Here is a 57,671-nt window from a genome sequence, read left to right on the forward strand (position 1 = left end):
ACTGGTGTAACCGGACAATTCCGGAATAGTGTGCGTACTCAGCGCCTCTTTAACTAACGTATTGGCGCGTAAGGTATTCACGCAAATCCAGTGGCCCTGTTGCGTTTCCGTCAGCTCCCAGCTGTGCGGATATTTTCTTGTTAAACTTGCCGAGGTCGAATACCACACCGTATCGCCGGGCGTCGCGCAGCCGGTCATTGCACCGGTATTGGCGCAATGAATGGTCATTTCTTCCCCCTCAGGGGTGATCACATCGGCCAGAAAGCGCTTGTAACGTTTGATCAGCGTCGCTGGCTTCAGCGCGGGCGTAAATTTCATTCCGTATCCTGCTTCAGTTCCCAGTCTGCCAGCGTTTTGTAGCGTGTCCGGCCTTTAGCAAAAACCGACTCGAACAGCGCAAAACGCTCGACGCGAAACTGCCAGCGAAAATTACGCGGCGGCAACGTGACCGGCTGCGTAGCATTACGCAGTAATGTGACATGTGGATGAAAGGGGAGAGGACTTTGATAACATCCGCTGCGGGCGGCCTGAGATCTCAGCATCCCGGCCAGCTGGAGCAAGCCGCGCGGCGCCTGCTTTGGCCCCAGCCAGACGACGCCCGAGCGCGGCCAGTGCCCGGCATCATCCAGCGTCAGGGTAAAAGGAGATTGCCTGATACGTCCGGCCATCTGCCGTAGCGCCCGGCCTTTTTCTTCACCGATTTCACCAAGAAAGGCCAGCGTCAGGTGTAGATTCGCTGCGGCAACAGGACGTCCCGCTTCCTCCGCAAAGGTAGTGGCTCGCCATTTTATTAAGCTCTGCCTGCTCTCTTCCGGCAGCGCGATGCCGAAAAACAGCCTTTTTTGCTCACTCATGGTGCTCCCCGGTATTCCAGAAACAGGAATGCTACAATGCCCGACAAATTAAGGCCAGGAGCAGAGACGTGGGTTCATTACCGGTTAGTGCCGTTTTATCAGAATTGTTACAGGCCTTACGGGATGCGCCGCAGGTGCTGCTGGCTGCCCCAACCGGCGCGGGAAAATCAACCTGGCTGCCGCTGCAAATTTTGCAGCAGGCCGACTTCAGCGGGCGCATTCTGCTGCTGGAACCACGCAGGCTGGCTGCCCGCAATGTGGCGCAGCGGCTGGCGGAACAGCTTGGGCAGGAGCCGGGCGAGACGGTGGGCTACCGCATGCGCGCAGAAAGCCGCACCGGGCCGGCAACGCGTCTGGAAGTGGTCACCGAAGGGATTCTCACACGTATGCTGCAACAGGATCCGATGCTGGAAGGCGTGTCGCTGGTGATCCTGGATGAATTTCACGAACGCAGCCTGCAAGCCGATCTGGCGCTGGCGCTGCTGCTCGACGTGCAGCAGGGACTGCGCGATGACCTGAAAATCCTGCTAATGTCGGCCACGCTTGATAATCAGCGCTTGCAGGCGCTGCTGCCCGATGCGCCGATGATTGTTTCTGAAGGCCGCTCCTTTCCGGTGGAACGCCGCTATACTTCGCTGCCCGCCAGCTATCGCTTTGATGAGGCGGTAGCGCGGCAGGTTAGCCAGCTGCTGAATGAGCAGGCGGGTTCGCTGCTGCTGTTTTTGCCCGGCGTTGCAGAAATACAGCGTGTCCAGACACACCTTAGCGAGCGGGTGGGAAGCGATGTCGATCTCTGTCCTTTATACGGCGCGTTGCCGCTCAGCGAACAGCGCAAAGCGATTCTTCCCGCCAAAGCGGGTCGCCGTAAAGTGGTGCTGGCAACCAATATTGCCGAAACCAGTTTGACCATTGAAGGTATTCGGCTGGTCGTGGATAGCGCGCTGGAACGAACAGCGCTGTTCGACGCCCGCACCGGGCTGACCCGGCTGCAAACACAGCGTATTAGCCAGGCCTCAATGATCCAGCGTGCGGGGCGTGCGGGCCGTCTTGAGCCGGGGCTGTGTCTGCATCTGATCGCCAGAGAACAGGCGGAGCGGGCAGCAGTCCACAGCGACGCAGAGATCCTTAACAGCGATCTCGCCTCGCTGTGGCTGGATCTGTTGCAGTGGGGCTGCCATGACGTCGCGCAGCTTACCTGGCTGGATACGCCGCCTGCGGCCAGTCTTCATCAGGCACAGCGGTTATTACAGCAGTTAGGCGCAACGGACGGCGCGGGCAAGTTGACCAGCAAAGGACGACAGATGGCCGCACTCGGTAGCGAGCCGCGCTTTGCCGCCATGCTGATCGCTGCCGGTAACGACCCGGCAAAAGTGGCAACGGCCGCGCTGCTGGTGGCGATGCTGGAGGAACCCGCACGGAGCAGTGCCGATCTGCGGGACAGTTTTCATCGCAGCCAGCCCAACTGGCAGAAACGGGCAGCCCAGTTACAAAAACGGCTTCAGGTTAAGAACGGCAAAGCGGACAGTGATTTGATTGCGCCGCTGCTTGCCTCTGCTTTTGCCGACCGCATTGCTCGTCGGCGCGGCGCGGAAGGGCGTTTTCAGCTGGCAAACGGCATGGGCGCGATGCTTAATAACGATGAAGCCTTAACCCGCTATGAATGGCTGATTGCGCCCGGCCTGTTGCAGGGAAACGCGCAGCCTGATGCCAGAATTTTGCAGGCGATGCCGATAGAGATCGCCACGCTTGCGGCTCAGCATCCTCAGCTGGTCGAACAGCATACCGAAGTGGAATGGGATGATGACCGCGGCACGCTGCGCGCCTGGCGACGCGAGCAGATTGGCGAGCTGGTGCTGAAGGCGCAGCCGTTAAGTAAACCCGATGAAGCGGATCTGCATCCGGCGATGCTGCGCTGGATCCGCCTTAAGGGCTTGTCGATGCTCAACTGGACGCCTGCCGCCGAGCAGTTACGTATCCGTCTGGTTTGCGCCTCGCTTTGGCTACCCGAGCAAAACTGGCCTGCTGCCGGAGAGGTGGATTTGCTTGCCGGTCTTGAACAATGGCTGTTGCCGGTAATGAGCGGCGTGCGCGATGCGAAAGGCTTAAAGCAGATCGACACCGTAAGCGCCTTATTACATTTACTCACATGGTCTCAGCGTCAGCTGCTGGATACTCTGTTGCCAACTCATTACACTGTGCCCACCGGAAGCCGGCTTGCCATTCGCTACGATGTTGACAAGCCGCCCGCGCTGGCCGTGCGCCTGCAAGAGATGTTTGGCGAAGCCCGCAATCCCTGCGTGGCCGAGGGACGGATCCCGCTGGTACTGGAGCTGCTTTCACCCGCACAGCGTCCTCTGCAAATTACCCGTGATTTGGCGGCGTTCTGGCAGGGCGCTTACCGCGAAGTACAAAAAGAGATGAAAGGCCGCTATCCGAAGCACGTCTGGCCAGACGATCCGGCCAACGCGCTGCCAACCCGGCGCGTGAAAAAGTATTCTGCGCCTTCCTGAGCTGCGTTTCGGAAGGTTCCCGTTCCGAAGCAGCGAGTGTAAGAACAAAGTATGCGGCCCTGGAGAGAAGAGAAGAATGTCTGACGATCGCGAACCTATTGGGCGGAAAGGTAAACAGCCCAAACCCCCGCGTAACAAAGCGGGACGAGGTCGCCGCAGGGATGACGAACACGATAATTATGCTGATTTTCAGGATGACAATCATAACAATGAGGAGGCAGAACCCGTGCCACGTAAAGGAAAAGGGCGCCCACCGCGCAAAAAGAGGGGCTGGCTGAGCTTATTACTGAAGCTGCTGCTGGTATTTATAGTGGTGATGGTGGTGTACGGGGTTTACCTCGATTCACAGATCCGCAGCCGTATTGATGGCAAAGTCTGGCAGTTACCGGCGACGGTTTATGGTCGTATGGTCAGCCTTGAGCCGGGCATGTCTTATAACAAGAAAGAGATGATCGCGCTGCTGGAAGGCACGCAGTATCGTGAAGTGACGCGCATGACGCGGCCTGGCGAGTTTACCGTTCAGGCGAACAGCATCGAGATGATCCGTCGTCCGTTCGACTTCCCGGACAGCAAAGAAGGGCAGATCCGTGCGCGACTGACTTTCAGTAACGACGCCCTGAGTGAAATTAAAAATCTCGACAGCGGCCGTGATTTTGGTTTCTTCCGCCTCGATCCGCGTCTGATCACCATGCTGCAATCGCCAAACGGCGAGCAGCGATTGTTCGTGCCGCGCGCGGGCTTCCCCGATCTGCTGGTGGATACGCTGGTGGCGACCGAAGACCGTCATTTTTATCAGCATGATGGCATTAGTTTCTATTCTATTGGACGTGCGTTCCTGGCCAATATCACGGCGGGAAGGGCAGTGCAGGGCGGCAGTACGCTGACGCAGCAGCTGGTGAAGAACCTGTTCCTCACCAACAAACGCTCGCTGTGGCGTAAAGCTAACGAAGCCTATATGGCGCTGATTATGGATGCGCGTTACAGCAAAGATCGCATCCTGGAGCTTTACCTGAACGAGGTCTATCTGGGCCAGGCGGGTAACGATCAGATCCGCGGCTTCCCGCTGGCAAGCCTGTACTACTTCGGCCGTCCGGTCGACGAGCTGAGCCTTGATCAACAGGCGTTGCTGGTCGGCATGGTGAAAGGCGCGTCGCTGTACAATCCATGGCGCAATCCGAAGCTGTCGCTGGAGCGCCGTAACCTGGTGCTGCGTTTGTTGCAGCAGCAGAAAGTGATCGATCAGGAGCTGTACGACATGCTCAGCGCACGTCCGCTGGGCGTGCAGCCGAAAGGCGGCGTGATTACGCCTCAGCCTGCGTTTATGCAGATGGTGCGTAACGAGCTTCAGGCGAAGCTCGGCGACAAAGTGAAAGATCTTTCCGGCGTGAAGATTTTCACCACGCTGGATTCGGTTTCTCAGGATGCGGCCGAAAAAGCGGTTGAAGATGGGATCCCGGCGCTGCGTAAACAGCGTGGCCTGAACGATCTGGAAACGGCGATGGTGATTGTTGACCGTTTCAGTGGGGAAGTGCGCGCAATGGTTGGCGGTTCCGATCCGCAGTTCGCCGGTTATAACCGCGCCTTGCAGGCTCGCCGTTCAATCGGGTCTCTGGCCAAGCCCGCGACCTACCTGACCGCGCTCAGCCAGCCGGACACCTACCGTTTGAATACCTGGATCGCCGATAACCCTATCGCGCTGAAACAGCCAAATGGCCAGATCTGGAAACCGCAGAACGATGACCGCCGCTTCAGTGGCCAGGTGATGCTGGTTGATGCACTGGCGCACTCAATGAACGTGCCGACGGTAAATCTGGGGATGACGCTGGGACTGCCGCAGGTGGTGGATACCTGGACCAAACTGGGCGTGGCGAAAGATCAGCTGAACCCGGTGCCGTCAATGCTGCTGGGCGCGTTGAACCTGACGCCGGTTGAAGTGGCGCAGGCGTTCCAGACCATTGCCAGCGGCGGCAACCGTGCACCGCTTTCCGCGCTGCGCTCGGTCATTGCTGAAGACGGCACGGTGCTGTATCAGAGCTTCCCTCAGGCGGAGCGCGCGGTACCGGCTCAGGCTGCTTATCTGACGCTGTATGCCATGCAGCAGGTGGCGCAGGAAGGGACGGCCCATGCGCTGGGCGCACGTTATCCAAAAGCGCATCTGGCAGCGAAAACCGGCACCACCAACAATCAGATCGACAGTTGGTTTGCGGGTGTGGATGGCAAAGAAGTCGCCATCACCTGGATTGGTCGCGATAACAACCAGACAACCAAACTGTATGGTGCCAGCGGTGCAATGCAGATTTACCGTCGCTATCTGGATAACCAGACGCCAATGCCGCTGATGCCGACGCCGCCGGAAGATATCGCGCCGATGAGCGTTGATTCCGCCGGTAACTTTGTCTGCGGCACGGGCAGCAGCAGCTGGCGTACGCTGCCAGTCTGGACCACGGATGCTAACGCGCTGTGTCAGCAACAGCAGCAGCAAGTCCAGCAGCAGCAGGAGCAACAGCAGCAGGAGCAACAGCAACAGCAGCAACAGCAACAGGACGAGCAGAAAGACAGTAATGGCGTGGCAGGTTGGATCAAAGATATGTTTGGTAAGTAACTGACCTGTAGCGATAAGCCGGTTTCCTGGAAACCGGCTTTTTTTTGCCTGATATCTGAACCGATTCCCGCTAACTAAATAATAAAAATACGCTTTTCATCATCACATTCCGATTACCACTCTGTTTTCCACAATTAACATCAGGCTATTCAGCCATCAGACAGTAGGAACAGGCTGGATTTGTTCTTGCAGCTTTTCCGGAAATTCGCATATTATCGAATCGATATAATAATAATTCGCGTTTACATTCCATCTTTTTGATTCAGAGAAATGCTAATGGCTACTTTGTCTTTGAAACGTTTGTCCCCGCCAGCGACCCCATTACGTCCACTGGCGATCCTTGTTGCAGTGAGTCTTTCCGCATCGGCTTTTGCGGCTGGCGAAGAAACCCTTACCGTTAGCGCCGATGCTGCCGGTGGCCCCCAGGAAAGCGCCTGGGGCCCGGCACCGACTATCGCCGCGAAGCACAGTGCAACCGGCACCAAAACCGATACGCCAATCGAGAAGAATCCGCAGTCGGTCTCTGTGGTGACGCGCGATGAGCTGGAAACGCGTAACGTCAACACGGTAAAAGAAGCGTTTAACTACACGCCTGGCGTGATGACCGGTAATCGCGGCAGCTCACAGGTGATTGATGCGCTGTCGATTCGTGGCTTTAGCGAAACCAATACTAACCAGTATCTCGATGGGCTGAAGTTACAGGGCGACAACTACTCTGAATTCGCTATCGATCCTTACTTCCTGGAGCGCGCAGAACTGCTGCGTGGCCCGGTTTCCGTGCTGTATGGGAAAAGCAATCCAGGCGGCGTCGTCTCGCTGGTGAGCAAGCGGCCAACAACTGAAACCCTGCGCGAAGTCCAGTTCCAGATGGGAACCGATAATCTGTTCTCGACCGGCTTTGACTTTGGCGGCGCGCTGGACGATAGCGGCGTTTATTCTTACCGCTTAACCGGCCTGGCGCGTAGCCAGGATGCGCAACAGGAGATGCAGAAGGAAAAGCGCTACACCATCGCGCCTTCTTTCAGCTGGCAGCCGGATGCCAATACTAACTTTACGCTGCTGACCTATTTCCAGAACGAGCCTGAAACCGGCTATTACGGCTGGCTGCCTCGTGAGGGCACCGTGGTGCCAATAACGGATGCTAACGGTAAACAGCACAAGCTGGGTACGGACTTCGACGAAGGCGAGGCCAGCAACAAGATTTCACGCAACACAAAAATGATTGGCTATAGCTTCTCGCACAGTTTTAACGACACCTGGACGGTGCGTCAGAACCTGCGCTACGCCGATTTGCGCACCGATTACCGCAGCATTTACGGTAATGGTTTTGACAGCAATACCAACAGCATCACGCGTGGCTACGCCGGTTCTGAAGAAGAACTGAATCAGTTTGCGGTAGACAACCAGGCGCAGGCTAAATTCGCCACTGGCGCACTGGATCACACGTTGCTGCTCGGCGTGGATTACCAGCGTACCCGCAACGATATCAACGCCAATTTCGGTTCAGCCTCCTCGCTCAGCGCGCTGAATCCGCAGTATGGTAATGACAGCACGGTTATCACTTTCCCTTATCACTACCTGAACAAGCAGGAGCAGACCGGGCTTTATGCGCAGGATCAGATGGAGTGGGATCGCTGGGTGATGACGCTGGGCGCGCGTTACGATTATGCCATGACCTCGGCATTTAACCGTGACGCCAGCACCCTGGTCAAAAGCCACGATCAGGCTTTCACCTGGCGCGGCGGCCTGAACTACGTGTTTGATAACGGCGTGGCACCTTATTTCAGCTACAGCGAATCCTTTATTCCAACTTCCGGCACAACATCAAGCGGTCAGCCGTTCGATCCTTCCCGCGCGAAGCAGTATGAAGCCGGGGTGAAATATGTGCCGAAAGATCGCCCAATCGTGATTACCGGCGCGCTCTATCAGCTGACTAAAACCAAAAACCTGACGGCGGATCCTGCCGATGTGCGGTTCAGTAATCAGGGTGGTGAGATCCGTTCGCGCGGCGTGGAGCTGGAAGCTAAGGCCGCCGTTAACGCTAACGTCGATTTGACCGCGTCCTACACCTACACCGATGCGGAATACACGCACGATACGTTGCTGAAAGGAAAAACGCCGGTTCAGGTGCCGAAAAATATGGCCTCGCTGTGGGCGGACTACACCTTCCACGAAACGGCGCTTTCCGGCCTGACCACCGGTGTCGGCGTACGTTATGTCGGCGAAAGCAAAGGTCTGTACAGTACCGGCGATAATGCGAACCAGAACTTTAACGTCGCTGCCTATACCACCGTGGATGCGATGGTGAAATATGACCTGGGCCGTTTCGGCCTGCCGGGCTCATCCGTGGGTGTTAACGTCAACAACCTGTTCGATCGCGACTATGTCGCCAGCTGCTATCGCGATTACGCTTGCTACTGGGGTGCTGAACGTCAGATCGTCGGTACAGCCACGTTCCGTTTCTAATCTATCCGGGTGCGGTTCGCCGCACCCGCCAATCAGAAGACCGTTATGCATTCTTCGCACTCGTCCGATACTACCTTCTCGCTTGAAAACGCGACCTTTGCCGTTCCCGGCCGAACGCTTCTGCAACCGTTAACGCACGCTTTCCCAACCGGTAAAGTTTGCGGCCTGATTGGTCATAACGGTTCCGGCAAATCAACATTGCTGAAACTGTTGGGGCGGCACTATCAAGCCACCAGTGGCAAAGTCATGCTGAACGGTAAACCGCTTGGTGAATGGCAAAGCAAGATGTTCGCTCGCGCCGTGGCCTATTTGCCGCAGCAGCTGCCGCCTGCGGAAGGGATGACGGTGCGTGAGCTGGTCTCGATGGGACGATATCCGTGGCACGGCGCGCTGGGCCGTTTTGGGCACGAGGATCGTGAGCGGGTAGAAGAAGCCATCAGCCTGGTAGGACTGAAACCTTTTGCCGGACGGCTGGTGGACAGCTTATCCGGCGGTGAACGGCAGCGTGCCTGGATTGCGATGCTGGTGGCGCAAAACAGCCGCTGCCTGCTGCTGGATGAGCCAACTTCCGCGCTGGATATCGCCCATCAGGTTGAGGTACTGGCGCTGATTCAGCGGCTCAGTCGTGAGCGCGGGCTAACCGTGATCGCCGTTCTCCATGATATCAATATGGCGGCACGCTACTGCGACAACCTTGTTGCGCTACGCCAGGGCGAAATGATTGCCGAAGGCGATGCCAGCGTGATTATGCAGCCCGACGTGCTTCAGCGCATTTACGGTATTCCGATGGGAATTTTGCCTCACCCAGACGGCGTTACGCCGGTGAGCTTTGTTTACTAAGGGATTTTATGCCGAACTATTTTCGCCGCCGTTTGCTGATGGCGATGGCACTTTCGCCTTTGCTGCCCTCATTACGCGTGCAGGCAGCCCGGCCTGATATTCAGCGCATCATTACCCTCGAGTGGCTACCGACGGAGCTGATGATGGCGCTGGGCGTGGCACCTGTAGGCGCTGCCGAAATGTATAATTACGGACTGTGGGTCGGTGAACCGGTGCTTCCCGCCTCCACCGTGGATGTCGGTCTGCGCACTGAGCCCAACCTTGAACTGATGATCCAGATGCAGCCTTCGCTGATCCTTTATTCTTCCGGCTACGGGCCCGCGAAAGAGAAGATTGAACGCATCGCGCCGGTAATGGGTTTTGCGTTTAGCGATGACAGCGGTAAGCCGCTAACGATGGCGCGCAAGTCGCTTTTGCAGCTGGCTGAGCGCCTCGACCGTCTGCCACAGGCGCAGCAGCATCTGGTGGAATTTGACGCGGCGCTTGCCCAAACGAAAAAACGTCTGGCGGGCAGGGTAAAGCGGCCGGTGCTGCTGATGTCGCTGCTTGATCCTCGCCACGCGCTGGTTTTTGGCAAGGGCAGCCTGTTTCTGGAAGTGATGGACGAGCTGGGAATTGAAAATGCCTGGCAGGGTGAAACAAACTTTTGGGGCAGCGCGGTGATTGGCATCGAACGGCTGGCGACGCTGAGCAATGTTGATGCGATCTGTTTCGCGCACGGCGACGATGCATTAACGCAGCAGGTAACGTCAACGCCGCTCTGGCAGTCATTTTCCTTTGTGAAAGAAAACCGCTTCCGTCGGGTGCCGCAGGTTTGGTTTTATGGCGCAACGCTGTCGGCAATGCGTTTCTGCCGCTCGCTGGACAGCGCGCTGGGGGCAGCATGAGAACGTCGCTACGTTTCCCGGCCATTTTGTTAACGCTGCTGTTTGTACTGGCCTTAAGCCTGACATATGACAATTTTAGCCAGCAGCTGCCGCCTTCTCAGTGGCTCAGTACGCTGCATGCCGCTCAGCCCGATCGTATTGACCAGATGCTGTTTCACTACAGCCTGATGCCGCGTCTGGCGCTGTCGCTGTTAGTGGGGGCGGGGCTGGGGCTGGTCGGCTTGCTGTTCCAGCAGGTACTGCGCAATCCCCTGGCGGAGCCGACCACGCTGGGCGTGGCAACGGGCGCGCAGCTGGGTCTGACCGTCGCGGCGCTCTGGAGCCTGCCGGGCGGTCTTGCTGTACAGCAAATGGCGGCGATGGGCGGGGCGATTTTCGTCGGGCTGATTGTGTTTGGCATTGCCTGGGGAAAACGGCTTTCGCCGGTTACGTTGATTTTGGCTGGCCTGGTGATGTCGCTCTACTGCGGCGCGGTAAATCAGATAATCGGCCTGTTTAACCATGACCGGTTGCAGAATATTTTTCTGTGGGGCACCGGCACGCTAAATCAGATGGACTGGAGCAACGTCAGTTTTCTCTGGCCGAAACTGCTGGTGGGCTTTCTGCTCTCGCTGCTGTTGCTGCGTCCGATGACGCTGCTGGGTCTGGATGACGGCGTGGCGAAAAATCTGGGGCTGGCGTTATCGCTCACCCGTCTGGGCGTGCTGGCGCTGGCGATTGTCCTGAGCGCGCAGCTGGTCAATGCGGCAGGAATCATCGGCTTTATTGGTCTGTTTGCGCCGCTGCTGGCAAAAATGCTCGGTGCAAGACGGCTGCTCAGTCGGCTACTGTTGGCACCGCTGATCGGCATGCTGCTGCTGTGGCTGGCCGATCAGTGCGTCATCTGGTTAACCGCTAACTGGCGGGAAGTGTCAACCGGAACGGCAACCGCCATTATCGGCTCACCGCTGCTGCTGTGGTTGTTGCCGCGTTTACGCACCTCCTCCGCGCCGCCAGCGATGAACCAGGGCGACCATGTGCCGGTTGAGCGCCATCATGTGCTGGGCTGGAGCCTGGCCGGCACGCTGATATTGCTGCTTCTGGCCGGGGTGGCGCTGAGCTTTGGACGTGATGCCCACGGCTGGCACTGGGCCAGCGGAGAACTCTGGCAGCAGCTGCTGCCATGGCGCATGCCTCGCCTGACCGCTGCCATTGCTACCGGGATGATGCTTGGCGTTGCGGGCTGTATCGTTCAGCGCCTGACCGGCAATCCGATGGCCAGTCCCGAAGTATTGGGGATCAGTTCCGGTGCGGCATTTGGCGTGGTGGTAATGCTGTTTTTGGTGCCCGGTGACGCGTTTGGCTGGCTGCTGCCAGCGGGCAGTTTGGGCGCGGCGCTGACGCTGTTGGTTATTACCTTTGTTGGCGGGCGTGGCGGTTTCTCGCCGGAGCGTATGCTGTTGGCAGGGATGGCACTGAGTACGGCATTCGCCACGCTGCTGCTGCTGCTGATGGCCAGTGGCGATCCACGGATGGCGGATTTAATGACGTGGATTTCCGGCTCCACTTACAACGTTGATGCCGCTCAGGCATGGCGGACGGTTCTTGTCGCGTTAGTGCTGCTGGCGCTAACGCCGCTCTGCCGACGCTGGTTGACGCTGCTGCCGCTGGGCGGCGAAACAGCGCGCTCACTGGGCGTTGCGTTAAAACCTGCACGTATGGCACTGCTGCTGCTGGCGGCTGCGCTGACGGCCGCAGCAACGCTGACTATCGGCCCGCTGAGTTTTATTGGCCTGATGGCGCCGCATATTGCCCGAATGACCGGTTTCCGTCGTGCATTACCTCAGCTGGTGATGGCTGCACTGTTGGGCGGTGGACTGATGGCAGTGGCTGACTGGTGCGGCAGGATGGTGGCTTTTCCGGCTCAGGTTCCGGCGGGATTACTGGCTACGTTTATCGGCGCGCCTTACTTTGTCTATCTGCTGCGGAAGGTGTGAGTTTTTGTAGAAACGGCTCAGAGCTTAGTCGGGGAACACAGGCCGGGAATAAAGCGTCTCGCACCATGGATGGTGCGAGTCGAGCTGCCATAGACGGCGCTTTTTGCGTCTTTACGAGCGGCCTGTGTTCCCCGCGCAGTCGCACTCTGTTTTGCTAACCAGCTAACTGCTTACTCAGGCCAGCTTAACAAAGCTGCGGCGTGCCGCGTCAATGGTGCGCTGAATGTCTTCCTGACTGTGTGCCAGCGACATAAAGCCGGCTTCAAACGCGGAAGGTGCCAGGTACACGCCTTCTTCCAGCATCAGATGGAAGAATTTCTTAAAGCGTTCAACGTCACATTTGGTCACGTCTGCATAGCAGGTCACTTCTGACGCATCGGTGAAGAACAGGCCGAACATGCCGCCTACGTGGTTAACGACCAGCGGAATATGGGTCTCTTTTGCCACTTTCAGCAGCCCTTCTGCCAGCTGAGTCGTTAGTTCGGTCAGCGTGGCATGGGTGCCAGGTTTAGCAATTTCACTCAGGCAGGCAAAACCGGCCGCCATCGCGATTGGGTTACCGGACAGCGTTCCAGCCTGGTAAACCGGGCCGGTCGGCGCCAGCGCTTCCATCACTTCACGACGCCCGCCGAATGCGCCAACCGGCATGCCGCCGCCGATGATTTTGCCGAGGCAGGTCAGGTCGGGTACCACGCCATAATGCGCCTGTGCGCCAGCCAGCGCGACACGGAAGCCTGTCATTACTTCATCAATAATCAGCAATGCGCCAAACTCGTCACACAGCGCGCGCAGGCCTGGCAGGAAGTCCGGCTGTGGTGGAATGCAGTTCATGTTGCCCGCGACTGGCTCAACGATGATACAGGCGATTTCATGCGGATACTGCTCGAACGCGGCGCGTACGGAATCCAGATCGTTATAGGTGCAGGTCAGGGTGTGCTTAGCGAAGTCAGCGGGGACGCCCGGTGAGTTCGGCTGGCCCAGCGTCAGTGCGCCGGAGCCTGCTTTAACCAGCAGATGATCGGCGTGACCGTGATAGCAGCCCTCGAATTTGATGATTTTGTCGCGATGGGTAAAGCCACGCGCCAGGCGAATCGCGCTCATGGTGGCTTCGGTGCCGGAATTTACCATGCGCACCATATCCATGGTTGGTACCAGGTCGGTGACCAGCTGCGCCATTTTCACTTCCATCTCGGTAGGCGCACCGAAGCTCAGACCACGCTGAACCGCTTCAATCACCGCGTTGCGGATGGCGGGGTGATTATGGCCCAGCACCATGGGTCCCCACGAACCGACATAATCCACATAGGCTTTGCCGTCCGCGTCATACAGATAAGCACCGTCAGCGCGATCGATAAAGAGCGGTACACCGCCAACGCCGGTAAAGGCGCGTACCGGGGAATTGACGCCGCCGGGAATTAGTTGCTGTGCCTGAGCATACAGATTTTCAGACTTACTCATGGTTCCGCTCCTGAGGATGCATTATAAAAAAACTCCGCCATTCTAAGGGAACATGCGGCCGGGTTAAAAGGCCAGTCGCGTTTTTGACACAGAAGGACAACTTTTTCTGCGACATCGGGAGTCAGGTAAGTAAAATATCAGGCTCCCCTTACCTGATACTGACTAAATATGAATCCGGCTCCCTCTTCTGACCAGTTAAGCGTAGTTCCTGCACGACGTGGCGACTTCCTGCGCCTGTTATTACGGCGAGACAAGACGCCGGTGATGGTACTGATTATGGCCGGTGTTGTCGGCACGCTGGCAGGCCTGGTGGGCGTCGGGTTTGAGAAAGCGGTTAATGCTGTCAGTCACTGGCGGCTAAGTGTGCTTGCCCATGTAGAAACGCATTGGATCCTGCTGTTTCCGCTGGCTTTTATCCTGTCGGCGCTACTGGCCGTGGTGGGTTATTACCTTGTGCGGCGCTTCGCGCCTGAAGCTGGCGGTTCCGGCATCCCGGAAATTGAAGGGGCGCTTGAGGAGCTACGGCCGGTTCGCTGGTGGCGGGTGATCCCGGTAAAATTTATCGGCGGGATGGGCACGCTGGGTGCCGGTATGGTTCTGGGGCGCGAAGGCCCAACCGTGCAGCTTGGCGGTAATATTGGTCGAATGGTGCTGGATATTTTCCGCATGAAAAGTGCCGAAGCCCGCCATTCTCTTCTGGCTACCGGCGCGGCAGCCGGGCTTTCGGCAGCCTTTAACGCGCCGCTGGCGGGCATTCTGTTTATCATCGAAGAGATGCGTTTACAGTTTCGCTACAGCGTAATCTCGATTAAAGCGGTGTTTATTGGCGTTATCATGTCGAGCGTGGTATTCCGCATTTTCAACGGGGAACACACGGTGATCGCCGTCGGAAAACTGGCAAATTCGCCGGTTAACACGCTGTGGCTCTATCTGGTATTGGGCATGATTTTTGGCGTGGTGGGCGTGGCGTTTAATGCGTTGATTTTCAAGACGCAGGATATGTTTCAGCGCCTGCACGGCGGCAATTTAAAAAAGGTGCTGATAATTGGCGCGGTGCTCGGCGGTATTTGTGGCGTGCTTGGCGTCATCCAGCCTGAGGCAGCCGGTGGTGGTTTCAACCTGATCCCCGTTGCGGCGGCAGGCAGCTATAGCGTTGGCATGCTGCTGTTTATTTTTATTGCGCGTATGGCAACCACGCTGCTTTGCTTCGGATCCGGCGCGCCGGGGGGTATTTTTGCTCCCATGCTGGCTTTGGGAACGCTGCTGGGAACGGCGTTTGGCATGGCGGGCGCGGCGCTGTTCCCGGCTTATCATCTCGAACCGGGTACTTTTGCCATCGCCGGGATGGGCGCGCTGTTTGCCGCCTCGGTCAGAGCGCCGCTAACCGGCATCGTACTGGTGCTGGAAATGACTGATAATTACCAGCTTATTCTGCCGATGATTATTACCTGCCTTGGGGCAACATTGCTGGCACAGTTTTTAGGTGGGAAACCGCTTTACTCCTCGCTACTGGCCCGAACGCTGGCGCGGCAGCAACAGGTCGATGATGCGGCAGCACAGAGTGCCACGTATCCGGCAGCCAAACGGGCCGATACTTGATTGCTATACTGGTGTATAAGATAATGGTGCGATTGATGGTCGATTTATGACCTCTCGCCCGTAGGCATACTGGAGTGTTAAATGAGTGACGAAATAGCTCTGCCCCTGCAATTTACCGAAGCAGCGGCCAGTAAAGTCAAGAATCTGATTTCAGACGAGGAAAACCCCGATCTGAAACTGCGCGTTTATATCACCGGTGGCGGCTGTAGCGGCTTCCAGTACGGCTTTACCTTTGACGACAAAGTGAACGACGGCGATATGACGATTGAAAAAGCGGGTGTGGCGCTGGTTGTCGACCCCATGAGCCTGCAATATTTGGTTGGCGGTTCGGTAGATTATACCGAAGGGCTGGAAGGCTCCCGCTTTGTGGTGACTAACCCGAATGCGAAAACGACCTGCGGCTGTGGTTCTTCCTTCAGCATCTAAATAAAAAACCCCGAAGCTTGCGCCATCGGGGTTTTGCTTACCACTCTATTGTTACCAGTTTCGAGACCCGACCTGTTTCACTACTGCGTGAAACCATCGTTTGCGTAACTTTAGGTTGCGCTGCAACCTGCTGCCCGCAGTCTATCGCTGGCGAAGCTGCTGGTGTAGTGCTTTGCCCGTCAATGTGACATTGCGAGTAAATGGTCAGTTTGACCCCAATGCTGCCGGTAATTGAGGCAGCACAGGCATGACCAGCCATCATCAGGCCAAGGGCCAGGTAAACGGCTTTCATTTTTTTAGAGATCCTGGTGTAAAGGACGTAAGCCCTGAATCCGGGCAGCAATTATAAAAACCTCGCCGCCTCGTTACTCTATTAACGACACTTTTTGCCGAAACTTTAGCCGTCCTTTAGTACAGGCTGATCCGTTTCAGCGATTTCGCTCGCTTTGCAGTTGGCTGCATAATTGTTGAGCAGCAAGAATAATACGTGGTCCTGGTCGGCTAATCCAGTCGTCATGTAAAGCTATAACCGGAACGTTTAGCTGCGGTTGCCAAAACGCTTTTATCGCCATGACCCGATCGGCTTCTCCGCCAGTCACTATCACCGCCGGATGACGCATCAACACCTGTTCGCGACTGACCTGCGGCCATGCTACGCGACTGTCGGCAAAGATGTTTTCGCCACCGCAGACCGTGAGAACTTCGTTTTGTAGCGTATTGCGCGAAGCCGTAAACAGTGGCTGCTGACCAAACTGTAAAAAGACCGGCTGTTTACTGACACCTCTGTAGCGCTGTTGCAACGCATCCCACTGCTGCTGAAGATGCAACGCTTCCTGTCGGGCCTGCTGAGGCTGCGGGCTAAAGGCTTGCAGCTGTCGGATGCTGTCGATCATTTCACTGACCGAGGTGGGTGCCATCCAGATCACTTTGATGCCGAATGCTGTCAGCTGATCAACCTGCCGCTGCGGATTCCCTTCGCGCCAGGCCAGTACCACGTCCGGCTTTAGTCCGATGATGCGTTCGACGTTGATCCCCTGCCAGTTGGCAACCTGCTCAATCGTTTTGGCGGCGGGTGGATAATCTGAACAGGCGCTGACGCCAACAGGCGTGATGCCTGCTGCAAAAGCCAGTTCGGTCAGATTAGGCGCGAGCGTGATAACGCGTGGAGGAATTGCCGCCGCCGTGCTAAAGCAGCACAGCAGCAGCAGGGCGGCAAAAAATTTAGCCACGGGACAAATGGGTCAGTAGCGTTTCCACCAGCAGCGAAGACTGTTTGGCGGCCACGACCAGGAACTCATCAAAGCTCAGATGGGATTCCTGGTCAGCCACGTCAGAAATGGCACGAACCACGACAAACGGTACGGCAAACTGATGGCAGACGTGGGCAATTGCAGTGGCTTCCATCTCAACACCAATGGCCGCAGGGAAGGTCGAACGAATGCGGGCCAACGGTTCGGCACCGTTAATAAAGGCATCGCCGCTAACAACCAGACCGCGCACCGCATGTAATCCCAACTGTGCGATGCAGGTTTCTGCGGCGGCAATCAGTTTGGCATCAGCAGTAAAGGCTGCCGGGCAACCTGCCATCTGGCCCGCTTCGTAACCGAAGGCAGTGACGTCCGCGTCGTGATAACGCACTTCGTCGGAGACGACGATATCGCCTACTTTCAGCGTGGAAGCCAGACCGCCAGCAGAACCGGTGTTAATAATGAAATCCGGCTTGCAAAGCTCCAGCAGCAGCGTGGTGCCCATTGCAGCCGACACTTTTCCGATACCCGATTTCAGTAGCGCCACTTCTACGCCGTTCAGCGTGCCGGTATAAATTTCACATCCTGCCAGCGAGATGGTCTGACGGTTTTCAATTTTGTCACGCAGCAGGGTTACTTCCTGCTCCATTGCACCAATAATGCCTGCTTTCATAGGGATACTCGCTATTGTTGTAGAACAACTCGTCAAATGTAGTGCATAGTTTACCATGATTAATTGCAACCTGGCGGAAGCCAGTCAGAGGAGGGCAACTATGTCTGCAATCGATTTCAGGACGAAATTTAGCTTTGAGCGGCCCTTTAATAACCGCGAGCGGCCGGAAGGGGAGTATTTCATCACTCGCCATTTTGAAAGCGATCGCGGGCGGATTATCAATTCTGCTGCTATCCGGCGACTCCAGCAAAAAACGCAGGTCTTTCCGCTGGAAAGAAATGCCGCCGTCCGATCGCGCCTGACGCATTCGCTTGAGGTTCAGCAAACCGGCCGCTATATCGCCAAAGAGATCGTTCAGGCTTTAAAAGAGAAGCCCGGAGGCCTGGCGCAATATGGCCTGACCGATCTGACCGGTGCATTTGAAAGCCTTATAGAAATGGCGTGCCTGCTCCACGATGTAGGGAATCCCCCTTTTGGCCATTTCGGCGAAGCGGCAATAAACGACTGGTTCAGAGTTAATCTTCCTGGCCTGTTGATTGAACCGCAAAATGCGGGGGTGGATAATAACGAGCTGAGCGAAAAATTCCTCGCTATGAATGGCCGCCTTCGTCAGGATCTTTGTCATTTTGAAGGGAATGCGCAGGCTATTCGGCTGGTCCATACGCTGTTACAACTCAATCTTTCCTATGTGCAGGTTGCCTGTATATTAAAATATACTGCTCCGGCCTGGTTTCAGGGAGAAAAACCCGAGCAGTTTAGTACGCTGATGAAAAAGCCCGGATACTATTTATCAGAAGAGAAGTATGTTGCGGAATTATTGCAGGCGACAAATACGGCACAGTACCATCGCTTTCCGTTAACCTATATTATGGAAGCCGCGGACGATATCTCCTATTGTATTGCCGACCTGGATGACGCCGTTGAAAAAGCAATCTTTAGCGTGGATCAGCTGTATGGATTCCTGAAAGATGAGTGGGCATCTCTTAAAAAGAAAAAGAAGGTTGAGTCTGATGACCTTTTTGTAAAGATAGTCGAGTCAGCTTACAATGAGGCGCAGAGCAAAGAGCGCTATCGCAGTCGCAGCGACACCTTTTTTATGAAGCTGCGGGTAAAAGTCCAGTCGGTGCTGGTCGAACATGCGGTCAGACGTTTCGTCGATAATATCGAGCATATTTATCAGGGCAGTTTTAATTATTCTCTGTTGGAAGATGAAGGCGATCAGAATCAGCTGCTTAATTTATTCAAAACGGTTGCCAGAAAGCACGTATTCAACCATGCGGAAGTTGAGCAGCTTGAGCTTCAGGGTTATCAGGTTATCAAAGGATTGTTGAATATATATCAGCCGCTACTGGCGATGTCTTATGCTGATTTTAACATTTTGATTAATGAAGATTTCCATAAAGATTACCCAATTGAAACACGCTTATTCCATAAATTATCTGGAAAGCACCGAAAAGCGTATTCGGTCCATATGCGTAATCTGAATATTGAATATCGATTTGAACGGCTGCTCTGGGAGCGGTATTATCGTGCCCGTCTTCTACAGGATTATGTGAGTGGCATGACCGATCTTTATGCGTGGGATGAATATCGTCGTCTGATGGCGGTGGAATAAGGTATTCCGTGGCGGTCTTTTGTAAAGAGAGAGAATAAATTTTTACTTTTAGCTGAAACTTTTACATGAACTAAGCGTTAAAAATTGACTCTCATTATCACAACCATATTAGTGTTGCATAATTGGATCATTAAGAGAAACAGACGCATGAAAAAAACACTTTTAGCTAGCGCGTTGGCTCTGAGCCTGGGAATGGCGATGAACCCGCTTATCGCCACTGCAGCAGAAACTGCTTCTTCTTCCAGCCAGCAGCTGCCCAGCCTGGCGCCGATGTTAGAAAAAGTGATGCCTTCAGTAGTGAGTATCAACGTTGAAGGAAGCACAACGGTACGCACACCTCGTTTGCCCCAGCAGTTCCAGCAATTTTTCGGCGGTAACTCGCCTTTCTGTCAGGACGGGTCACCTTTCCAAAGTTCGCCAATGTGTCAGGGCGGCGGGCAAGGGCAAGATCAGGGCGGCGCCGATACCCAGCAGGAAAAATTCCGTGCGCTGGGTTCAGGGGTAGTCATCGATGCGGCTAAAGGCTACGTCGTAACCAATAATCATGTGGTTGATAACGCAACCAAAATTCAGGTCCAGCTCAGCGATGGGCGTAAATATGATGCGAAAGTGATCGGGAAAGATCCGCGCTCCGATATTGCCCTGATCCAGTTAAACGAAGCAAAAAACCTGACGGCAATAAAAATTGCTGACTCTGACGACCTGCGCGTCGGCGACTACACGGTCGCGATCGGTAACCCTTACGGCCTGGGTGAAACGGTAACCTCCGGCATCGTTTCAGCACTGGGACGTAGCGGACTGAACGTTGAAAACTATGAAAACTTCATCCAGACCGATGCAGCCATCAACCGGGGGAATTCCGGCGGCGCGCTGGTGAATCTCAATGGTGAACTGATCGGCATCAATACGGCAATTCTGGCACCGGACGGCGGCAATATCGGTATCGGTTTCGCTATTCCAAGCGATATGGTGAAGAACCTGACGGCTCAGATGGTGGAATATGGCCAGGTCAAACGCGGTGAACTGGGTATTATGGGCACCGAGTTGAACTCCGAACTGGCGAAGGCGATGAAGGTTGATGCCCAGCGCGGTGCTTTTGTCAGCCAGGTGTTGCCAAACTCCTCTGCGGCAAAAGCTGGCATAAAAGCGGGCGACGTGGTGACAACGCTTAACGGTAAAGCGATCTCAAGCTTCGCGGCGCTGCGTGCTCAGGTCGGCTCTCTGCCTGTCGGCAGTAAAATGGTGCTGGGCCTTATTCGTGACGGTAAGCCGGTAACGGTCAGCGTCGAACTGCAACAAAGCGCGCAGGTTAAGGTCGACTCCGGAAACATCTATACGGGAATTGAAGGGGCCGATCTGAGCAATTTCGACGCGCAGAACGTGAAAGGCGTGAAGGTCGACAGCGTGAAAGCGGGCTCAGCGGCTGCGCGTATTGGCCTGAAGAAAGATGACGTGATCCTCGGTGTCAATCAGCAGGCGATCACTAATCTGGGCGAACTGCGTAAAATTCTCGACACCAAACCTTCGGTGCTGGCATTAAATATTAAACGTGGCGACAGCACGATCTACCTGTTGATGCAGTAAGTGTTTGGTGCCGGAGCAACGCTCCGGCACCGCTTTCCTTTCTCCCGCTTCACTCAATCCTCTTAAGCCCCCTCATTTTTACAGGCTGGATCACGCTTAGTGCACCTGCACAATGCCGGGCTGCCCGCCTGCGGTTATGCTGGCAGAACGATGTTCTTCAGGAGTTTTGGATGTCCAGCTATCATCTTGATGCCCGCCTGGCGCAGGAAATTGTTGCCCGCACCATGCAAATCATCGACAGCAATGTCAACGTGATGGATGCACGCGGCCGGATAATCGGCAGCGGCGACCGGGAGCGGATTGGAGAATTGCACGAAGGAGCGCTGCTGGCGCTCTCTCAGGCACGTGTAGTAGATATTGATGAGGCAGTGGCGAAGCATCTTCACGGTGTGCGGCCTGGCGTCAATCTGCCGATGCGTATTGATGGTGAGATTGTGGGCGTGATTGGGCTGACCGGCGAGCCTGAGTCGCTGCGCCATTATGGCGAGCTGGTTTGCATGACGGCCGAAATGATGCTGGAGCAGGCCCGACTCCTGCACATGCTGGCGCAGGACAGTCGCCTGCGTGAAGAACTGGTATTGAATCTGATCCGCAGCGACACGCTTTCACCGGCGCTTATTGAGTGGGCGCAGCGTTTACGTATCGATCTTAATCAACCACGCGTGGTTGCTGTGGTTGAGGTTGACAGCGGTCAGCTTGGCGTGGACAGCGCGATGTCAGAACTCCAGCAGCTGCAAACGTTATTAACCACGCCCGAACGCGATAACCTGATTGCTATAGTCTCGCTAACTGAGATGGTGGTACTAAAACCGGCTTTTAATGCGCACGGCCGTTTTGATGCGGAAGACCACCGCAAGCGGGTCGCGCTTTTGCAATCAAGGATGAAAGAAAGCGGTCATTTGCGAATGCGTATTGCGCTGGGTAACTTTTTTACCGGGCCTGGCAGTATTGCCCGTTCTTACCGCACGGCGCACACCACGATGTTGGTCGGTAAGCAGCGTATGCCTGAGCAGCGCAGCTATTTTTATCAGGACTTAGTCTTGCCCGTGCTGTTGGACAGCTTGCGCGGCGGCTGGCAGGCCAACGAGCTTTCAAGACCGCTGGCAAAGCTGAAGACGATGGATAACAACGGACTGCTGCGACGAACGCTGATTGCCTGGTTCAGTAATAACGTTCAGCCTTCTGCAACAGCAAAAGCGCTTTATATTCATCGCAATACGTTGGAATATCGTCTGAATCGCATTTCAGAACTGACGGGGCTGAATCTGAGTAACTTTGATGACAGACTGCTGCTGTATGTTGCTTTACAGCTGGATGATGAGCCGTGAGGAAATAATCGTTAGGGGAGGGGCAGGCTCTCTGAATAAAGGAAAACCGGTTTTATCTCACCATGATTTCACACGTGTAAAACCGGTTTTCTGGCCAGTCAGGCTATTACCGCCCGTTACGGGTCAGCTTTTCGAGATCGGCTTCAATTTCAGAAATCTTGTTCGTCACAACACTTTCCAGATGACGCAGGTCGTCCAGGATTTTACGTTTCAGATCCACTTCCACCCGATCGCGCTGGCAAATCTGATCGAGTTCATCAATGACGTAACGCAGGTTAGGGCTGATCTCCTGAATCTCTTTGTAGCCCTGGTTGACGTTATCAGCGACCACGGTTTTACGCTGGCGAGGATATTTAAATTTCACGCTTTTGGCGAAGAATTCGCCTTTATCTTTGCGGAAATAGATCTTCAGAATATCGTTGCTGGCTTCCTGACGCAGGCTGTAGCGGTCGATGTCATCAGGCGTAGCAATACCCAAACCTTTCAAATTCTCGTACATAATTTTGTTTTCCTATGCGGGAGGTTGTCGTTCCGGCTGCGCTTCACAAACACGGCGTTGTGTAGTGCTCACCCTCCTCACGTACTGTGTGTACGCTGTGGTGGCTGCGCGCTGTACACCTTGTCTTTGCTTTACTCGCTCGTCCCGTACCGTACTCAGCAGAGTATATGTGAAATCTGAAAATCGGGCGGGGAGGCTGTGCGCTGATGGCGCGGATTATCGCCTGATTATTGTGCAATAGCATTACTTATTTCGCGATGTAAAACAGGTTTTTCAGGCGGGAGTGTAAAGAAAAGATGACGGGCCACGTTACGCGGCCCGTTGAACAGCGATGGGACTTAGTCGATGGTGCGCAGCAGTTCGTTGATGCCCACTTTGCCACGGGTTTTCGCATCCACTTTCTTCACGATAACGGCACAGTACAGGCTGTAGCTGCCGTCTTTAGAAGGCAGGTTGCCGGAAACGACTACGGAGCCAGCCGGTACGCGGCCGTAGTGCACTTCGCCGGTTTCACGGTCGTAAATCTTGGTGCTCTGGCCGATATAAACGCCCATGGAGATAACCGCACCTTCTTCAACGATTACGCCTTCAACGATTTCAGAGCGTGCGCCGATGAAGCAGTTATCTTCAATGATGGTTGGGTTAGCCTGAAGCGGCTCCAGAACGCCACCGATGCCCACGCCGCCGGACAGGTGAACATTTTTACCGATCTGCGCACAGGAACCGACAGTTGCCCAGGTATCTACCATTGAGCCTTCATCAACGTAAGCGCCGATGTTGACGTAAGAAGGCATGAGTACGGTGTTACGTGCGATAAATGCGCCCTGACGAACGGCGGCTGGTGGCACAACGCGGAAGCCTTCTTTCTTAAAGCGCGCATCATCGTAGTCGGCGAATTTCATCGGAACTTTGTCGAAGTAACGGCTTTCAGCTCCGTCAATCACCTGATTGTCATTGATGCGGAAAGAGAGCAGCACGGCTTTTTTCAGCCACTGATGCGTCACCCACTGACCGTCGATTTTTTCAGCAACGCGCAGTGCGCCGCTGTCCAACAGGCCAATAACCTGATTAACCGCTTCACGGGTTACCGTATCGGCGTTAGCAGGGGTGATCTCGGCGCGACGCTCAAAGGCGCTTTCAATAACATTCTGTAATTGTTGCATTAATTCAGATTCCTGTGTCAAATTCTTGTCCGGGACAGCCTTCACCGCTCGTTATACCGCTCAACGAACTGCAACAGGCTACGCCCGGAGGCGTGATAAAAAATTAAATCTGGGTCACACTTTATCGTTTGGATTTAGGGCCTCTGTCAACCGTTGTCGCAACTCCTGGCGCAAATGGCGACTTAAAGCGCGGCGATCGTTATCTGCCAGAATAAATAAATCTTCGACCCGTTCGCCAATGGTACTGATTCGTGCGCCATGGAGCGAAACCCCTAAATCGGCAAAAACTTCCCCTACCCGAGCCAGCAGACCTGGCTGATCCAGCGCGATCAGCTCCAGATAGGTACGCCTGTCGGTGTGGGCTGGAAGGAATTTTACCTCGGTATCCACGCTGAAATGCTTCAGCCGCGACGACTGTCGACGCATTCTGGGTGGCTGCCAGCTGGTCTGGCCGATAGCCTGCTCCAGCGCCTGGCGGATCATCTCATGACGATCGCCCGCCAACGGGCTGCCGTCCGGTTCCAGTACGATAAAAGTATCCATTGCCATGCCGTCGCGGCTGGTAAAAATTTGAGCGTCGTGCACGCTGAGATTACGTCTGTCCAGCTCGCCGGCTACGGCTGCAAACAGATACGGCCGATCCGGGCTCCAGATAAAAATCTCTGTGCCGCCGCGAGTCGCCTGAGGGCTGACCAGCACCAGCGGTTTGTTCAGATCGTGCTCCATCAGATGACGAGCATGCCAGGCCAGCTGGTTGGGGGTGTGGCGCAGGAAATAATCGGCCCGGCAGCGTGCCCAGATATTACGCAGCCCCTGTTCATCAATGTTATCCATACGCAGCAGCGCCAGCGCCTGAAGGCGGTGATGGCGCACGCGCTCGCGTAAATCCGGGCTGTTTTCCATACCGCGACGCAGCTGTTTTTCGGTTGCAAAGAAAAGTTCGCGCAGCAGGCTCTGCTTCCAGCTGTTCCACAAGGTTTCGTTAGTGGCACAAATGTCCGCTACCGTCAGACAGACCAGGTAGCGCAGCTGGTTTTCATTGTGCATCACTTCCGCGAACTGCTGGATCTCCGTCGGATCCTGAATATCCCGGCGCTGGGCAGTCACCGACATCAGCAGGTGATGGCGCACCAGCCACGAAACCAATTGTGCTTCACGTGAGTTCAGCCCGTGCAGTTCAGCAAATTCCAACACGTCTTCGGCACCCAATATTGAGTGATCGCCGCCACGGCCTTTGGCGATATCATGAAACAGCGCCGCCATCAGCAGCAGCTCGGGCTGCGGCAGGCGCGGCCAGATTTCAACGCATAGAGGATGACGGGGGCGCGTCGTTTCATCGGCAAAGCTTTCCAGCTTTTGCAGCACGCGGATAGTGTGCTCATCCACGGTATAGGCGTGGAAAAGGTCAAACTGCATCTGCCCGACGATGTTTCCCCACTGCGGCATATAGGCCCACAACACGCTGTGTCGGTGCATAGGAACCAGCGCACGGCTGACGGCACCCGGATGACGCAAAATGGCGAGGAACAGCTGGCGGGCTTCAGGAATAGTACAGAGAGGCTGCTTCAGATGGCGACGCGCGCGACGCAGCTGGCGTACCGTGGTGGAGTAAATGCCGGTAATGTTCTGCGCGCGTACCATGGTATAAAACATGCGCATGATGGCGACCGGATCGCGGGCAAACAGCGTCTCATCGATTAAGTCGATCAGCGTGCCGCGCAGCTGAAATTCGCTATCGATAGCTCGCGGCTTTTCATCCTCGCCCAGCGCAAGAATTGCCTCTTCAAACAGCTGAAGCAGCATCTGGTTAAGTTCGCCAATCCGCCCGGTAACGCGATAAAAATCCTTCATCATGCGTTCGACCGGCTCGTTGCCTTCACCCTGATAATTCAGGCGCTGAGCGACGTTTAGCTGGCGGTCGAACAGCAGGCGGTTATCGTAGCGCGGCAGGGTCAGATGCAGAGCAAAGCGTATGCGCCAGAGGAAGGCCTGGCACTCGTTCAGCTCATTACGTTCTGCTTCGGTTAAAAAGCCGAAACCGAGCATTTCATCCATAGAGGTAGCGCCAAAATGGCGTCGCGCAACCCATAACAGCGTATGGATGTCACGCAGACCACCCGGGCTGCTTTTAATATCCGGTTCGAGATTATAACTGGTGCCGTGATAACGCTGATGCCGTTCCTGCTGTTCTTCAATCTTGGCGGCAAAAAAACGGTCGGAAGGCCAGAAGCCGTCGCTGAAGACGTTTTTCTGCAATTCAAGAAACAGCGCCACGTCACCGGTCAGCAGGCGGGACTCGATTAAATTGGTGGCCACCGTCAAATCAGATAAACCTTCCAGCAGGCACTCTTCCAGCGTTCTGACGCTGTGGCCCACTTCCAGTTTCAAATCCCACATTAGCGTCAGCAATTCGCTGGTGCGCTGTGCGTCAGCTTCGGAAAGAGGCTGGCGGCTGAGGATCAGGATATCGATATCGGAAAGGGGATGCAGCTCCCCACGGCCATAACCACCGACGGCGACCAGCGCAATATCCAGCTGGTCAGGAAAACCGTAAAAACGCCACAGGCGGCGCAGTAACCGATCGATAAACAGCGTGCGGGTATCAATGAGCCGTTCTACGTCTTCGCCGGCGTCAAAAGCTTCGGCCAGCCGCTGTTGGAAATGCTCCAGGTGCTGCTTGAGCGAATCCCGGGTCAGTTCGGCGTCCTGCCAGTCTGCAGGGGAATCAGCCAGTCCGTCATCGTTAAAGGTTTTACTCACGGCAATGCTCCTGCATGTTCTCGCCAGTCAATAAGTTCACTGCTGGGACAATAGCCTTACAGGGCGGTTGAAATCAAAAAAAACCGGCATCGATCGGTTTTTCAGACGATGCACAAAGTCAAAGCGGGAGGGCCATAAACCGGTAAGAAAGCGCCACGGGTCATGGACGGCCCGTGTCGAGCTGGCATGGCTACCGCTTTTTGCGTCTTTCTGAACGGTTCATGCCCCCCGCCAGCAGAGAATTAGCCGCATAAAAAAACCGGCCAGTGCCGGTTTCTCTATGCACCCGAGGGGATTACATCTCGTGCGTCAGCACCGCTTCAATGGTGTCATCTTTACGCAGCGTCATGATCTCACAGCCGTTTTCCGTCACCACAATCGTGTGCTCATATTGCGCGGACAGACTGCGATCTTTGGTTTTCACCGTCCAGCCATCTTTCATGCTGCGAATGCGGTAATCACCGGCGTTAACCATCGGTTCGATAGTGAAAGCCATACCCGCTTGCAGCACCACGCCGCCGTCATCCGCATCGTAATGCAGTACCTGCGGCTCTTCGTGGAAGCCTTTACCGATGCCGTGACCGCAATATTCGCGCACCACGGAGAAATCCTGCGCTTCGACGAATTTCTGGATCTCACGACCGATGGTACGCAGACGAATGCCCGGCTTCACCATACGTAAGGCGAGGTACAGGCTTTCCTGCGTCACGCGGCACAGACGCTCACCCAGAATGGTTGGCTTGCCGACGATAAACATCGCTGAGGTATCACCGTGATACTCATCCTTAATTACCGTTACGTCGATATTCACAATATCGCCGTCTTTCAGGATGCGGTCATCGCTGGGGATACCGTGGCATACCACTTCGTTAATCGAAATGCAGACGGATTTTGGAAAACCGTGATAGCCCAGGCAGGCGGAAACCGCTTTCTGCGTGTTTACGATGTAATCGTCACACAGGCGATCCAACTCACCGGTGCTGATACCGGGTTTGACATGCTCTGCAATCATTTCGAGCACCTCAGCCGCCAGGCGTCCGGCAACGCGCATTTTTTCGATTTCTTCAGGGGTCTTGATTGTAATTGCCATTAATTTAGTCCGCAGCTGTCGCTATTTTCGACGATAATAAAGGAAGTGCAGCAATGTTATCAGCCCACCTCCATGCTGCCAAATGCAGTTTGTGGCAAGGGGTGAGTAGCGAACAATCATTGGCTTCACAGGGCGCTTTATGGTATAAAGCGCGCCGACGATTCTCTGTGAGCACGTTTACAGGGAAACGCATAAATCTCACTATGTGTAAATAACACACATGTATCGACACATACGCCGGGGTGCCTTTAGCGCTGCTATGCAGCCTGAGAGGTCGGTCGTATGGGATACATGGAGGCTTAACCCCAAATCATTCTATAGAGGTAATCATGGCAACTGTTTCCATGCGCGACATGCTCAAGGCCGGTGTACACTTCGGTCACCAGACCCGTTACTGGAACCCGAAAATGAAGCCATTCATCTTCGGCGCTCGTAACAAAGTTCACATCATCAACCTTGAAAAAACCGTACCAATGTTCAACGAAGCCCTGGCTGAGCTGAGCAAGATCTCTTCCCGTAAAGGTAAGATCCTGTTTGTTGGTACTAAGCGCGCTGCAAGCGAAGCGGTAAAAGAGCACGCTCTGAGCTGCGATCAGTTCTTCGTAAACCATCGCTGGTTGGGTGGCATGCTGACTAACTGGAAAACCGTTCGTCAGTCCATCAAACGTCTGAAAGATCTGGAAACCCAGTCTCAGGACGGTACCTTCGATAAACTGACCAAAAAAGAAGCTCTGATGCGCGATCGTGAGCTGGCCAAGCTGGAAAACAGCCTGGGCGGTATCAAAGACATGGGCGGCCTGCCGGACGCACTGTTTGTTGTTGATGCAGACCACGAACACATCGCTATCAAAGAAGCAAACAACCTGGGTATCCCAGTGTTCGCTATCGTTGATACCAACTCTGATCCAGACGGCGTTGACTACATTATCCCAGGTAATGACGATGCAATCCGTGCTGTAAGCCTGTACCTGACCGCAGTGGCTACCACCGTGCGTGAAGGTCGCTCTCAGGACCTGGCTCAGCAGGCTGAAGAAAGCTTCGCTGAAGCTGAGTAATAAGGTTTGCTCTGCTAAAGAGCCCTTATCAATCAGATGTTAATCTGTAAGGGGCCTGTATTGGCCCCTTTATTTTTTTGACTTCGCTTTGCTGGATACCCAGCGGGGCAGAATGTTTCTCCCGAGACCAGGCATTTGTTGCGAACGCCCTCACGGCGCCGCAGGCAGATGCGAGCTAACCGAGGATTAGAGAATGGCTGATATTACTGCTGCTCTGGTAAAAGAACTGCGCGAGCGCACTGGCGCTGGCATGATGGATTGTAAGAAAGCGCTGACCGAAGCCAACGGCGACATCGAGCTGGCAATCGAGAACATGCGTAAATCTGGCGCGATCAAAGCAGCTAAGAAAGCAGGCAACGTTGCTGCTGACGGCGTGATCAAAACCAAAATCGACGGTAACTACGGCGTGATCCTGGAAGTTAACTGCCAGACCGACTTCGTTGCTAAAGACGGTGGTTTCCAGGCGTTTGCTGACAAAGTGCTGGATGCTGCGGTTGCAGGCAAAATCACTGACGTTGAAGTGCTGAAAGCGCAGTTCGAAGAAGAGCGCGTTGCACTGGTTGCTAAAATCGGTGAGAACATCAACATCCGTCGTGTTGCATCCCTGGAAGGCGATGTGCTGGGCAGCTACCTGCACGGCGCGCGTATCGGTGTTCTGATCTCCGCTAAAGCTGCGGACGAAGAGCTGGTTAAGCAGATCGCAATGCACGTTGCAGCCAGCAAGCCAGAATTCGTTAAGCCAGAAGACGTGTCTGCTGACGTGGTAGAGAAAGAATACCAGGTACAGCTGGACATCGCTATGCAGTCTGGTAAGCCAAAAGAAATCGCAGAGAAAATGGTTGAAGGCCGCATGAAGAAATTCACCGGCGAAGTTTCTCTGACTGGTCAGCCTTTCGTTATCGACCCAAGCAAAACTGTGGGTCAGGTTCTGAAAGAGAAGAACGCTGACGTGATCAACTTTATCCGCTTCGAAGTGGGTGAAGGTATTGAGAAAGCTGAGACCGATTTCGCAGCAGAAGTTGCGGCGATGTCCAAGCAGTCTTAATAAGATTGATAAGAACCGCCATCCGGCGGTTCTTTTTTATCTGCGTTATCAGAATGCATTTTCAGTCTCATCCCAATAGTAATTCATCGCAGCAAACGCGATGATAGCAAAGATTTAACTCCTCACATCGACTAGATATCTTCCAGGAAAAAATACCATGGCGACCAATGCAAAACCTGTTTATCAACGTATCCTGCTGAAACTGAGCGGCGAAGCTCTGCAAGGTGCCGAAGGCTTCGGTATCGATGCCAGCGTGCTGGATCGTATGGCTCAGGAAATCAAAGAGCTGGTAGAGTTGGGTATTCAGGTGGGTGTGGTTATCGGTGGGGGTAACCTGTTCCGTGGCGCAAGCCTGCAACAGGCTGGAATGAATCGCGTCGTTGGCGACCATATGGGCATGCTGGCGACCGTGATGAATGGTCTGGCGATGCGTGATGCGCTGCATCGTGCCTATGTTAACGCACGTCTGATGTCAGCCATTCCGCTGAATGGTGTTTGTGATAACTACAGCTGGGCAGAAGCCATTAGCCTGCTGCGTAATAACCGCGTCGTGATTTTCTCCGCCGGTACCGGCAACCCATTCTTCACTACTGACTCTGCGGCTTGCCTGCGCGGCATCGAAATCGAAGCTGACGTCGTGCTGAAAGCCACGAAAGTGGATGGCGTTTACTCCGACGATCCAATGAAAAACCCGGACGCTACGCTGTACGATCAGCTGAGCTACACCGACGTGCTGGATCGTGAGCTGAAAGTGATGGATCTGGCCGCGTTTACGCTGGCTCGTGACCACAAATTGCCAATTCGCGTTTTCAACATGAATAAGCCTGGCGCACTGCGCCGCGTGGTCATGGGCGAAAAAGAAGGCACGCTGATTACGCAATAATATCAGTCGACGCGTAAAATAAGGTATATTCTGCCTTTGTGGCGCGTAGCGCGCTACAATCAGTAACGACAACTATTTTGACACGGGCTCTGGCTGCAGAGTCTCGCAGGTTAACCAGAATCCAAGGGTTACAACGTGATTAACGAAATCAGAAAAGATGCTGAAACGCGCATGGAAAAGTGTGTGGAAGCCTTTAAAAACCACATCAGCAAAATTCGTACCGGCCGTGCGTCGCCAGGTATCCTCGACGGCATCATGGTCGATTATTACGGCGCTTCTACGCCGCTGCGTCAGTTGGCAAGCGTCACCGTTGAAGATTCCCGCACGCTGAAAATCAACGTGTTCGACCGCTCAATCAGCGCGGCCGTTGAAAAGGCGATCATGACCTCCGACCTGGGTTTAAACCCAAGTTCAGCAGGCGCTGACATTCGTGTTCCGTTGCCAGCACTGACTGAAGAGCGTCGTAAAGACCTGATCAAAGTGGTGCGCGGTGAAGCAGAGCAGGGTCGCGTGTCCGTTCGTAACGTGCGCCGTGATGCAAACGACAAGGTGAAAGCCTTGCTGAAAGATAAAGAAATCAGCGAAGACGAAGAACGCCGTTCAGCTGATGATATTCAGAAAATGACCGACGTTTTCATCAAGAAAGTTGATGCAGCGCTGGCAGAAAAAGAAGCGGAGCTGATGGACTTCTAAGTTCATTATGCCGCATAAAACGCCGTACAGATCCTCGCTTATTCAGGCGAGCGATCTTACGGCGTTTTGCATTGGTTTTCTTTCTGATGAGCCGTCCGGGCGGTTCCTCAGTCATTACACAGAGCAACCTCATGAAACAATTGACGATCCTTGGTTCGACCGGTTCTATCGGCACCAGCACGCTGGCAGTGGTCAGGGCGAATCCTCATCTGTTTGCCGTTAAGGCGTTGGTCGCCGGGCATAACGTTGAGCTGATGGCCGAGCAGTGCCTGGCTTTCCGTCCTGCTTATGCCGCCATGGCGAATGAGGTTGCAGCAAAAGCGCTGCGGCTGCGGCTGCAAAGCCTGAACGTGGCTACGGAAGTGCTGAGCGGTGAACAGGCGGCCTGCGAACTTGCGGCCCTGGACGACGTGGATCAGGTAATGGCCGCGATTGTCGGTGCAGCAGGGCTGTTGCCCACGCTGGCGGCGATTCGGGCGGGCAAAACCGTTTTGCTGGCCAACAAAGAGTCGCTGGTAACCTGCGGCCAGCTGTTTCTGGAGGCGGTAAGCAACGCCGGTGCCCAGCTTCTTCCGGTCGACAGCGAGCATAACGCCATTTTTCAGAGTTTGCCCGCTTCCCTCCAGCGCCAGTTAGGTTACGCTTCTCTGCAAGATAATGGCATTGATAGCATTATCCTTACGGGATCGGGTGGTCCTTTTCGCGAAACGCCGCTGGCGGATCTGGCGCAGATGACGCCGGACCAGGCCTGTGCGCATCCGAACTGGTCAATGGGTCGTAAGATTTCCGTTGATTCAGCCACCATGATGAATAAAGGTTTGGAATATATCGAAGCCCGCTGGCTGTTTAACGCAACCGATGCCCAGATGGAAGTTATCCTGCATCCGCAGTCGGTAATCCATTCTATGGTCCGCTATCGCGATGGCAGCGTTCTGGCGCAGCTAGGCTCGCCAGATATGCGTACGCCGATTGCTCACGTCATGGCCTGGCCCGATCGTGTGCAGTCGGGCGCCGCGCCACTGGATTTTACCCGGATGGGGGCAATGACGTTCGCCGAGCCGGATTACGCACGCTATCCCTGCCTCAAGCTGGCGATTGATGCCTGCGAAAAAGGGCAGGCGGCGACAACGACGCTGAATGCCGCTAATGAAATTGCCGTGGCCGCGTTTTTGGATAAGCAAATTCGTTTCACCGATATTGCGAGCGTGAACATGGCCGTTCTGGAAAAGCTTTCCGCTACGGAACCGACAAGCGTGGAAGCCGTACTGGAAATCGACCGCCAGGCACGTGAAACCGCGTTAGCCTGCCTGTCACGCTTTAGCGTTGTCCGGTAAATAAGCCGATTAGCCGTCGTCGTTTGTGGGAGAAGGTCGGAGATGGTATAGTCTTCGGCCGCCGCTTCACCATACCGTTGCGATTTGCGGTGTTGCAGGCCGTGTGAAACACGGCTTTTTTACGTCGAGCGGGTAAGGTATTTCAGAAACCGTTGCATTTCTGATTAAAGGAATTATTACGCGTTATGTCGTCCGAAAATCAAATAAAAACCGATGACCTGTCGGGGCTGAATCCCCGCCATGTGGCCATCATTATGGATGGCAATGGTCGCTGGGCCAGGAACCAGGGGAAGCTGCGTATTACCGGCCACCGGGCAGGGGTGAAATCCGTACGTCGCGCGGTGAGTTTTGCCGTAAGCCGTAATCTGGATGCGCTGACTCTCTATGCTTTCAGCAGTGAAAACTGGAACCGTCCGCCGCAGGAAGTGCTGGCGCTGATGGAGCTGTTTGTCTGGGCGCTCGACAGCGAAGTAAAAAGCCTCCACAAGCATAACGTTCGTCTGCGGATCATTGGTGATACAAGCCGTTTTAATTCCCGTCTGCAGGAGCGCATCCGTCGCGCTGAAGAACTTACTCAACAAAATAATGGACTCACCCTGAACATTGCCGCAAATTATGGCGGACGTTGGGATATTATTCATGGTGTCAGGAAAATTGCAGAACAGGTGCAGGAAGGTCTGATTCGACCAGACCAAATTGAGGAAGAAACCCTCGCCCCGCATCTCTGCCTCAATGAACTGGCTCCGGTGGATCTGGTAATAAGGACAGGGGGAGAGCATCGAATCAGTAACTTCTTGCTGTGGCAGGTCGCCTATGCAGAGTTCTTTTTCTCCGATGTTCTCTGGCCTGATTTTGATGAACAAGTTTTTGAAGGTGCACTGAATGCGTTTGCACAACGAGAGCGCCGCTTTGGCGGTGCAGCACCCGGCGGCGCTTAAGCGCTCTGGGGGTAATCCTTGCTGAAGTCTCGCCTGATTACCGCATTTATACTTATCCCGATCGTGATTGCAGCGCTGTTTTTGCTGCCGCCTCCCGGATTTGCCATTGTCACTCTGGCCGTTTGTATGCTGGCGGCCTGGGAATGGGGACAGTTCGCCGGCCTCGCCTCGCGCACTCAGCGTGTCTGGCTGGCGGTGCTATGCGGGCTGCTGCTGGCCTTCATGACGTTCACTCTTCCTGCCTATCATCATTCTGTCCATCTGATACAGATTGCCGGCTCGCTTTGGGCCGCTCTGGGCTGGTGGATAGTGGCGCTATTGCTGGTGCTTTTCTATCCCGGCTCCGCTTCTGTGTGGCGATCTTCCCGCGTATTGCGCCTGGCCTTTGGCGTGCTGACCATTGTTCCTTTCTTCTGGGGAATGATTGCACTGCGTCAGTATCATTATGAGGCCGATCGCTACGCAGGTGCATGGTGGCTGCTGTATGTGATGTTTCTGGTGTGGGGAGCGGATTCCGGTGCCTACATGTTTGGTCGTCTTTTCGGTAAGCACAAGCTGGCACCGAAAGTCTCTCCGGGCAAAACCTGGGAAGGCTTTTTCGGCGGCCTGCTGACGTCAGCGCTGATTGCCTGGCTGTTTGGGCTTTGGGCGCCGCTGAGCATCGAACCCGTCACATTACTGACCTGTTCTATTGTTGCCGCGTTGGCCTCCGTGCTGGGCGATCTCACTGAAAGCATGTTTAAGCGTGAAGCGGGCATCAAAGATAGTGGCAACCTCATCCCAGGCCACGGTGGCATTCTGGACCGTATTGACAGCCTGACCGCTGCTGTGCCGGTATTTGCCTGCCTGCTGTTGCTAGTCTTCAGGACGCTATAAGGGACGCTATGCTGAGCATTCTCTGGAGCCTTGGGGCATTTATCGTTGCGCTGGGCGTACTGATTACCGTCCATGAATTTGGCCACTTTTGGGTGGCCCGTCGTTGCGGTGTCCAGGTTGAGCGTTTTTCTGTCGGCTTCGGTAAAACACTCTGGCGTCGCCGCGATCGCCAGGGAACCGAGTATGTCATCGCGCTAATCCCGCTCGGCGGCTATGTAAAGATGCTCGACGAGCGCGTAGAGAGCGTTCCGCCTGAATTACGTCACCGCTCCTTCAACAATAAAACCGTCTTACAGCGCGCGGCTATTATCAGCGCCGGACCCATCGCAAACTTCCTGTTCGCTATCTTCGCTTACTGGCTGGTGTTTATCATCGGCGTGCCTGGCGTTCGGCCGGTTGTTGGTGAAATAGTGAGCGGTTCGCAGGCGGCAGAGGCGCAAATTGCCCCTGGGATGGAACTTAAAGCCGTTGACGGTATCGAAACGCGTGACTGGGATGCTGTGCGCATGGCGCTGGTATCAAAAATCGGTGACGCAGAGGTCACATTCAGCGTGGCGCCTTTCGGCACCGATCAAGTCAGTGAAAAACGGCTGGATCTGCGTAACTGGCATTTCGAACCCGACAAGCAGGATCCGGTTGCTTCACTGGGCATGCGCCCACGTGGACCGCAGGTTGAAACCGTGTTGGCAGAAGTTCAGGCTAACTCGGCGGCAAGCAAGGCGGGTTTGCAAGCAGGCGACAGGATCGTTAAAGTCGATGGTCAGCCGTTGGACCAGTGGCAGCATTTCGTCACTCTGGTTCGCGATAATCCGGGTAAAGCGCTGGCGGTAGACGTTGAGCGACAGGACAGTCCGCTCACCGTGACACTGACGCCAGACGTGAAGCCAGGCAGTAAAGCAGAAGGATTTGCCGGGGTGATCCCGCGCATTGTTCCTCTGCCGGATGAATTTAAAACGGTTCGTCAGTTTGGACCGTTTGCGGCAATAGGTGAGGCCAGCGGCAAAACCTGGCAGCTGATGAAGCTGACGGTAAACATGCTGGGCAAACTGATTGTTGGCGAAGTGAAGTTGAACAATCTCAGCGGGCCGATTTCGATCGCCCAGGGTGCTGGGATGTCGGCGGAATATGGCTTGATTTATTATCTGATGTTCCTCGCGTTAATCAGCGTGAACCTCGGAATTATCAATCTGTTCCCCTTGCCGGTATTAGATGGTGGGCATTTGCTGTTTCTGGCGATCGAAAAGATCAAAGGTGGGCCGGTGTCTGAGCGAGTTCAGGACTTCAGTTATCGCATTGGCTCTGTTTTGCTGGTGCTGTTAATGGGGCTTGCACTATTCAATGATTTCTCGCGGTTATAGAGGTTCAGAAATTAGCGAGCTAAGGCCAGACAAGGCGGAAGTTTGCGAGAAAGCGCAGTTTACCAGGGTAAATGAGCATTTTGAGCAAAATTTCAACGCGGGATGGTCGACGCGCAGCAATTTCTCTTCTAGGTGACGAGAACCAGTTAGGAAGAATGCATAACAACGATGGCGATGAAAAAGTTGCTCATAGCGTCGCTGCTGTTTAGCAGCGCCACCGTATACGCGGCAGACGGCTTCGTAGTGAAGGATATTCATTTCGAAGGGCTGCAGCGAGTCGCCGTCGGGGCGGCATTGCTGAGTATGCCTGTCCGCGTGGGAGATACCGTCTCCGATGATGATATCAGTAATACGATCCGTTCTCTCTTTGCGACCGGGAACTTCGAGGATGTTCAGGTCCTGCGCGATGGCAATACGCTGATCGTTCAGGTAAAAGAGCGGCCGACGATTGCCAGCATCACCTTCTCCGGTAACAAAGCGGTGAAGGATGACATGCTGAAGCAAAATCTGGAGGCATCAGGCGTGCGCGTGGGGGAAGCCCTTGACCGCACAACCATCTCATCCATTGAGAAGGGCCTTGAGGATTTCTACTACAGCGTCGGTAAATACAGCGCCAGCGTAAAAGCTGTGGTTACGCCGCTGCCGCGTAACCGTGTCGATCTTAAGCTGGTATTCACCGAAGGTGTCTCCGCCAAGATCCAGCAAATCAACGTAGTCGGCAATAAAGCGTTCAGCTCCGACGAACTGATTTCGCGTTTCCAGCTGCGTGATGAAGTGCCATGGTGGAACGTGGTTGGCGATCGTAAATATCAGAAGCAAAAACTGGCGGGCGACCTTGAAACCCTGCGCAGCTTCTATCTCGATCGCGGCTATGCTCGTTTCAACATTGACTCGACGCAGGTTAGCCTGACGCCGGATAAAAAAGGCATCTACATTACTATCAACATCACCGAAGGCGATCAGTATAAGCTGTCGGGTGTGGTGGTTAATGGCAGCATGGCCGGTCACTCCGCTGAAGTCGAAGCGCTGACCAAAATCGAGCCGGGCGAGCTGTATAACGGCGCGAAAGTCACTCGCATGGAAGACGACATCAAGAAGATGCTCGGTCGCTATGGCTATGCCTATCCACGCGTAATGACTCAGCCTGAAATTAACGATGCGGATAAAACCGTGAAGCTGCACGTCAACGTTGATGCGGGTAACCGCTACTACGTGCGTAAAGTGCGCTTCGAAGGTAACGACACCTCTAAAGATTCCGTTCTGCGCCGCGAAATGCGTCAGATGGAAGGCGCATGGCTGGGCAGCGACCTGGTTGAGCAGGGTAAAGAGCGTCTGAACCGTACGGGCTACTTCGAAACCGTTGATACCGATACGCAGCGCGTACCGGGTTCGCCTGACCAGGTGGATGTGGTTTACAAAGTGAAAGAGCGCAACACCGGTACCTTTAACTTCGGCGTAGGTTACGGTACGGAAAGCGGCGTCAGTTTCCAGGTCGGCGTGACTCAGGAAAACTGGCTGGGTACAGGTAATACCGTTGGTATTAGCGGAACGAAAAACGATTACCAGACCTATGCTGAATTCTCCCTGACTGACCCGTACTTTACGGTCGATGGTGTCAGTCTGGGCGGTCGTGTGTTCTATAACGACTTTAAAGCCGATGACGCCGATCTGTCCGATTACACCAACAAAAGTTATGGTGTAGACGGTACGCTTGGCTTCCCGGTGAACGAAGACAACACGCTGCGTGTCGGTCTGGGTTACGTACACAATGACCTGTCCAATATGCAGCCGCAGATTGCGATGTTCCGTTATCTGCAATCGGTAGGCCAGGATCCAAGCACCGCCAAAGATGCTGACTATGCTGCTGATGACTTCACGTTTAACTATGGCTGGACGTATAACACCCTTGACCGCGGGTTCTTCCCAACGTCGGGTAACCGTACCAACCTGAACGGTAAAGTGACGATTCCAGGCTCCGATAACGCCTTCTATAAAGCCACGCTGGATACGCAACAGTATCTGCCGTTAAACCAGGACCGCACCTGGGTGCTGTTGGGTCGCGGTAAAGTAGGCTATGGAGACGGTCTGAATGGCAAAGAGCTGCCGTTCTATGAAAACTTCTACGCCGGTGGCTCCAGCACCGTACGTGGTTTCCGTTCCAACACCATCGGCCCTAAAGCGGCGTATTACAACAATGGCTCAAGCACCTGTTCTACGGGCGTTTATTGTGATTCCAACGATGCGGTTGGCGGTAACGCAATGGCAACGGCAAGCGCTGAGTTGATCACGCCGACGCCGTTCCTGAGCGAGAAATATGCGAACTCTGTGCGTACCTCACTGTTCGTGGATGCCGGTACCGTTTGGGATACCAAATGGGAAAATACGGCCGATACGCGAGCAGCAGGCATTCCGGATTACAGCGAGCCGGGTAATATCCGTATGTCCGCCGGTCTGGCGTTACAGTGGATGTCACCCCTGGGTCCACTGGTGTTCTCCTACGCACAGCCGTTCAAAAAGTATGATGGAGATAAGGCCGAGCAGTTCCAGTTTAACATTGGTAAAACCTGGTAAGCCGGCCTGGCAAGGAAGCATTGGGACAGCGTCATACTGGCGCTTCCCAACGCTTGCGGTTATTTACCGCAAGTCTCGCGCCGTTGACTGGCAGCTTATGGCTGCCTGAACGCGCAACACCTGTGTCAAAGACACAAACGTTGATGGTAAGGAGTTTATAGTGAAAAAGTTGTTGTGTGCCGCAGGCCTCTCTATCGCTCTGGCGGTTTCCGCTGGTGCCCAGGCTGCTGATAAAATTGCAGTGGTGAACGTTTCCAGCATTTTCCAACAGTTACCAGCGCGTGCGACAGTTGCGAAACAGCTTGAAAATGAGTTTAAAGGCCGTGCGACTGAACTGCAGGGTATGGAGCGCGATCTGCAAACTAAAATGCAGCGTCTGCAGCGTGACGGCTCTACCATGAAGGCTAGCGAACGCAGCCGTATGGAAAAAGACGTGATGGCTCAGCGTGAAACCTTCCAGACCAAAGCCCAGGCTTTCGAGCAGGATAACCGCCGTCGTCAGGCTGAAGAGCGTAACAAAATCCTGAGCCGTATTCAGGATGCTGTGCAGAAAGTTGCGGATGATGAAGGTTACGACGTCGTTGTCGATGCTAACGCTGTTGCTTATGCCGCTAAATCCAAAGACATCACTGCTGATGTTCTGAAACAGGTTAAATAATCAATGTCTTCAATTCGACTGGCTGATTTAGCCCAGCAGTTGGATGCAGATTTGCACGGAGATGGCGATATCGTCATCTCCGGCATTGCTTCTATGCACTCCGCCCAATCCGGTCAAATCACTTTTCTCTCTAACAGCCGTTACCGTGAGCAGCTCGCAGCCTGTAAGGCTTCAGCCGTGGTGCTGACGGGCGCGGATCTGGACTGCTTCCAGGGCGCTGCTTTGGTAGTGAAAGACCCTTATCTGACCTACGCGCGTATGGCGCAAATTCTTGATACCACGCCGCAACCTGCCAGCAAAATCGCACCCAGTGCGGTAATTGATGCCAGTGCGAAACTGGGTAATAACGTTTCCGTAGGCGCAAACGCCGTTATCGAATCGGACGTTGTACTGGGCGATAACGTGGTGATTGGCGCTGGTTGCTTCGTGGGTAAACATACCCGTATCGGTGCTGGTTCTCGTTTATGGGCAAACGTCTCTGTATATCACGAAGTACGAATTGGTGAGCAATGCCTGATCCAGTCCGGTACCGTCATTGGTGCAGATGGCTTTGGCTATGCCAACGATCGTGGTAACTGGGTGAAAATCCCGCAGTTGGGCACGGTGATTATCGGCGATCGCGTTGAAATTGGTGCCTGCACCACGATCGATCGCGGCGCGTTGGATAACACTCAGATCGGGAATGGTGTTATCATTGATAACCAGTGCCAGATTGCACATAACGTGGTGATTGGCGACAATACCGCAGTTGCCGGCGGCGTTATCATGGCAGGCAGCCTGAAAATCGGCCGCTACTGCATGATCGGCGGTGCCAGCGTCATTAATGGCCATATGGAAATTTGTGACAAAGTTACGGTGACAGGAATGGGAATGGTCATGAGACCAATCACTCAACCTGGGGTATACTCCTCCGGGATTCCGCTGCAACCCAACAAAACCTGGCGCAAAACGGCCGCACTGGTAATGAATATCGATGAGATGAGCAAGCGCTTAAAAGCCATCGAGCGCAAGGTCGGTACCGATTAAGCGACTTACCAGTACGTTGACCAGCTTTCACTATTCAGCTTGCCTGACGCGAACTTAGCGGGTCTGGCAGGGGGAATATAAAAAGAATGCTAAGCATGGAAAGCCTGGCGCACGGAAACAGATTTGCGGCCTGCGGACGATCGTTGATCTTTGCAGGCCGTGTTATTGATGCCATCAGAATTTTTTAGGACAGGAAGAGTATTTTGACTACTGAAACTCATACTCTGAAAATTGAAGAGATTATTGAACTGCTGCCGCACCGCTATCCGTTTCTGCTGGTCGATCGCGTACTCGAATTTGAAGAACACAAATTTCTGCGTGCAGTGAAGAACGTATCGGTCAACGAACCGTTTTTCCAGGGCCATTTCCCTGGTAAACCGATTTTCCCAGGCGTGCTGATTTTGGAAGCAATGGCACAGGCGACCGGTATTCTGGCGTTTAAAAGCGTAGGGAAACTTGAGCCAGGCGAACTGTACTACTTTGCTGGTATTGATGAAGCCCGCTTCAAACGTCCGGTCGTACCTGGCGATCAAATGATTATGGAAGTCACCTTCGAGAAAACCCGCCGTGGTCTGACCCGCTTTAAAGGCGTGGCAACCGTTGACGGTAAAATTGTCTGCGAAGCAACCATGATGTGTGCCCGCAGCCGGGAGGCGTAATTCGTGATTGATGAAACTGCTGTTATCCACCCCAGTTCCGTGATTGAAGAGGGCGCCGTAATTGGCGCTCGCGTTCATATCGGACCTTTCTGTTTCATTGGCGCTAACGTTGAGATTGGTGAAGGCACCGTCCTCAAATCTCACGTGGTGGTTAATGGTCATACCCGGATTGGTAAAGACAATACCATTTACCAGTTCGCCACCATTGGTGAAGCGAACCAGGATCTGAAGTATGCCGGTGAACCGACTCGCGTTGAAGTTGGCGACCGCAACAGCATCCGTGAAAGCGTGACCATCCACCGTGGCACGTCACAGGCTGACGGACTGACGAAAGTCGGCAGCGATAACTTGCTGATGGTGAACGCTCATATTGCGCATGACTGCGTGATCGGCGACCGCTGTATCCTTGCCAACAACGCCACGTTGGGCGGCCACGTTACGGTGGATGATTTTGCCATTATCGGCGGCATGACAGCAGTTCATCAGTTCTGCATTATCGGCGCGCACGTAATGATTGGCGGCTGCTCCGGTGTTGCGCAGGACGTACCACCGTTTGTCATCGCTCAGGGTAACCACGCGACGCCATTTGGCATCAACCTGGTTGGCCTGCAGCGTCGCGGCTTCAGCAAAGAAGCGCTGCATGCAATTCGTAACGCTTATAAAGTGCTCTACCGCAGCGGTAAAACGCTGGACGACGCGAAGCCGGAAATTGCCGACATTGCGCGTGAGCATCCTGAAGTCCAGCCGTTCTTCGATTTCTTTGCCCGCTCGACGCGGGGTTTGATTCGTTAACTCATGCCGCAGCCATTAACGATAGCCCTGGTCGCCGGAGAAACCTCCGGCGATATTCTTGGTGCCGGTCTTATTCGTGCGCTCAGGGAAAAGCATCCCGACACGCGTTTTGTTGGCGTCGCGGGACCGCTGATGCAGGCAGAAGGCTGCGAAGCCTGGTATGAGATGGAAGAGCTGGCGGTCATGGGCGTGGTGGAAGTGTTGGAGCGTCTGCCGCGCCTGTTAAAAATCCGTCGCGATTTGACACGTCGGTTCAGCGAGCTGAAGCCGGATGTGTTTGTCGGCATCGATGCCCCCGATTTCAATATTACCCTTGAGGGAAGACTGAAGCAGCGTGGTATCCGTACCATTCACTATGTCAGTCCTTCCGTCTGGGCGTGGCGCCAGAAGCGCGTATTCAAAATTGGTCGTGCTACCGATCTGGTGCTGGCATTCCTGCCGTTTGAAAAAGCGTTTTACGATCGTTTTAACGTTCCCTGTCGCTTTATCGGCCATACCATGGCGGACAGCATGCCCATTGAGCCCGACAAGCGTGCCGCGCGTCAGGAGCTGGGTATCGCCGACGGCATTCCGTGCCTGGCGTTATTGCCCGGCAGCCGCAGTGCGGAAGTGGAAATGCTGAGCGGTGATTTTCTGCGAACGGCAGCGCTGTTGCGGAAAAAGTGGCCCGATCTTGAGATCGTCGTGCCGCTGGTTAATCCACGTCGTCGTGAGCAGTTCGAGAAGATTAAAGCGGAAGTCGCGCCTGATTTGCCGATGCACCTGCTGGATGGCAAAGGCCGCGCCGCGATGATTGCCAGCGATGCAGCGCTGCTGGCCTCAGGCACGGCAGCGCTGGAGTGTATGCTGGCAAAATGCCCGATGGTGGTCGGCTATCGCATGAAGCCGTTTACTTTCTGGCTGGCGAAGCGGCTGGTGAAAACCGATTACGTTTCGCTACCGAATTTGCTGGCCGGCCGCGAACTGGTTAAAGAGCTGTTGCAGGATGAGTGTCAGCCGGCGTTACTGGCGGCGGCGCTGGAACCTTTGCTGGCGCAAGGGGAACCCCGCGATCGGCTGCTGGCGACCTTCACTGAATTACATCATCAAATCCGCTGGAACGCGGATGAGCAGGCCGCTGCCGCCGTACTGGAGTTGTGTGAATGAGTTTTATCTATCCTCAGGCTACCCTTATAGCAGGCGTGGACGAAGTGGGTCGCGGCCCGCTGGTGGGTGCCGTAGTGACTGCTGCGGTGATCCTCGATCCGGCAAGGCCGATTATCGGTCTGGCAGACTCTAAAAAATTGTCAGAAAAGCGCCGCCTGGCGCTATTTGATGAAATCAAAGAGAAAGCCCTGAGCTGGAGCCTGGGGCGTGCCGAGCCGGAAGAGATCGATCGGCTAAACATCCTGCATGCCACCATGCTGGCAATGCAGCGTGCGGTGGCCGGCCTGGCGCTTACGCCCGACTTCGTATTGATTGATGGTAATCGCTGTCCGGCTCTGCCAATGCCTTCACAGGCGGTAGTTAAAGGCGATAGCCTGGTAGCTGAGATCAGCGCCGCCTCAATTATTGCGAAAGTGACACGCGATCGCGAAATGGCCGAGCTGGATCTGTTGTTCCCGGAATACGGTTTCGCGCAGCATAAAGGTTATCCAACCGCGCTGCATATGGAGAAGCTGGCGAAGCATGGTGCGACGGTGCATCATCGCCGCAGCTTTGCGCCCGTACGCAATGCGCTACTGGATGCTGACGTCATCGCGGCGGCAGCAACCCAACCTTAGTTTTTATCCTTCAGCCTTAAGCGGAATCAGAGATGGCCGAGCCTCGTTTTATTCATTTACGCGTACACAGCGACTACTCCATGGTAGATGGACTAGCCAAAACTGCTCCGTTGGTGAAAAAAGCGGCGTCGCTGGGAATGCCTGCGATTGCCATTACCGACTTCACCAATCTTTGCGGGCTGGTGAAGTTTTATGGTGCGGCACATGGGCAGGGCGTTAAGCCGATTATCGGTGCTGATTTCAACGTTGCCAGTGAGGCAATGGGCGATGAGCTGTCGCAGCTCACCATTCTCGCAGCCGACAATACGGGCTATCAGAATCTGACTCTGCTGATTTCCCGCTCTTACCAGCGTGGTTACGGCCCGGCTGGCCCGGTTATCGACAGAGACTGGCTGATTGAGCTGAATGAAGGTTTGATCCTGCTTTCCGGTGGGCGCCGGGGTGATGTCGGCCAGATGCAGCTGCGCGGCAACCATGCGCAGGTAGCGGAGTGCCTGGGCTTTTACCAGCAGTATTTCCCGGATCGCTACTATCTGGAACTTATCCGCACCGGGCGGCCGGATGAAGAGAGCTGGCTGCATGCTGCCGTTGAGCTGGCTGTCGCTCAAGGCATCCCGGTCGTGGCGACCAATGAGGTTTGCTTCCTTGAAGAGAGCGACTTCGACGCGCACGAAATCCGCGTAGCCATTCACGATGGCTTTACGCTGGACGATCCAAAACGTCCGCGCCTTTACAGTCCTCAGCAATATCTGCGCACCGAGGAAGAGATGTGTGAGCTGTTCTCAGACATCCCCGAAGCGCTGGCTAACAGCGTAGAGATTGCTAAGCGCTGTAACGTGACCATTCGTCTTGGCGAATACTTCCTGCCGCAGTTCCCAACCGGGGAAATGACCACGGAAGACTTCCTGGTGATGAAATCGAAGGAAGGGCTGGAAGAGCGTCTCGAATTTTTGTTTCCCGATCCAGAAGTCCGCCTGCAAAAGCGGCCTGAGTATGATGAACGTCTGGATATCGAACTTAATGTTATCAACCAGATGGGCTTCCCTGGCTACTTCCTGATCGTGATGGAGTTCATCCAGTGGTCGAAGGATAACGACGTGCCGGTGGGGCCGGGACGTGGCTCAGGTGCCGGTTCGCTGGTGGCCTACGCGCTGAAAATCACCGACCTCGATCCGCTGGAGTTTGACCTGCTGTTCGAACGTTTCCTTAACCCGGAACGTGTATCCATGCCCGACTTCGACGTCGATTTCTGTATGGAAAAGCGCGACCTGGTGATTGAACACGTGGCCGAGATGTATGGCCGAAAAGCGGTTTCGCAGATTATCACCTTCGGTACGATGGCGGCGAAAGCGGTTATCCGCGACGTAGGCCGTGTGCTGGGTCATCCGTATGGTTTTGTCGATCGCATCTCCAAGCTGGTTCCGCCCGATCCCGGCATGACGCTGGAAAAAGCCTTCGCCGCTGAGCCGCAGCTGCCTGAAATTTACGAAGCGGACGAAGAAGTTAAAGCGCTGATCGATATGGCGCGCAAGCTGGAAGGCGTCACGCGTAACGCCGGCAAGCACGCTGGCGGCGTGGTTATCGCGCCAACGCAGATCACCGATTTTGCCCCGCTCTATTGCGACGAAAACGGCAACCATCCGGTAACCCAGTTCGACAAGAACGACGTGGAATACGCCGGACTGGTGAAGTTCGACTTCCTCGGCCTGCGTACGCTGACCATCATCGACTGGGCACTGGAAATGATTAACGCCCGCCGCAAAAGGCAGGGCGAAGCGCCAATCGATATTGCTGCGATTCCGCTGGACGATAAAAAAAGTTTCGATATGCTACAGCGCTCCGAAACGACGGCGGTATTCCAGCTTGAATCGCGCGGCATGAAGGATCTGATTAAGCGTCTGAAGCCGGACTGCTTTGAAGATATGATCGCACTGGTGGCATTGTTCCGTCCGGGGCCGTTGCAGTCGGGCATGGTAGATAACTTCATTGACCGTAAGCACGGCCGTGAAGCGATCTCTTATCCGGATATTCAGTGGCAGCACGAGTCCCTGAAGCCGGTGCTGGAACCGACCTATGGCATCATCCTGTACCAGGAACAGGTTATGCAGATAGCCCAGGTGCTGGCGGGTTACAGCCTGGGCGGCGCGGATATGCTGCGTCGTGCAATGGGTAAAAAGAACCCGGTTGAGATGGCCAAGCAGCGCGGCGGCTTTGAAGACGGGGCGAAATCGCGCGGCGTTGACGGCGAGCTGGCGATCAAAATCTTCGACCTGGTGGAGAAATTCGCCGGTTACGGCTTTAACAAATCGCACTCGGCCGCTTATGCGCTGGTTTCTTACCAGACGCTGTGGCTGAAAGCGCACTATCCGGCCGAATTCATGGCGGCAGTAATGACGGCCGATATGGATAACACCGAAAAAGTGGTGGGGCTGGTTGATGAATGCTGGCGGATGGGACTGAAAGTACTGCCGCCAGATATTAACTCGGGCCTTTATCCGTTCCACGTCAATGATGATGGCGAAATCGTTTACGGTATTGGCGCAATCAAAGGCGTGGGCGAAGGTCCGATCGAGGCCATCCTGGAGGCACGTAATAAAGACGGCTATTTCCGCGAGCTGTTCGATCTCTGTGCCCGCACCGAGACCAAAAAGCTTAACCGTCGCGTGCTGGAAAAGCTGATTATGTCGGGCGCCTTTGACCGGCTGGGGCCTCATCGCGCTGCGTTAATGAGTGCGCTAAACGATGCGCTAAAAGCGGCCGATCAGCATGCCAAAGCGGAAGCGATCGGGCAGGCCGATATGTTCGGCGTGCTGGCGGAAGCGCCTGAGCAGATTGAACAATCTTACGCTGACGTACCCCGCTGGCCGGAACAAATCCAGCTTGATGGCGAAAGAGAAACATTAGGGCTTTACTTAACCGGGCACCCGATCAATCAGTATCTGAAAGAGATCGAGCGCTATGTTGGAGGAATGCGCCTGAAAGACATGCACCCGACCGAACGTGGCAAAATGACCATGGCTGTTGGTCTGGTGGTGGCGGCCCGCGTGATGGTAACAAAACGCGGTAACCGGATTGGTATCTGTACGCTGGACGACCGTTCCGGTCGTCTGGAAGTCATGTTATTCACAGATGCATTAGACAAGTTCCAGCATTTGCTGGAAAAAGACCGTATCCTGATCGTCAGCGGACAGGTCAGCTTCGATGACTTCAGCGGCGGCCTTAAAATGACCGCTCGCGATGTGATGGACATTGATGAAGCTCGCGAAAAATATGCACGCGGGCTTGCTATCTCGCTGACGGACAGGCAAATTGATGACCAGCTTTTAAACCGTCTCCGTCAATCCCTGGAACCTTATCGTTCGGGGACTATTCCGGTACATCTCTATTATCAGAGAGAAGATGCGCGGGCGAAGTTGCGCTTCGGTGCAGCGTGGCGCGTATCACCCAGCGATCGTTTATTAAATGAATTGCGATCGCTGATAGGGTCGGAGCAGGTGGAACTGGAGTTTGACTAAAACAGGAATATTATGAGTCTTAATTACCTGGATTTCGAACAGCCAATCGCAGAACTTGAAGCGAAAATTGATTCGCTGAAGTCGGTTGGCCGTCAGGATGAAAAACTGGATATTAATCTGGATGAAGAGATTCAGCGTCTGCGCGAAAAAAGCGTAGAGCTGACGCGGAAGATCTTCGCCGATTTAGGTGCATGGCAGATCGCCCAGCTGGCGCGTCATCCTTTGCGTCCCTATACGCTGGACTATGTCCGCAACGTGTTTACCGATTTTGACGAGCTGGCAGGCGATCGCGCCTATGCAGATGATAAAGCCATTGTTGGCGGTATCGCTCGTCTGGAAGGTCGCCCGGTGATGATCATTGGTCATCAGAAGGGTCGCGAAACCAAAGAAAAAATTCGTCGTAACTTCGGTATGCCAGCACCAGAAGGCTACCGTAAGGCACTGCGTCTGATGGAAATGGCCGAGCGTTTTAACATGCCGATCATCACCTTTATCGATACGCCGGGTGCTTATCCAGGCGTGGGCGCGGAAGAGCGCGGACAAAGCGAGGCTATCGCACGCAACCTGCGTGAGATGTCTGGCCTGACCGTGCCGGTCATCTGTACCGTTATCGGTGAAGGCGGCTCCGGCGGCGCGCTGGCTATCGGCGTGGGCGATAAAGTGAACATGCTGCAGTACAGCACCTACTCGGTGATTTCACCGGAAGGCTGTGCGTCGATTCTGTGGAAAAGCGCTGATAAAGCACCGCTGGCTGCCGAAGCGATGGGCATCATTGCTCCTCGTCTGAAAGAGCTGAAACTGATTGATACGGTGATCCCTGAGCCACTGGGCGGCGCGCATCGCAACCCGCTGGCAATTGGTGAATCGATGAAAGCGCAGCTGCTGGCCGATCTGGCCGAGCTGGATGTGCTGACCAAAGAAGAGTTGCTGGATCGTCGTTATCAGCGTCTGATGAGCTACGGCTACGCTTAAGTTTCTCGTACGCCGTAAGGCGGATTTTGTTGGGTGTTTCACTACAGGATGTAAGTCCACTGGTGAATGACCTGGCGAAATCCGCCTTTTTTATTGCCTGTCGATCTGTAAAAAGCCAGACAGATCAAATTTCCGGACATTTTTTCTTGCTCAACATGCCGATGCCGTTTTTGATAACAGCGTGCCCGGATGGGGTACGCTTTTGTTAAAAGGAACAGGTATGGGACATTACGAAATACGGAAATCAACGAAGCTAACGGATCAGCCCTGGTATTTTGTGCTGGTAGCCAGTAATCACGAAATCATCGCCACCAGCGAGATGTATGCCAGCAAACAAGGCGCGGAGAACGGAATAAAATCGGTTCGTTCCAATGCGCCTTCACAAGACGTAAGAGATAAGACCTAAGTAAAGCGAGGCGGGGTACCTCCGCCTCTTGCTCCCCGGTAAGGATCCACGGTGCTCCGAATGAGATACACTTTACCGGTGACGACCTTCAGGGCAGGTTTTGACCTGGCCGTACAGCCACCGATCCCGAATTTTTCCCGGCGAAGCGGCATTATTCGCTATGCTTACTCCTTGCCGTAATTTTACCAGGAGTCAGTATTGAATATCATCGCGATCATGGGGCCGCAGAACGCTTTCTATAAGGATGAACCCATCCGTGAACTGGATGGCGCGCTCCGCAGCCAGGGATTCCAGACCATCTACCCAAAAGATGCCAACGATCTGCTGAAGTTAATTGAACATAACCCTCGCATTTGCGGCGTCGTTTTTGACTGGGATGAATACAGCCTGGATCTGTGCAGCGAAATTAATCAGCTGAACGAGTACCTGCCGCTCTACGCCTTTATTAACACCCATTCCACCATGGATGTCAGCATCAACGAGATGCGCATGGCAATCTGGTTCTTTGAATATGCTCTGGCGGCCGCCGATGATATCGCCCAGCGCATCCGTCAGTACACCGATGAATACATCGATACCATTACGCCGCCGCTGACTAAAGCGTTGTTCAGCTATGTCAAAGAAGGTAAATACACCTTCTGTACGCCAGGACATATGGCCGGCACCGCCTTTCAGAAAAGCCCGGTGGGCAGCCTGTTTTACGACTTTTATGGGGCGAATACGCTTAAAGCAGACGTTTCCATCTCCGTAACGGAGCTGGGTTCGCTACTGGATCACACCGGCCCGCATCTTGAAGCTGAAGAGTATGTGGCGCGCACCTTTGGCGCGGAACAGAGCTACATGGTCACAAACGGCACGTCCACTTCGAATAAAATTGTGGGAATGTATGCCGCAGCGGCGGGAAGCACGGTACTGATCGACCGCAACTGTCATAAGTCACTCACGCACTTACTGATGATGAGCGATATCATCCCGATTTGGCTTAAGCCGACCCGTAACGCGCTTGGCATACTCGGTGGTATCCCGAAGCGGGAATTCACAGAAGAGAGTATCTCGCTCAAGGTTGCCCAAACCGAACGCGCCAGCTGGCCGGTGCATGCGGTGATCACCAACTCGACTTACGATGGCTTGCTCTATAACACGCAGTACATCAAAGAGACGCTGCCCGTTCCCTCAATCCATTTTGATTCAGCCTGGGTGCCGTATACCAATTTTCACCCAATTTATAACGGCCTCAGCGGCATGAGCGGTGAGCGCACGCCGGGTAAGGTCATCTACGAAACGCAGTCGACGCACAAACTTTTGGCGGCCTTCTCCCAGGCTTCACTGATCCACATTAAAGGCGATTACGACGAGCAAACCTTTAATGAGGCCTACATGATGCACACGACAACTTCGCCCAACTACTCCATCGTGGCGTCGATTGAAACGGCGGCGGCGATGCTGCGGGGGAATCCGGGCAAACGCCTGATAAATCGTTCTGTAGAACGCGCACTGCATTTCCGCCGGGAAGTTCAGCGTCTGCGGGAAGAGTCGGAAGGGTGGTTCTTTGATATCTGGCAGCCGGAAGGTGTTGAAGATCCTGAATGCTGGCCGATCCAGCCTGGCGAGGAGTGGCATGGGTTCGCCGATGCCGATGCCGATCATATGTATCTGGATCCCATTAAAGTCACCATTCTGACGCCGGGTATGAGCGAGCAGGGGATGATGAGCGAAGAGGGAATTCCGGCTGCGCTGGTGGCGAAATATCTGGATGAACGCGGCATCGTGGTCGAAAAGACCGGGCCTTATAACCTGCTTTTTCTGTTTAGTATCGGCATCGATAAAACGAAAGCAATGAGCGTGCTGCGCGGGCTGACTGAGTTTAAGCGTTCTTACGATCTGAATCTGCGGGTAAAAAACATGCTGCCGGATCTCTACGCGGAAGATCCCGATTTTTATCGCAACATGCGTATTCAGACGCTGGCGCAGGGGATCCATACGCTGATCCGTCAACACGATCTGCCACGACTGATGTTACAGGCTTTCGACACCCTGCCTGAAATGAAAATGACGCCGCACCAGATGTTCCAGCAGCAGGTGAAAGGCAATGTGGAAACGGTCGATATCAGCGAGCTGGTTGGGCGGGTTTCAGCCAATATGATCCTGCCTTATCCGCCGGGTGTTCCGGTGGTCATGCCTGGTGAGATGATTACCGAAGAGAGCCGCGCGGTATTGGATTTCCTGCTGATGCTCTGCACCATTGGCCGACATTATCCCGGCTTTGAAACCGATATCCACGGCGCGAAACTGACCGAAGAAGGGCAATATCTGGTGCGCGTTCTAAAAGCGTAGTTCCTTCTGCTATTGTCGGCGACGGCGACTCTGCGTAAGGTAGCGCAGGGAAGCAATCATTGAGGAATCACCATGTTAGGTATTAAGCAGGTTCACCACATCGCTATTATTGCCAGCCGCTATGAGACCAGTAAGGCGTTTTACTGCGACGTTCTGGGCTTTACGCTGATGGGCGAAGTGTATCGGGAACAGCGGGATTCATGGAAAGGCGATCTGGCACTGAACGGCCAGTACACCATTGAGCTGTTTTCCTTTCCGTTTCCGCCCGCCCGGACAAACAATCCTGAAGCCTGTGGCCTGCGTCATCTGGCGTTTAGCGTCGCCGATATTGATGCCGCTAAAGCGCATCTGGAAGAGAAAGGTGTGGTTTGCGAAGCCATTCGCGTCGATCCGGTAACGGACAAGCGCTTTACCTTCTTCTTTGATCCGGATGGTTTGCCGCTGGAGCTCTATCAGGCGTAAAATAGCGCCTTACCGATCCGGCCGATGATGGCCGGATCGCCTCAGCCGTGGAACGATCATGTCACTGCTTCATCTTCAACAGCATCTTGTCGGGCAGAAACGCCTGCTGGTAGCCTACAGCGGCGGGCTGGACTCCAGCGTATTGCTGCATCAGCTGGTCTGCTTGCGCCAGTCCGATCCGCGCCTGCATCTGCGGGCAATTCATATCCACCATGGCCTGAATCCGCTGGCGGAGAGTTGGGTTGCCCACTGTCAGCAACAGTGCGCCGAATGGCAGGTTCCTCTTACCGTGCTCAGAGTCAGCGTGGACGGACGCAAAAAAGGTATCGAAGCGGCAGCCAGAGAGGCTCGCTACCAGGCATTTCGCTGCCATTTGCAGGATGGCGAAAGCCTGGTGACTGCCCAGCATCTGGACGATCAGTGCGAAACTCTGCTGCTGGCGTTAAAAAGGGGAAGCGGTCCGGCGGGCCTGGCGGGCATGCCGTCGGTCGCCCGGTCGGGAACATATCAGCATCTGCGGCCCTTGCTTTCGCAAACCCGGCACCAGCTGGAAAGCTGGGCCGCGGAATACGCTTTGCGGTGGATCGAGGACGACAGCAATCAGGACACGCGTTACGACCGTAATTTCCTGCGCCAGACAATTATTCCACAGCTGAGCCTGCGCTGGCCGCACTTCTCCCAGGCCGTTTCCCGTAGCGCCGCGCTTTGTGGCGAGCAGGAGCAACTGCTGGATGAGCTGCTGGCCGAGTCGCTGGCCGAGCTGCTGGACGATCGGGGCGCGCTGGCCATTGCGCCGCTGGAAAAGATGAGTGAAGCGAGGCGAGGTGCACTGCTGCGTCGCTGGGTCAGGCACCATCAGGGGCTGATGCCAGCAAAAGATGCGCTCTCGCGGATCTGGCGGGAAGTTGCCTGTAGCCGTGAAGATGCGGAGCCGCGTTTGCAGCTTGGCAACGTTGAGGTGCGTCGTTTTCGCCAGCGGCTCTACTGGCTGGCAATAACCGAGCCGGTGCGCGATAAAATCATCGACTGGCCTTTGTCGGAAACCTCGCTGGCGTTGCCTGCGCAGATGGGCAAGCTGGTTCGTTGGGATAAAAGCGCTGGCGATCGGACAACAACGCGTAATGAGCCTGTCTGTACAGATACGATTCGAGCACCTGTTGCCGGAGAAACCGTCAGTATCCGCTTTCAGGCGCAGGGAAAATTGCATATTGTTGGCCGTGTCGGCAGCCGGCCGCTCAAAAAACTCTGGCAGGAACTGGGTGTTCCGCCATGGCTGCGTGAGCGTACGCCACTTATTTTTTATGGCGATCGCCTGATCGCCGCACTGGGCGTCTTCGTTACCCGTGAAGGCGATCCTTCTGAACAACCTTGCTGGCAAGTTTGCTGGCAACATAACGAGCAAGCGTCATGAAATATATAACAGGGCCGCTGCTACTGCTGGCGGTAATAAGTCTGCCGGTACTGGCAGAGGGCAATGTGCAGGCTGGCCAACAGAAAGCCGCAAGCTGTCAGGGATGTCATGGTAAGGAAGGTAAAGCATCGGTTGGGCTTTATCCCAATCTGGCCGGGCAGAATGCTGCCTATCTGGAACAGGCATTACATGCTTATAAAAAAGGGGAGCGCAGCGCGGGTCAGGCGGCCGTAATGAATGCCTTTGTAGCAGGATTAAGCGATGAAGATATGGCGGATTTGTCGGCTTACTATGCCAGCCTGAAGTGAGATAAGGGGCGGAATTGCTTCCGCCCATGACGGTCAATCAGATTCGCTGACAACGACAGTACCCAACTCGGGATGGGTGAAGCTGGCTATATGGTCCAGGCGGAGTTCGCGCGTTTCACCGGACAGATCGACAGCCAGATACTCCACGTTTTTGCGTGACACCATATCCAGCGCCCGTGCTTTCAGCTGCTCGCCGTTTTTCAGCGCCAGCGCCAGCGTCCACTGTTTTTGACAGGCGAGTTCCAGGTTGTCGTAATCATCGCAGTTGATCGGTTTGTAGGCTTCATTCGTCAACATAATCGCTCACCAATAAGTTTGCAGCAGCGTAAGCTGCCTGTTCCCTGATTGAAGAGTGTAGCTCAGGATTTGCGGCTACCTCGTTCAATACTTTCAAAACGCAGGCTATTGCGTCCGGCACGTATCCCAGGTCACCGCTGCCGATTTCGGCATACTTGCGGCGAACTAATTCACAGTAATCCACATGCACCTCAAGCGTTTTCTTTGGCGATTTAACGACTATAACACAGGATTTTGCGTGAAATCAGCTTGTCGAAGGGTGATTTGCTGTGTCAACAGGTTACAATGACCGCCGATAATTTTAAGGATCTCTATGGCACTCAAAGCGACCATCTATAAAGCAACGGTGAACGTTGCCGATATGGACAGAAATGTGTTTATCGACAGCAATCTGACGCTGGCTCGTCATCCTTCCGAAACGGAAGAGCGGCTGATGCTGCGGCTGGTGGCGTGGCTGGTTAATGCGCATGAACGTCTGGTCTTCACTCGTGGCTTAAGCGCGGAAGACGAGCCGGAAATCTGGCTGATGAACGACCATAACGGTATTGAAGTCTGGGTGGAGCTTGGCCTGCCGGACGAACGTCGGGTCAAAAAAGCCTGCAACCGCTCCGCCAGCGTTTATCTCTACTGTTATAACGCGCGTGCCGCGCAAATCTGGTGGCAGCAGAATCAAAATAAACTGGCCCAGCAGGATAACCTGACCGTACGCTTCATTGATGACGAGCAGCTGAAAGCATTGACGCAGCTGGCTTCGCGCTCGATGAATCTACAGGCAACCATGCAGGACGGTACGCTTTGGCTCTCTGATGAGCAGAACCATATTGAGCTGCGCTTTACCGACTGGCTGATTAACGGCAAGCTGGCATGATTGTGCTGTCACGCAATGCCACCATTCAGGACAGCGAGCTGGAAATTACGGCGATCAGAGCGCAGGGAAATGGCGGTCAAAACGTTAATAAAAGCTCTACGGCGATCCATCTCAGGTTTGATATCCGTGCCTCAAGCCTGCCGGAATTTTACAAAGAGCGTTTGCTCGCCGCCAGCCATCATTTGATCACCCCGGAAGGGATAGTGATTATCAAAGCGCAGGAATACCGTAGTCAGGAAATGAATCGCGAAGCGGCGCTAAAGCGGCTGGAAAATCTGATTCAGGAACTGACGGTGGTGGAGAAAACCCGACGGGCCACACGGCCAACGCTGGCCTCGAAAAAACGGCGTCTGGAAGGGAAAGCGCGCAAGGCATCGACCAAGGCGATGCGGGGGAAAATGCGGGGCGTGCAGGACTAATCTGCCGGCGGTCGGTTCGGGTGTAAGGAAACAGGCAGGGAAGGCTCATGCTGAACCAGCGGATGTGACTCGCCACATCAGAACGTTAAAGCAGCGGCGGACTTCGTCCGCCGCCCTGGCGTTAACCTTTGATTTCGCTTACCAGGAAATCGAGGATTTCACCGGTTTTAATCATGCGTTTTTCACCTGCGCGACGAGATTTGTACTCAATCTCTTCGCTGTCGAGGTTACGATCGCCGATTACGATGGTGTGCGGCACGCCAATCAATTCCATATCGGCAAACATCACGCCTGGGCGCTCTTTACGATCGTCCAGAATGACCTCAATCCCTTTAGCACGCAGCTGTTCATACAGCGCTTCTGCCAGCTCTTTCACGCGGAAAGATTTGTGCATATTCATCGGCAGGATGGCAACCTGGAACGGTGCCAGCGCGTCAGGCCAGATAATACCGCGGTCGTCATGGTTCTGCTCGATTGCTGCGGCCACGATACGGGTGATACCAATTCCGTAGCAGCCCATCGTCAGCGTCTGATTGCGGCCATCTTCACCCTGAACCGAGGCTTTCATCGCTTCGGAATACTTGGTGCCGAGCTGGAAGATATGTCCCACTTCGATACCGCGTTTGATCAGCAGCGTACCTTTACCATCCGGGCTGGCGTCGCCTTCCACAACGTTGCGAATATCGGCCACGCGCGGTAGCGGCAGATCGCGCTGCCAGTTGATGTTGATGAGATGCTTGTCGTCTTTGTTCGCGCCCGCGCAGAAATCGCTCATGGCGGCAACGGTACGATCAACCACCACGGGCAGCGCCAGACCAACCGGGCCCAGAGAGCCAGGACCCGCGCCCAGTGCGGCACGGATCTCTTCTTCGGTCGCAAAAGTCAGTGGCGCAGCAACGATATCGATTTTTTCAGCTTTCACTTCGTTCAACGCGTGATCGCCACGAACCACCAGGGCAACCAGTGAATGGCCGCTCTCTTCGGTCGCTTTAACCAGCAGCGTTTTAACGGTTTTTTCAATCGGCAGTTTGAACTGCTCGACCAGCGCCGCGATGGTTTTGGCGTTCGGCGTATCGATTTCGCTCATTGGCTGAGTCGCATCGGCACGCACGCCCGCTGGTGCAACCGCTTCTGCCAGCTCCATATTGGCCGCGTAGTCAGATTCGGTAGAGAAGATGATGTCATCTTCACCGCTCTGTGCCAGCACCTGGAACTCATGAGATGCGCTGCCGCCGATTGAGCCGGTATCGGCCTGAACAGCACGGAAATCCAGGCCCATACGGTTAAAGCACTGGCTGTAGGCGCGGTACATATCATCATAAGTCGCCTGCAGAGATTCCTGCGAGGTGTGGAACGAGTAGGCATCCTTCATGATGAACTCACGTGAACGCATAACGCCAAAGCGAGGGCGAACTTCGTCACGGAATTTCGTCTGGATCTGGAAAACGTTCAGCGGCAGCTGCTTGTAAGAACTCAGCTCGTTACGGATCAGGTCGGTGACCACTTCTTCGTGCGTGGGACCTAACACAAAAGGACGGTCGCCGCGATCGGTAATACGCAGCAGTTCAGGGCCATACTGCTCCCAGCGTCCGCTTTCCTGCCACAGATCGGCAGGCTGCACTACCGGCATGGAAATCTCGATTGCACCGGCGTTGGTCATCTCTTCACGCACGATGTTTTCAACTTTTTTCAGTACGCGCAGGCCAGTGGGTAGCCAGGTGTACAGACCGGAGGCCAGTTTACGGATCATCCCGGCGCGCAGCATCAGCTGGTGGCTGATGACTTCGGCGTCGGCAGGCGTCTCCTTCTGAGTGGAGAGCAGATATTGAGTAGTACGCATGAGTTACGATTCCAGTTAAGCAAAACGCTTACATTAAGCCAGGCAAAAAATTGCTGGCGGCTAGTGTACCAGCGTGTTCAGAGTCTCAAAAGATGCCGGGACAGAAATTAACGATTGTCGATTGCCGTCACCAGCGTTCCGCTGGCATTCACGCACCAGCGCACGTTGAAATCCAGTAGCCAGGCAGCATATTCACGCTCGGGTTCTTCGCCTTTGCGGTAGGCCGGACGCGGATCCTGCGCAAGAACCTGAGTAATAAACCGGGCCAGATGCGGATACTGCTGTTGATGCTGCGCCATCTGCTGCTGTGCCAGCGGCGAAAAAGTGACCGGCATCAGCGCGTCGGGAGCCTGCTGAGCAAAGCCTGCTCGCGCATCCGGTATGGCTTCGGCAAAGGGCAGATAGGGTTTAATATCGATGACGGGCGTGCCATCAACCAGATCTAAACTCCCCAGCTCAAGTATAACGCCCCCTTTTTCAGTGCGGATGCCGGTCAGCTCAACCAGGGACATGCCGACAGGGTTCGGGCGGAAGGTCGACCGGGTTGCGAAAACACCCATGCGCGTGTTGCCGCCGAGTCGCGGGGGCCGCACGGTTGGACGCCAGCCGCCGTCCATCGTTTGATGAAAGACAAACATCAGCCATAAATGGCTGAACGCTTCCAGGCCCCGAACGGCTTCAGGTTGATTATAAGGAGGCTGAAGATGCAGTTCGCCGCCGCCATCCTGAATCAGGCCTGGCTGGCGTGGAACGGCAAACTTCTCCTTCCAGGGGGAACGGATAGTGCCGATTTGCTGGAAGGAAAAGGAACTCATTGGCCGGTCACTTTCAGCGCGGAACCCTGACAGACGGCCTGGCGATAACAGCCCTGCGAGTTACTGACAATTTCGCACTGATGCAGTAACACCGCGTTAGCCTTCATATTTGCGGCACGGATCTGCATTCTCTTGCGCGCAGTATTGATATTTGGCGGTGAACTTTGTCTGCTCACCTGGCAATCTTCGCCATACACTTCGCCAAGATCGCGGAAGGGTTTGCTTAGCAGATCGTTGGTATCAGTATAAAGTTTTACCGGAGCAGGGCGTGGTGCAGGCTTGGCTCGCACGGGTTCAGTTTGCGCAGCCGGCTTGAAAGGCTCAACGGGCTTATACGGTTTATGCAGCAACGAACACCCTGTCAGCGAAAGGGCTAACAAACAGAGCGGTACAACACGCATGGGGACGTCCTTATGATCGGTAAAAGTGGCGTTATTGAAGCAAGCCCGGGGATAAATAACAAGCGCTTAGAAATGAACAAAGCAGGCAAATGCCTGCTTTGTTGAGGAAGTTAGCAACGGTATCGGCCGATAAGGCGTTACCGCAGGTGGATTACCACCCCTTAACTGCACCGCCGTTGAAAATCTTGTTTGCGGCATTACTGACTTCATCGGACTGATACGCCTGAACGAATTTCTTCACGTTTTCAGCATCTTTGTTGTCTTCACGCGCCACAAGCATATTCACGTAAGGTGAATCTTTATCTTCCACAAAGATGCCATCTTTCGCTGGCGTCAGGTTGATCTGGCTCGCATAGGTGGTGTTGATCACCGCCAGCGCAATTTTTTCATCGTCC

Annotated in this window: 51 protein-coding genes (2 of these 51 cut by a window edge); 35 read left to right on the forward strand and 16 right to left on the reverse strand. The window is 54.6% G+C overall.

Annotated features, from left to right (window positions below):
- Positions 1-318, reverse strand: partial view of a DNA/RNA nuclease SfsA gene (sfsA, locus tag AAGQ96_RS04130; RefSeq protein WP_147195348.1) — the start only. Its footprint begins 387 nt before the window's first position; only the first 318 of its 705 coding nucleotides appear in the window; the start codon lies at positions 316-318; its stop codon lies off the left edge, out of view.
- On the reverse strand, positions 315-854 hold the full coding sequence (gene thpR / locus AAGQ96_RS04135; protein ID WP_147195350.1) for an RNA 2',3'-cyclic phosphodiesterase: 540 nt from the start codon (positions 852-854) through the stop codon (positions 315-317). Before thpR ends, sfsA begins: the two co-directional genes overlap by 4 nt.
- A 68-nt stretch (positions 855-922) precedes the next feature.
- Between thpR and hrpB the strand changes: the two genes are divergently transcribed.
- The 6 genes from hrpB to fhuB all read left to right on the forward strand — a co-directional run bounded on the left by hrpB (position 923) and on the right by fhuB (position 12,135).
- On the forward strand, positions 923-3,364 hold the full coding sequence (hrpB, locus tag AAGQ96_RS04140; protein WP_342754924.1) for an ATP-dependent helicase HrpB: 2,442 nt from the start codon (positions 923-925) through the stop codon (positions 3,362-3,364).
- 76 nt (positions 3,365-3,440) lie between these two features.
- Entirely contained in the window at positions 3,441-5,966 is a 2,526-nt protein-coding gene (mrcB, locus tag AAGQ96_RS04145; protein WP_342754925.1) for a bifunctional glycosyl transferase/transpeptidase, read from the forward strand.
- A gap of 276 nt (positions 5,967-6,242) precedes the next feature.
- Positions 6,243-8,432: a ferrichrome porin FhuA gene (gene fhuA, locus AAGQ96_RS04150; protein WP_342754926.1), complete on the forward strand. Its 2,190-nt coding sequence runs from the start codon at positions 6,243-6,245 to the stop codon at positions 8,430-8,432.
- Between the two features lie 45 nt (positions 8,433-8,477).
- Entirely contained in the window at positions 8,478-9,272 is a 795-nt protein-coding gene (gene fhuC, locus AAGQ96_RS04155) for a Fe3+-hydroxamate ABC transporter ATP-binding protein FhuC (RefSeq protein ID WP_147195358.1), read from the forward strand.
- 8 nt (positions 9,273-9,280) lie between these two features.
- Positions 9,281-10,159 carry a Fe(3+)-hydroxamate ABC transporter substrate-binding protein FhuD gene (gene fhuD / locus AAGQ96_RS04160; protein ID WP_342754927.1) on the forward strand — a complete coding sequence of 293 codons (879 nt, stop codon included), beginning with the start codon at positions 9,281-9,283 and terminating at the stop codon, positions 10,157-10,159.
- The gene (fhuB, locus tag AAGQ96_RS04165; RefSeq protein WP_342754928.1) at positions 10,156-12,135 is read left to right on the forward strand and encodes a Fe(3+)-hydroxamate ABC transporter permease FhuB; all 1,980 of its coding nucleotides are present in this window, start codon (positions 10,156-10,158) and stop codon (positions 12,133-12,135) included. Before fhuD ends, fhuB begins: the two co-directional genes overlap by 4 nt.
- Before the next feature lie 174 nt (positions 12,136-12,309).
- Here the strand turns inward: fhuB and hemL are convergent, their stop codons facing one another.
- On the reverse strand, positions 12,310-13,593 hold the full coding sequence (hemL, locus tag AAGQ96_RS04170) for a glutamate-1-semialdehyde 2,1-aminomutase (RefSeq protein WP_342754929.1): 1,284 nt from the start codon (positions 13,591-13,593) through the stop codon (positions 12,310-12,312).
- A gap of 168 nt (positions 13,594-13,761) precedes the next feature.
- On the opposite strand from hemL, the gene clcA reads away from it, so the two are divergent.
- Both clcA and erpA read left to right on the forward strand, forming a co-directional pair.
- Entirely contained in the window at positions 13,762-15,192 is a 1,431-nt protein-coding gene (clcA, locus tag AAGQ96_RS04175) for a H(+)/Cl(-) exchange transporter ClcA (protein ID WP_342754930.1), read from the forward strand.
- Between the two features lie 81 nt (positions 15,193-15,273).
- Positions 15,274-15,618 (forward strand): iron-sulfur cluster insertion protein ErpA, encoded by a 345-nt coding sequence (gene erpA, locus AAGQ96_RS04180; protein WP_147195368.1) that lies wholly within the window; start codon positions 15,274-15,276, stop codon positions 15,616-15,618.
- A gap of 37 nt (positions 15,619-15,655) precedes the next feature.
- On the opposite strand, the gene AAGQ96_RS04185 is transcribed toward erpA, so the two are convergent.
- The 3 genes from AAGQ96_RS04185 to mtnN all read right to left on the reverse strand — a co-directional run bounded on the left by AAGQ96_RS04185 (position 15,656) and on the right by mtnN (position 17,538).
- Positions 15,656-15,910, reverse strand: a complete 255-nt coding sequence (locus tag AAGQ96_RS04185) for a hypothetical protein (RefSeq protein WP_147195370.1) — start codon at positions 15,908-15,910, stop codon at positions 15,656-15,658.
- 136 nt (positions 15,911-16,046) lie between these two features.
- Positions 16,047-16,847, reverse strand: a complete 801-nt coding sequence (btuF, locus tag AAGQ96_RS04190; protein ID WP_342754931.1) for a vitamin B12 ABC transporter substrate-binding protein BtuF — start codon at positions 16,845-16,847, stop codon at positions 16,047-16,049.
- Positions 16,840-17,538, reverse strand: coding sequence for a 5'-methylthioadenosine/S-adenosylhomocysteine nucleosidase (mtnN, locus tag AAGQ96_RS04195; protein WP_342754932.1), 699 nt, complete (start codon positions 17,536-17,538; stop codon positions 16,840-16,842). The genes btuF and mtnN overlap by 8 nt, the downstream gene beginning before the upstream one ends.
- A 100-nt stretch (positions 17,539-17,638) precedes the next feature.
- Between mtnN and dgt the strand changes: the two genes are divergently transcribed.
- The 3 genes from dgt to AAGQ96_RS04210 all read left to right on the forward strand — a co-directional run bounded on the left by dgt (position 17,639) and on the right by AAGQ96_RS04210 (position 22,065).
- The gene (gene dgt, locus AAGQ96_RS04200; RefSeq protein WP_342754933.1) at positions 17,639-19,153 is read left to right on the forward strand and encodes a dGTPase; all 1,515 of its coding nucleotides are present in this window, start codon (positions 17,639-17,641) and stop codon (positions 19,151-19,153) included.
- A 147-nt stretch (positions 19,154-19,300) separates the two neighbouring features.
- On the forward strand, positions 19,301-20,737 hold the full coding sequence (degP, locus tag AAGQ96_RS04205) for a serine endoprotease DegP (RefSeq protein ID WP_147195381.1): 1,437 nt from the start codon (positions 19,301-19,303) through the stop codon (positions 20,735-20,737).
- A gap of 170 nt (positions 20,738-20,907) precedes the next feature.
- Positions 20,908-22,065 (forward strand): CdaR family transcriptional regulator, encoded by a 1,158-nt coding sequence (locus tag AAGQ96_RS04210; RefSeq protein WP_147195383.1) that lies wholly within the window; start codon positions 20,908-20,910, stop codon positions 22,063-22,065.
- A 106-nt stretch (positions 22,066-22,171) separates the two neighbouring features.
- Here AAGQ96_RS04210 and AAGQ96_RS04215 read toward each other — a convergent pair whose 3' ends face one another.
- From AAGQ96_RS04215 to map, 4 genes are all read right to left on the reverse strand, one after another.
- Positions 22,172-22,564 (reverse strand): DUF3461 family protein, encoded by a 393-nt coding sequence (locus AAGQ96_RS04215; RefSeq protein WP_147195384.1) that lies wholly within the window; start codon positions 22,562-22,564, stop codon positions 22,172-22,174.
- 338 nt (positions 22,565-22,902) lie between these two features.
- A complete protein-coding gene (gene dapD / locus AAGQ96_RS04220) occupies positions 22,903-23,727 on the reverse strand; it encodes a 2,3,4,5-tetrahydropyridine-2,6-dicarboxylate N-succinyltransferase (RefSeq protein ID WP_147195386.1) in 825 nt (274 codons plus the stop codon).
- A gap of 114 nt (positions 23,728-23,841) precedes the next feature.
- Positions 23,842-26,493: a bifunctional uridylyltransferase/uridylyl-removing protein GlnD gene (glnD, locus tag AAGQ96_RS04225; RefSeq protein ID WP_342755518.1), complete on the reverse strand. Its 2,652-nt coding sequence runs from the start codon at positions 26,491-26,493 to the stop codon at positions 23,842-23,844.
- Between the two features lie 289 nt (positions 26,494-26,782).
- Positions 26,783-27,577, reverse strand: coding sequence for a type I methionyl aminopeptidase (gene map / locus AAGQ96_RS04230; protein ID WP_147195390.1), 795 nt, complete (start codon positions 27,575-27,577; stop codon positions 26,783-26,785).
- A gap of 329 nt (positions 27,578-27,906) precedes the next feature.
- On the opposite strand from map, the gene rpsB reads away from it, so the two are divergent.
- The 22 genes from rpsB to AAGQ96_RS04340 all read left to right on the forward strand — a co-directional run bounded on the left by rpsB (position 27,907) and on the right by AAGQ96_RS04340 (position 52,636).
- Complete coding sequence (gene rpsB, locus AAGQ96_RS04235) at positions 27,907-28,632, forward strand: 30S ribosomal protein S2 (RefSeq protein WP_147195392.1); 726 nt, start codon at positions 27,907-27,909, stop codon at positions 28,630-28,632.
- A 193-nt stretch (positions 28,633-28,825) separates the two neighbouring features.
- Positions 28,826-29,677 carry a translation elongation factor Ts gene (tsf, locus tag AAGQ96_RS04240; RefSeq protein ID WP_147195394.1) on the forward strand — a complete coding sequence of 284 codons (852 nt, stop codon included), beginning with the start codon at positions 28,826-28,828 and terminating at the stop codon, positions 29,675-29,677.
- A gap of 157 nt (positions 29,678-29,834) precedes the next feature.
- A complete protein-coding gene (pyrH, locus tag AAGQ96_RS04245; RefSeq protein ID WP_147195398.1) occupies positions 29,835-30,560 on the forward strand; it encodes a UMP kinase in 726 nt (241 codons plus the stop codon).
- A gap of 135 nt (positions 30,561-30,695) precedes the next feature.
- Positions 30,696-31,253 (forward strand): ribosome recycling factor, encoded by a 558-nt coding sequence (frr, locus tag AAGQ96_RS04250; RefSeq protein WP_147195400.1) that lies wholly within the window; start codon positions 30,696-30,698, stop codon positions 31,251-31,253.
- A gap of 131 nt (positions 31,254-31,384) precedes the next feature.
- Positions 31,385-32,587 carry a 1-deoxy-D-xylulose-5-phosphate reductoisomerase gene (gene ispC, locus AAGQ96_RS04255; RefSeq protein ID WP_342754934.1) on the forward strand — a complete coding sequence of 401 codons (1,203 nt, stop codon included), beginning with the start codon at positions 31,385-31,387 and terminating at the stop codon, positions 32,585-32,587.
- Positions 32,588-32,772: 185 nt separating this feature from the next.
- Entirely contained in the window at positions 32,773-33,525 is a 753-nt protein-coding gene (ispU, locus tag AAGQ96_RS04260) for a (2E,6E)-farnesyl-diphosphate-specific ditrans,polycis-undecaprenyl-diphosphate synthase (protein ID WP_342754935.1), read from the forward strand.
- Positions 33,526-33,543: 18 nt separating this feature from the next.
- Positions 33,544-34,401 (forward strand): phosphatidate cytidylyltransferase, encoded by an 858-nt coding sequence (gene cdsA, locus AAGQ96_RS04265; RefSeq protein WP_147195407.1) that lies wholly within the window; start codon positions 33,544-33,546, stop codon positions 34,399-34,401.
- An 8-nt stretch (positions 34,402-34,409) separates the two neighbouring features.
- Positions 34,410-35,759: a sigma E protease regulator RseP gene (gene rseP, locus AAGQ96_RS04270; protein ID WP_342754936.1), complete on the forward strand. Its 1,350-nt coding sequence runs from the start codon at positions 34,410-34,412 to the stop codon at positions 35,757-35,759.
- Positions 35,760-35,927: 168 nt separating this feature from the next.
- Positions 35,928-38,330, forward strand: coding sequence for an outer membrane protein assembly factor BamA (bamA, locus tag AAGQ96_RS04275; RefSeq protein ID WP_147195411.1), 2,403 nt, complete (start codon positions 35,928-35,930; stop codon positions 38,328-38,330).
- Positions 38,331-38,490: 160 nt separating this feature from the next.
- Positions 38,491-38,988: a molecular chaperone Skp gene (gene skp / locus AAGQ96_RS04280; protein WP_147195414.1), complete on the forward strand. Its 498-nt coding sequence runs from the start codon at positions 38,491-38,493 to the stop codon at positions 38,986-38,988.
- A gap of 3 nt (positions 38,989-38,991) precedes the next feature.
- The gene (gene lpxD / locus AAGQ96_RS04285) at positions 38,992-40,014 is read left to right on the forward strand and encodes a UDP-3-O-(3-hydroxymyristoyl)glucosamine N-acyltransferase (RefSeq protein WP_342754937.1); all 1,023 of its coding nucleotides are present in this window, start codon (positions 38,992-38,994) and stop codon (positions 40,012-40,014) included.
- Positions 40,015-40,217: 203 nt separating this feature from the next.
- Complete coding sequence (fabZ, locus tag AAGQ96_RS04290; protein WP_024965665.1) at positions 40,218-40,673, forward strand: 3-hydroxyacyl-ACP dehydratase FabZ; 456 nt, start codon at positions 40,218-40,220, stop codon at positions 40,671-40,673.
- 3 nt (positions 40,674-40,676) lie between these two features.
- Positions 40,677-41,465, forward strand: a complete 789-nt coding sequence (gene lpxA / locus AAGQ96_RS04295; RefSeq protein WP_342754938.1) for an acyl-ACP--UDP-N-acetylglucosamine O-acyltransferase — start codon at positions 40,677-40,679, stop codon at positions 41,463-41,465.
- Positions 41,466-41,468: 3 nt separating this feature from the next.
- Positions 41,469-42,611, forward strand: a complete 1,143-nt coding sequence (gene lpxB, locus AAGQ96_RS04300; protein ID WP_342754939.1) for a lipid-A-disaccharide synthase — start codon at positions 41,469-41,471, stop codon at positions 42,609-42,611.
- Entirely contained in the window at positions 42,608-43,228 is a 621-nt protein-coding gene (gene rnhB, locus AAGQ96_RS04305) for a ribonuclease HII (RefSeq protein ID WP_147195422.1), read from the forward strand. The genes lpxB and rnhB overlap by 4 nt, the downstream gene beginning before the upstream one ends.
- Positions 43,229-43,260: 32 nt before the next feature.
- The gene (dnaE, locus tag AAGQ96_RS04310) at positions 43,261-46,743 is read left to right on the forward strand and encodes a DNA polymerase III subunit alpha (protein ID WP_147195424.1); all 3,483 of its coding nucleotides are present in this window, start codon (positions 43,261-43,263) and stop codon (positions 46,741-46,743) included.
- Positions 46,744-46,755: 12 nt separating this feature from the next.
- The gene (gene accA, locus AAGQ96_RS04315) at positions 46,756-47,715 is read left to right on the forward strand and encodes an acetyl-CoA carboxylase carboxyl transferase subunit alpha (protein WP_147195426.1); all 960 of its coding nucleotides are present in this window, start codon (positions 46,756-46,758) and stop codon (positions 47,713-47,715) included.
- Between the two features lie 220 nt (positions 47,716-47,935).
- Positions 47,936-48,121: a YegP family protein gene (locus AAGQ96_RS04320; RefSeq protein ID WP_147195428.1), complete on the forward strand. Its 186-nt coding sequence runs from the start codon at positions 47,936-47,938 to the stop codon at positions 48,119-48,121.
- A gap of 198 nt (positions 48,122-48,319) precedes the next feature.
- A complete protein-coding gene (locus AAGQ96_RS04325; RefSeq protein WP_147195430.1) occupies positions 48,320-50,455 on the forward strand; it encodes a lysine decarboxylase LdcC in 2,136 nt (711 codons plus the stop codon).
- A gap of 72 nt (positions 50,456-50,527) precedes the next feature.
- On the forward strand, positions 50,528-50,917 hold the full coding sequence (locus AAGQ96_RS04330) for a VOC family protein (protein ID WP_147195432.1): 390 nt from the start codon (positions 50,528-50,530) through the stop codon (positions 50,915-50,917).
- A gap of 55 nt (positions 50,918-50,972) precedes the next feature.
- Entirely contained in the window at positions 50,973-52,328 is a 1,356-nt protein-coding gene (gene tilS / locus AAGQ96_RS04335) for a tRNA lysidine(34) synthetase TilS (protein WP_147195434.1), read from the forward strand.
- Positions 52,325-52,636, forward strand: coding sequence for a cytochrome c (locus AAGQ96_RS04340; RefSeq protein WP_147195436.1), 312 nt, complete (start codon positions 52,325-52,327; stop codon positions 52,634-52,636). The genes tilS and AAGQ96_RS04340 overlap by 4 nt, the downstream gene beginning before the upstream one ends.
- A 33-nt stretch (positions 52,637-52,669) precedes the next feature.
- Here AAGQ96_RS04340 and rof read toward each other — a convergent pair whose 3' ends face one another.
- Both rof and AAGQ96_RS04350 read right to left on the reverse strand, forming a co-directional pair.
- The gene (gene rof, locus AAGQ96_RS04345) at positions 52,670-52,933 is read right to left on the reverse strand and encodes a Rho-binding antiterminator (RefSeq protein ID WP_147195438.1); all 264 of its coding nucleotides are present in this window, start codon (positions 52,931-52,933) and stop codon (positions 52,670-52,672) included.
- Entirely contained in the window at positions 52,920-53,117 is a 198-nt protein-coding gene (locus AAGQ96_RS04350) for a YaeP family protein (protein WP_147195439.1), read from the reverse strand. The genes rof and AAGQ96_RS04350 overlap by 14 nt, the downstream gene beginning before the upstream one ends.
- A gap of 129 nt (positions 53,118-53,246) precedes the next feature.
- Here AAGQ96_RS04350 and AAGQ96_RS04355 point away from each other — a divergent pair, with 129 nt between their 5' ends.
- On the forward strand, positions 53,247-53,801 hold the full coding sequence (locus AAGQ96_RS04355) for a YaeQ family protein (RefSeq protein WP_147195441.1): 555 nt from the start codon (positions 53,247-53,249) through the stop codon (positions 53,799-53,801).
- Positions 53,798-54,220 carry an alternative ribosome rescue aminoacyl-tRNA hydrolase ArfB gene (gene arfB, locus AAGQ96_RS04360; RefSeq protein WP_342754941.1) on the forward strand — a complete coding sequence of 141 codons (423 nt, stop codon included), beginning with the start codon at positions 53,798-53,800 and terminating at the stop codon, positions 54,218-54,220. The genes AAGQ96_RS04355 and arfB overlap by 4 nt, the downstream gene beginning before the upstream one ends.
- 121 nt (positions 54,221-54,341) lie before the next feature.
- On the opposite strand, the gene proS is transcribed toward arfB, so the two are convergent.
- The 4 genes from proS to AAGQ96_RS04380 form a co-directional block, all read right to left on the reverse strand.
- A complete protein-coding gene (gene proS / locus AAGQ96_RS04365) occupies positions 54,342-56,060 on the reverse strand; it encodes a proline--tRNA ligase (protein WP_342754942.1) in 1,719 nt (572 codons plus the stop codon).
- A 107-nt stretch (positions 56,061-56,167) separates the two neighbouring features.
- Positions 56,168-56,875 carry a tRNA (N6-threonylcarbamoyladenosine(37)-N6)-methyltransferase TrmO gene (gene tsaA, locus AAGQ96_RS04370; protein ID WP_342754943.1) on the reverse strand — a complete coding sequence of 236 codons (708 nt, stop codon included), beginning with the start codon at positions 56,873-56,875 and terminating at the stop codon, positions 56,168-56,170.
- Positions 56,872-57,276: an Rcs stress response system protein RcsF gene (rcsF, locus tag AAGQ96_RS04375; protein WP_342754944.1), complete on the reverse strand. Its 405-nt coding sequence runs from the start codon at positions 57,274-57,276 to the stop codon at positions 56,872-56,874. Before rcsF ends, tsaA begins: the two co-directional genes overlap by 4 nt.
- A gap of 151 nt (positions 57,277-57,427) precedes the next feature.
- Positions 57,428-57,671, reverse strand: the 3' portion of a protein-coding gene (locus AAGQ96_RS04380; RefSeq protein ID WP_147195450.1) for a MetQ/NlpA family lipoprotein. The gene runs 572 nt beyond the window's last position; only the last 244 of its 816 coding nucleotides appear in the window; the start codon falls outside the window, past its right edge; its stop codon occupies positions 57,428-57,430.

The organism is Pantoea sp. MBD-2R (genome assembly GCF_039134845.1).
In the GTDB taxonomy this organism is placed as follows: domain Bacteria; phylum Pseudomonadota; class Gammaproteobacteria; order Enterobacterales; family Enterobacteriaceae; genus Erwinia.

Bases quoted from the DNA above. Each gene is read 5' to 3' on its own strand.
- rcsF (WP_342754944.1), bottom strand. From the start codon at position 57,276: ATGCGTGTTGTACCGCTCTGTTTGTTAGCCCTTTCGCTGACAGGGTGT.
- dapD (WP_147195386.1), bottom strand. From the start codon at position 23,727: ATGCAACAATTACAGAATGTTATTGAAAGCGCCTTTGAGCGTCGCGCC.
- fhuC (WP_147195358.1), top strand. From the start codon at position 8,478: ATGCATTCTTCGCACTCGTCCGATACTACCTTCTCGCTTGAAAACGCG.
- tsf (WP_147195394.1), top strand. From the start codon at position 28,826: ATGGCTGATATTACTGCTGCTCTGGTAAAAGAACTGCGCGAGCGCACT.
- clcA (WP_342754930.1), top strand. From the start codon at position 13,762: ATGAATCCGGCTCCCTCTTCTGACCAGTTAAGCGTAGTTCCTGCACGA.
- rof (WP_147195438.1), bottom strand. From the start codon at position 52,933: ATGTTGACGAATGAAGCCTACAAACCGATCAACTGCGATGATTACGAC.
- degP (WP_147195381.1), top strand. From the start codon at position 19,301: ATGAAAAAAACACTTTTAGCTAGCGCGTTGGCTCTGAGCCTGGGAATG.
- rseP (WP_342754936.1), top strand. From the start codon at position 34,410: ATGCTGAGCATTCTCTGGAGCCTTGGGGCATTTATCGTTGCGCTGGGC.
- fhuB (WP_342754928.1), top strand. From the start codon at position 10,156: ATGAGAACGTCGCTACGTTTCCCGGCCATTTTGTTAACGCTGCTGTTT.
- lpxB (WP_342754939.1), top strand. From the start codon at position 41,469: ATGCCGCAGCCATTAACGATAGCCCTGGTCGCCGGAGAAACCTCCGGC.
- ispC (WP_342754934.1), top strand. From the start codon at position 31,385: ATGAAACAATTGACGATCCTTGGTTCGACCGGTTCTATCGGCACCAGC.
- erpA (WP_147195368.1), top strand. From the start codon at position 15,274: ATGAGTGACGAAATAGCTCTGCCCCTGCAATTTACCGAAGCAGCGGCC.
- tsaA (WP_342754943.1), bottom strand. From the start codon at position 56,875: ATGAGTTCCTTTTCCTTCCAGCAAATCGGCACTATCCGTTCCCCCTGG.
- fhuA (WP_342754926.1), top strand. From the start codon at position 6,243: ATGGCTACTTTGTCTTTGAAACGTTTGTCCCCGCCAGCGACCCCATTA.
- mrcB (WP_342754925.1), top strand. From the start codon at position 3,441: ATGTCTGACGATCGCGAACCTATTGGGCGGAAAGGTAAACAGCCCAAA.
- dnaE (WP_147195424.1), top strand. From the start codon at position 43,261: ATGGCCGAGCCTCGTTTTATTCATTTACGCGTACACAGCGACTACTCC.
- rpsB (WP_147195392.1), top strand. From the start codon at position 27,907: ATGGCAACTGTTTCCATGCGCGACATGCTCAAGGCCGGTGTACACTTC.
- pyrH (WP_147195398.1), top strand. From the start codon at position 29,835: ATGGCGACCAATGCAAAACCTGTTTATCAACGTATCCTGCTGAAACTG.
- AAGQ96_RS04215 (WP_147195384.1), bottom strand. From the start codon at position 22,564: ATGTACGAGAATTTGAAAGGTTTGGGTATTGCTACGCCTGATGACATC.
- AAGQ96_RS04320 (WP_147195428.1), top strand. From the start codon at position 47,936: ATGGGACATTACGAAATACGGAAATCAACGAAGCTAACGGATCAGCCC.
- thpR (WP_147195350.1), bottom strand. From the start codon at position 854: ATGAGTGAGCAAAAAAGGCTGTTTTTCGGCATCGCGCTGCCGGAAGAG.
- AAGQ96_RS04210 (WP_147195383.1), top strand. From the start codon at position 20,908: ATGTCCAGCTATCATCTTGATGCCCGCCTGGCGCAGGAAATTGTTGCC.
- arfB (WP_342754941.1), top strand. From the start codon at position 53,798: ATGATTGTGCTGTCACGCAATGCCACCATTCAGGACAGCGAGCTGGAA.
- fhuD (WP_342754927.1), top strand. From the start codon at position 9,281: ATGCCGAACTATTTTCGCCGCCGTTTGCTGATGGCGATGGCACTTTCG.
- lpxD (WP_342754937.1), top strand. From the start codon at position 38,992: ATGTCTTCAATTCGACTGGCTGATTTAGCCCAGCAGTTGGATGCAGAT.
- map (WP_147195390.1), bottom strand. From the start codon at position 27,577: ATGGCAATTACAATCAAGACCCCTGAAGAAATCGAAAAAATGCGCGTT.
- rnhB (WP_147195422.1), top strand. From the start codon at position 42,608: ATGAGTTTTATCTATCCTCAGGCTACCCTTATAGCAGGCGTGGACGAA.
- hemL (WP_342754929.1), bottom strand. From the start codon at position 13,593: ATGAGTAAGTCTGAAAATCTGTATGCTCAGGCACAGCAACTAATTCCC.
- accA (WP_147195426.1), top strand. From the start codon at position 46,756: ATGAGTCTTAATTACCTGGATTTCGAACAGCCAATCGCAGAACTTGAA.
- AAGQ96_RS04185 (WP_147195370.1), bottom strand. From the start codon at position 15,910: ATGAAAGCCGTTTACCTGGCCCTTGGCCTGATGATGGCTGGTCATGCC.
- AAGQ96_RS04340 (WP_147195436.1), top strand. From the start codon at position 52,325: ATGAAATATATAACAGGGCCGCTGCTACTGCTGGCGGTAATAAGTCTG.
- ispU (WP_342754935.1), top strand. From the start codon at position 32,773: ATGTCGTCCGAAAATCAAATAAAAACCGATGACCTGTCGGGGCTGAAT.
- proS (WP_342754942.1), bottom strand. From the start codon at position 56,060: ATGCGTACTACTCAATATCTGCTCTCCACTCAGAAGGAGACGCCTGCC.
- AAGQ96_RS04355 (WP_147195441.1), top strand. From the start codon at position 53,247: ATGGCACTCAAAGCGACCATCTATAAAGCAACGGTGAACGTTGCCGAT.
- mtnN (WP_342754932.1), bottom strand. From the start codon at position 17,538: ATGAAAGCAGGCATTATTGGTGCAATGGAGCAGGAAGTAACCCTGCTG.
- dgt (WP_342754933.1), top strand. From the start codon at position 17,639: ATGTCTGCAATCGATTTCAGGACGAAATTTAGCTTTGAGCGGCCCTTT.
- bamA (WP_147195411.1), top strand. From the start codon at position 35,928: ATGGCGATGAAAAAGTTGCTCATAGCGTCGCTGCTGTTTAGCAGCGCC.
- AAGQ96_RS04330 (WP_147195432.1), top strand. From the start codon at position 50,528: ATGTTAGGTATTAAGCAGGTTCACCACATCGCTATTATTGCCAGCCGC.